This is a genomic window from Nocardia vermiculata NBRC 100427, from assembly GCF_001613265.1.
Classification (GTDB): Bacteria; Actinomycetota; Actinomycetes; order Mycobacteriales; family Mycobacteriaceae; genus Nocardia; species Nocardia vermiculata.
The window spans coordinates 57,672-114,135 of the sequence record NZ_BDCA01000014.1 but is presented as its reverse complement, the minus strand read 5'-3'; the positions used below and the strand labels follow the sequence as shown (position 1 = coordinate 114,135).

Genomic DNA, 56,464 nt, shown 5'->3' with positions numbered 1-56,464 from the left:
GCAGCACCGACTCGGATCTCGGATTGTCGGCGCGCGCGGGCGCGCTGTGTCCGGCGAGCCGGTAGAGGTGGCTCAGTTCGTCGTCGTCGAGTGCGAGCGCCGCGCCGAGCGCGTCCACCACGGCGGGGCTGGGATGCAGGGCCTCGCCCTGTTCGATCTTGGCGATATAGCCGATGCTGGTATGCACCGCCGTAGCCAGCTGCTGCCTGGTCGAACCGGTCGGGGCCGCTGCGGTGGGCCGCTTTCGGGCGGTGCGCACGAAAGCGGCCAGATCGGGCAGTCGCACGCCGTTGCCGTTCACTCGTCGCCCCTCCGATGCCGACGCGCAGGTACGCATCGGTCCCAGTAGTACCACTGATCAGTGGTACTACTCGCCAGGGGGTGGGCAGAAGCCGGGGACGGCCGAGTTTTGCCTCCGTGTCACCCCGGTTGGTGGCATGCCGGTAGTGGTCGGACCGAGCGTGTATCGGAGGGGAAGGCTCGGTCCGACCGCCACGATGCCGGCGCATGACGATAACGGTCGCTCGGTCACGAATGCGCCGGATCACCGCTGACCGGGATGTGCCCGGCTCGGCGGTGGCAACGTTGCTGTTCACAGCCTCGGCTGTGCGTTATCGTCGCCTCACGATGGGCATACGGCCACCCGCGGTCGGTGGCTCGGGTCCGGTGCTTGCCTGAAATCCGTGTCAGGGAGGAATTGTGGACATCACCCAGCTGATCCTCGACGACCACCACGAGCAGCGTCGGCTGTTCGCGATTCTGGAGCAGGTCGATCGCGCCGATACCGGTGTGCTCGCCGCGATCTGGGACCGACTCGCGGCCTTCCTGGAACTGCATGCGCAGGCGGAGGAGGAACTGTTCTATCCCGCCCTGCTGCAGGTGAGTATCGCCGCTCATCGTGCGGCCGGTGCCGAGGACGAGACGCTCGATGCCATCGGTGATCACAACGACATCCGTGATGCCGTCGCCGACGTAGGGCGTCATCCCGTCGGCACCGACGAGTGGTTCGCGGCCGTCGCGGCGGCCAATACCGCGAACGGTGATCACATGGCCGAGGAAGAACGTGAAGGGCTCACCGACTTCCGGCGCCTGGCCGGGCTGCAACGCCGCCACCAGCTGGCTGTTGCCTTCGCCGCATTCGAGGCACGCAATTACGCCGGCGTCCGGCCGGTCGACAAGGATCCGGCGGGTTATGTCCGCGCGGCCGAGGGCAAGCTCCCCGCGAACGGGTCGTTGAGCGTAGGCAGTCTGAAACCGATCTGACGCGTGCGGGGGGAGCCGCAAGCGATCTTGGCGCATCTCCCGGCGATTCCGTGTCTGCTCTGTGGGTAACGCCACCCCGATTTCATATACCCCATGGGGTATGTTGGTCGTGATGTCGATATACCCCCACGGGTATAGAACGGAGTGATGATGACCGACTCTCGGGTTATCGCGCCACCGGAGGTCGCGACGCGGCCGCCCGGGGGAGCGCTGGGCAAGTTGGGGTCGGTGATGGCCGGCCGGGCCCGCTATGTTTTCGGTGCGTGGCTGGTGGTGCTGGTCGCCCTCGGTGCCGCGGCGCCCAGTGTGTTCAGTTCCCTCGCCGGTGCGGGATGGCAGGCCGACGGTTCGGACTCGGTGCAGGTCCGAGAGCTGGCCCAGCAGCATTTCGGCGGTAATTCCTCCGCGGCGGTGCAGGTCGTGGTTCACTCCGACGACCGAACCATCGACAGTCCGCAGGTCCAGACGGTGCTCTCGCAGGCCACCGCCGTCTTCGCGGGCGACTCCCGTTTCGGTGAGGTGATCGCGCCGCAACCGGGGATGTCGATCAGTCCGGACGGGCACACCGGGATCCTGATCGCCGGTGCCGCCGCCTCGCCGGACGACATGGTCAAAGCGGTAGACACGCACAAGGGCGCGTTGACCGCGTTGTCCGGCAACGGGATCGAGGTATATCCCACCGGGGCGTCGGCGTTGTGGAGTGATTTCAACAAGGCCAACCACGACGCGATGATGCAAGCGGAGATGTTCTCCTGGCCGGTGACCCTGGCGATCATGGTCCTCGCATTCGGGTCGCTGGTCGCGGCCGGACTGCCACTGTTGCTGACGCTGGCCGGGCTGATCGCCTCCGCGGGTGGCTTGGTGCTGCTCAATCAGCTGACGCCGATTTCGGTGTGGGCCATGAACTTCGCGATGATGTTCGCGCTGGCTCTCGGGATCGACTACGCCCTGTTCATGGTTGCGCGTTTTCGTGGCGCGCTCGCGAACCGCTCGGACGCCAGGGCCGCGGTGGCCGAGACCATGGGGACCGCGGGTAAGGCCGTTGTCCTGTCCGGGCTCACCGTGCTGGTCAGCTTGTCGGCAGTTCTGATCGTGCCGGCGCCCGCCGTACGCACGATGGCGGTCGGGATCATGTTCGCGGTGGCATTCGTGCTGGTGGCGACGCTGACTCTGCTGCCCGCTGCGCTCGGTGCCCTCGGTGGTCGGATCAACGCCGGCTCGCTGCCCCGCATCGGCCGGCCACAGCACCGTTCCCCGCGATTCGAGTCCTGGGGGCGGCTGCTGCACGATCGGCCCTGGCCCTTCGCGATCGTCGCGGTGCTGATACTTCTCGTCCTCGCCGCCCCGGTGGCCGGGCTGAAGGTCGCCATGCCGTCGATCCAGGTCGTGCCGGAGGACGCGCCCGTGCGGCAGGGCTACGAGCTGGTGCAGGCGCAGCTGGGCGAAGGCGCGCCGGGAATGCTGCAGATCGTCGCGCCGGAAGCCGAATCCGCGGCGACCGCAACAGCGGCGTCCGGGACGGAGGGCATCGAGATGGTCACCCCGGCGCAGTCGTCCGGTGACGGCAGCGGACTGGTCATGATGCAGGCGGTGCCGAGTGTCGATCCGTCCGATGAACGGATGGGCGCCGTGCTCGACGACCTGCGAGACCGGTTACCGGATGGTGCTCTGGTGGGCGGCGCGCCCGCGGAGAACCTGGATCTGCAGCAGACGCTGGACCACTATTTCCCGATCATCGTGGGAATCATTCTGGTACTCGGCTTCGCATTGCTGCTGATCGCGCTGCAGGCGCCGTTGATTGCGGCCCTGGGTGCGTTGGTCAGCCTGCTATCGACCGCGGCAGCCTTCGGGGTGGCGAAGTTGATCTTCCAGGACGGGCACGGGGCCGGCCTGCTCGGTTTCGCCCCGCAGGGATTCCTCGACGGCTGGGGGCCGGTGTTCTTCTTCGCGATGATCTTCGCGATCGCGATGGATTACACCGTATTTTTGCTGGCTACCGCGAAAGAACATTACGAACGGACCGGCGATCCCAGCCGAGCCCTCGTCGAGGGACTCGCGCACTCCGGTCGCGTGATCTTCGCCGCCGCGGCGGTCATGGTTGCGGTGTTCTTCACCTTCGCCTTCGCCGATCCGCTGCCGCCCAAGGAAATGGGCATCATCCTCGGCGTGGCGGTGCTGCTCGACGCGGCTGTGGTGCGGCTGGTGCTGCTGCCGGTGCTGTTGCGGCTCGCGGGTCATCGAGCCTGGTGGTCGCCGCAGTGGCTGCGCCGGGTACTGCCGAAGGTCAGCTTCGCCCATGATTGAGACCACAGCGGCATCGATACCCCTAGGGGTATGCTGGTAGTGACGAGAGGAAAAGACCATGGTGGGTAACGAAGAGACGATCGCGCTGGTGCTCAACCGGTTGCGGCGGGCACAGGGCCAGTTGGGCGGCGTGATCACGATGATCGAAGAGGGGCGTGACTGCAAAGATGTCGTCACTCAGCTCGCCGCGGTCTCGCGAGCCCTGGACCGCGCCGGATTCAAGATCGTTGCGACCGGCTTGCGCGAATGCCTCACCGGCGAGGGTGGGGAGCCGATGAACGAGGCCGAGCTGGAGAAGTTGTTCCTCACTCTGGCCTGACCAGACGCGTCCACATCGAATTCGGAGAATGAACATGACGAATCTGCCTAGACATCAGGGCTGGTCGATTGCCCGCGTGGTACCACTGCTGGCCGGCACCCTGGTGCTGCTCAGCGTGGTGGCGGCCGCGACATGGTCCAGTTGGTGGCTCGTATTCACCGGATTCGTGGGCGCGAACCTGCTCCTGTACGGCGTCGCCGGCTGGTGCCCGGCGACGCTGCTGCTCCGGCGGCTGGGACTGCCGCTGACCGCCGGCTGCGCGACAGCGCGCGGCTGATCCGTCCATTCGAGAGGAAGGCGACCATGACTCTGGCCATCTCCACTGCCCTGCGGACCGACCGGTTCGACGATGCTGTCGACCGGACCCGGGAAGCATTGGCAGAGCAAGGATTCGGAATTCTGACCGAGATCGACATGGCGGCGACGCTGCAGGCGAAACTGGGTGCGGACCTGGAGGACTATCGCATCCTCGGCGCCTGCAACCCGCCGCTGGCACACCGTGCGGTCGAGGTCGACCGGCAGATCGGATTGCTGTTGCCCTGCAACGTGATCGTGCGGCGAGACCCGGACGACGCGGCGGCAGTCATCGTGGAGGCGATGGCTCCGCAGGTGATGGTCGAAGTGACCGGGGACGCGGATCTGCGACCGATCGCCGCCGAGGCGGGGACCCGGCTACGGGCAGCGCTGGCCGCACTGGGCTAGCGGTTCGCCGACGGGTCCCCGAGCCGGCGCGACGGATGCACCGTGGCCGCCGGTTGCCCGGTGGTGACGCTGTCGGCGAGCGTGGCGCCCAGAGCCGGGGCCTGCTTGAACAGATTGTGTCCGGCGAGGAATGTGGCGGCGCCGTGCTGCCAGGCGGCCACGCCGTCCTCGTTCCACGGCAGCCGGGTGACCCAGCAGTGCACGTACCCGGTCGGCGCGGGATCGAGCCCGGGCAGCGCGCGCCGGACATAGCGGGCGGCGCGGTCGGCCAGGTCGGTGAGGGCGGTGGGATCTACCGCACCGCCGTCGTTGCTCGGCACCGAATCACTCAGGCCCAGACCGTAATGGGTATTGCCGGGGAAGGCGGCCGCATAGATGCCGGTTTCGCCGAAGTCGCCGCTGCTGTCCTGCAACGTGGCCAGGGTGGTGGGGGGCTCCGATCGCGGCCGGAAGGTCACTCGGACATGGGCGGACAGCTGGACCGGTAGTGCGAGACCGACGGTGCGGGCCAGTGCAGCGGTTCCTCGGCCCGCGCAGACGACGACCGCACCGTACTCGGAACATCCGGTGCCGGAACGTAGTTCGACGGTTCCCGCGGTGGTGTTGCGAAGGGTGAGCACGTGGTCGTGCACGAGCGCGTCACGCATGTGCTCGGTGAGGGCATCGATCGCGGCGACAGTGCGGATGGAACCGCCCGTCGGGTCGAATACGGCCGGACCGTCGTAGCCGGCCAGCGGGGGCAGTCGCCCCGCCAGTTCCCGAGCGTCGATCCACCGTGCCTCGATACCGGGAACCTGCTGCATGATCGCCAATTTGTCCCGCACACCGGCGCCGAGGGCGACCGCCCCGTCGTCCGAGATCAGCTCGATGCCGAAATCGTCTTCCCATTCGCGCCAGATCCGGCGCGCGGTGACCGCCATCTCGACCAGTCGGGGATCGTCGTGGGCGTGGCGGAAGATACGCGACTGTCCGGCCGACTGCCCACCGCCCGGCTGCCCGGATTCGTACACGGTGACCGAGATCCCGGCCCGGCGCAGTGCGTAGGCGGTGGCCAGGCCGACGATTCCGGCGCCCACCACGGCGACATCGGTAGCGGTATCCATTTCTCCCGGCTACCCGTCACCACGACACGCAATCCTTGGGGGCGCGCCGACAGGGACGGATTCGTCTCCGCGGTGGATTCGGCTACTGCGGCAACGATGCGGAACTCGTGGCCCGGTCGGGCTCGGTTCCGGCTCCGTCGTCACTCCTGCCGGGATCAGCTACCGCCGCGGCCTGCGGCGTGGTGCCGACAGCGGCCAGTAGCAGCATGGTGACCACGCCGATGATCGCGATCGTGGGTCCGAACAGCAGCACCGGGGTGGCGCCGTGCGGGGTGCCACGGGTGCCGCTGTCGTGTGCGTGCATCGCTGCCATGCCCGTGTAGTGCATGCCGGAGACGGCGATGGCCATGACCGCGGCCGCTCCGAGCGTGGCGAGCCGGCCCCGGGTACGGACGGTGAACCACAACGCGGCCGCGGCCGCGACAACGGCAATGAGTACCGAGGCGGTGACCAGGGCGGTGTCGTAGTCGATGTCGGCGGTGGAATTCATCGCCGCCATCCCGAGGTAATGCATCCCGGCCACGCCCAAGCCGGTGATCGCCCCACTGCCCAGCATCGCCGGTACCGACGGCTCGGGGCGGGCCATCAGGCTCAGACCGATTCCCACCGTCACGATCGCGACCACCGCGCTCGCCACGGTGAGCGGGATGTCGTATCGGATCGAGGTGCCCTGGATCGAGAAACCGAGCATGGCAACGAAATGCATCACCCACACCCCGGTGCCGCCGATGGCGACCGCGGCCGCACCCAGCCACGACCAGCGGTGCGTGCGGCTGTGTCGTCCGCGTGCCGCACACTGCAATCCCAGCAGGCACCCGGTGAACGACGTGGCATAGGAAAGAAGAGGAGTCGACCACCCATAACTGAAGTGGTGAACATCGAGCATCATGAAGGCTCCACCGCGACCGCGGTATCGAGAGAAGTACGAAAGCATCTGGCAGCGGGAACAATACGGCACCGGCCGCTCCGCCGGGCCGGACTTCTCCATCCCACCCCCACGTCCCGCCCGGGAATCCCGGTCCGGCATCCGGCTGCGCTTCCGGATCCGAAACGAACGGCGGCACAAGGGGCTCGGGGCTGACGAGCCGATGATCACCGCTCGGATCCGGTGATCGGGTGACCGGGACTCTGGCGCATCTGCGAGGGTGGCTCTATGCAGATCGGTGTGGCACTTCCGCAGATGGCTCCGGGCTACGGACCGGGTACGACGCTCGACTGGGCCCGGCGAATCGACTCGGGCCCGTTCTCGAGCGTTTCCGTGGGTGAGCGGGTGACGTTCTCGAATCCGGAAATGGTGGCGACCCTGGGCGCATGCGCCGCGGTCACCGAGCGGGTGCAGGTGCTGGCGAACCTGTGGGTGTTGCCGCAGCATCCGACAGCGATGGTCGCCCAGCAGATCGGCACTCTGGACCAGCTCTCCGACGGTCGCCTCGAGGTAGCCGTCGGTGTCGGTGGACGCGAGCACGACTACCGCGCGCTGGGCGCCGAGTTCACCAGGCGGCACCAACAACTCGACGACAAGGTCGCCGAGTTGAAGTCGCTACTCGGCGGTGAGCCGCCGTTCGAGGGTGCGGATCCGGTCGGGCCGGCATGTGTGCAGCCGGGCGGGCCGATCATTCTCGCCGGTGCGATGGGGCCCAAGGCGATGCGCCGGGCGGCGCGGTGGGCCGACGGGATCTCCGGTTTCAGCATCGCGGGCGACGCCGAGGAGATCGCCGCGGCGGGTGCGCTCGCCGACCGGTGCTGGGCCGAAGCCGGTCGCACCACGACTCCCCGCAAGGTCAGCGGCTGTTTCACCGCCTTGGGTGTCACCGATGCCTCCGAGGCGCTGCGTTCTTTCACTGCTCGCTACCTCGGCTTCCTCGGACCCGAGTTGGCCGAGCTGGTCGCCGGGACGGTACGGGCGTCGAGTCCCGAGGTACTCGCCGCCATTCTGGACGATGCGGAGCAGGCCGGGTGCGACGAGTTCATCCTGGTCCCGGCCGTGACCGACCCGAACTTCCTGGAGGTAGCAGCCGAGGTGGTGGGCGCCCGCAGCGCCACAGACTTCGCCTGATCACGGCTCGGAGGCCGTTCGCATGCCCTGCTCGGTGCGGCCGGCGGAAGTGGGCGGATGCACGTGGACGGCCCGGGAATCGACGACATGTCCGCCGCCGGCACATAGACTTCGACCACGGCGGCCGTTGCCGGTTGGCCTGCTATCGCGCCGCAGGTGGCCGCGCCCCACAGTGACATCGACAGTGCCGAGACTGACGAGGAGTTCACATGACCGACCGAATCCGCCGGGCGCCGGTGCTGGCCGCTGTCGACGGCTCGATCGTCGGATTTCGGGCCGTGGCCTGGGCCGCGACCGAGGCAGCGCTGTTCGGCTGCCCACTGCATCTGCTCACCTCCACCGCCGGCGCCGGTGGGCCGCAGCCGGCGGCCACCGACGCCGTCGTCCGGTGGCTGCGCGAGGAAGGCGAGCGGGTCCTCGCGGAGGCGAGCCGCGTCGCCCGCACGGCCGTGACGGATCCGGCGCTGGAGATCAGCACCGAGGTCACCGACCAACCCGTCGCCGAACATCTGATCCGACGATCGCCAGAGGTGCGGATGCTCGTCGTGGGCAGCCGGGGCCTGGGCGCCGTCCGGCGGGGGCTGCTGGGCTCGGTGTCCTCGGCGGTGACCCGACACGCCCACTGTCCGGTCACCGTGGTGCACACCGTCTCGGCGACCGATGCGGTGACGGCCGCGCTGCCGATCCTGGTGGGCATCGATGGCACCGAGAACAGTGTGCCCGCGCTGGAGGCGGCGTTCGAGGAGGCGTCGCGCAGAAGGGTGGGGCTCGTCGCCTTGCATGCGTGGAGTGATATCAGCAGCCGGCTGGAAGTCACGGTCGAGGGGTGGACCGAGATCCGGACGTCGGAAGAGGCCCTGCTGGCCGAGAGCCTGGCGGGTTTCGCCGAACGGTATCCGCAGGTGGAGGTGCGGCGGGTGCTGGTGTACCACCGTCCGGTCCGCTCGCTACTGGACGAGGCGGAGAACGCTCAGCTCGTCGTGGTCGGCAGCCGCGGCCGCGGGGGATTCGCGGGCATGCTGCTGGGCTCGACCGCCGCCGCCCTGGTCCAGTCGGCGGACTGTCCGGTCATGGTCGTCCGCGGCACCGAGTAGACCGTGTTCTGGAAGTTGAATTTTCCCGGTGCCGGAGGCGATCGCGCGCAGTCCGTTCCGGGCCGCTGAACGAGTCGAAATATCGGTTACGCCCGGGCCGGGTGGTATGTGTTTCGCGTCACCGGAACCGGCGCCCGTGAAAATCACTTGCCGCAGGTGGGAGTGGGGTGGTGGGGTAGTCCGAGGGCGACTTCGGTAGCTGTCGCAGATTCTTGCGTTTCTGCGATAGTTGCAGACTCGATAGTATCTGGAGCGTGGCAGAAGCAACTCCGGATGAGGTGTTCAACGCACTCGGGGAGTTCCTCATGCGCTTGTTGAGCATGGAGGAGTCCGAGTCGATGGACACCCTTGTGGCGATGGATCTGTCGTTCTCACAGGTACGCGCGCTGTTCGTGCTCGCGCAGCACGGGGAGCCGATCGCGATCCACGAGGTCGCCGAGCGTCTCCGGATATCGGTGGCCACCGCAGGTCGCAATATCGATCAGCTGGTGTGCCAGCAGTTGGTGCTACGCCGTGAAGACCCCGCGGATCGCCGGATCAAGCGGGTCTCGCTGGCGGAGGCCGGGCGCAGCCTGGTCGCCGGTCACATCGCGGACAAGAGCGATGAACTCCGCGCGTTCGCGGCCCGATTGGACCAGTCGGACCGCACGCGATTGCTTGCGGCCCTTCAACCCATCCTCGCGGGCGACGCCCTGCGAGCCCGAAGTCAGGAAATCTGCTCATGACGACACCCAGCTCGACCGCCGGGCCGCCGGCCGCGGCACCCGAGTCGGACAAGATCGACGGCGCGGTCCTCAAGATCGCCACGGTGGTGGTGCTCGGCGCCATCATGTCCATCCTGGACGTCACGGTGGTCAGTGTCGCGCTGCCGACATTCGTGCGCGAATTCGACGCCACCGTCGCCACCGTCGCCTGGACGATGACCGCTTACACGCTGGCACTGGCCACGATCATCCCGGTCACGGGATGGGCGGCGGATCGCTTCGGTACCAAGCGGCTCTACCTCACCGCGCTGGTGCTGTTCGTGTTCGGCTCCGTGCTGTGTGCATTCGCGGGAAATATCGCGATGCTCATCGTGTTCCGGGTGATCCAGGGCCTCGGTGGCGGCATGCTGATGCCGCTCGGCATGACGATCATGACCCGGGCCGCCGGGCCCGAACGCATCGGCCGCGTCATGGCCGTGCTCGGTATCCCGATGCTACTCGGTCCCATCTGCGGCCCGATCCTCGGCGGTTGGCTGATCGACGCCGCGAGCTGGCACTGGATCTTCCTGATCAACCTGCCCGTCGGCATCGTCGCACTGGCGGCCGCGGTAAAGTTGCTGCCCAAGGACGCGCCCAGTCCGTCGCAGACCTTCGACTTCGTCGGTATGCTGCTGCTCTCGCCGGGTCTGGCGCTGTTCCTGTTCGGCGTCTCCTCGATTCCGGAGGCGGGCACGATCGCCTCGGCCCGGGTGCTGGTCTCGGCCGGCATCGGACTGGTGCTGATCGTCGGCTTTGTCTTCCACGCGCTGCGCAAGGACCACCCGCTGATCGACCTGCGCCTGTTCCGGAACCGGCAGCTCACCTTCGCGGTGCTCACCACGACGTTGTTCATCATCGCGTTCATGGGCGCGGGCCTGATCTTCCCGAGCTACTTCATCCAGGTGCGTGGTGAATCGACGCTGGCCGCGGGGCTGTTGCTGGCACCGCAAGGGATCGGTGCCATGCTGACGATGCCCGTGGCTGGGCGACTGGTCGACAAGCTGGGGCCGGGCAAGGTCGTTCTGACCGGCCTGCCGCTGATCGCCATCGGCATGTTCACCTTCACCCAGCTGTCGGCGGACTCGTCGTATGTCCTACTGCTCGGGTCGCTGTTCGTGATGGGCCTCGGCATGGGTGCCACCATGATGCCGCTGATGACCGCCGCGATGGCGACGCTGAAGCACGAGATGGTCGCTCGCGGTTCGACTTTGATGAACATCGTTCAGCAGACCGCGGGATCGATCGGTACCGCGATCATGTCGGTGGTGCTCACCAACCAGATGCTCGACCGTCCTGACGGCGGCGCAGCGGTCGCGTCCCGGGACAACCCGGCGATCGCGCAGCAGATTCCGCCGTCGGTCCTCGAACGCGGCTTCGACGCTGCGGCTGATGCCTTCGGGAACACGTTCCTCGTTGCCTTCGTACTGGTCCTGGTCACCCTGATCCCGGCGTTCTTCCTGCCGCGCCGGGCCATCGTGCCGGAGGGGGAGGACGCTCAGCAGCCGGTGCTGATGCACTGACCGGCGCGCCGTCCGGCCGTAGTGGGGCGCCGCACTCCTGACAGGGGGTGCGGCGCCCACCTCTATGTTTTGCGGCGTCGACAATGAGCGCCGAACTACAAACTTCGGCCGATGATCAGTTTCATGATCTCGTTCGTCCCGCCGTAGATCTTCTGGATCCGCGCATCGGTGAATACCCGGGAGATCGGGTATTCGGCCATGTACCCGTATCCGCCGAACAGTTGCAGGCATTCGTCGGCGACCTTGCACTGCTGTTCGGTCAGCCACCATTTCGCCTTGGCGGCGGTCGGGATGTCGAGTGCGCCGCGCAGATGTTTGGCGACGCAGTCGTCGAGGAATGCCCAGGCGACCGAGGCGATGGTGTCGCATTCGGCGAGGGTGAACTGGGTGTTCTGGAAGTGGAAGACCGGTTTGCCGAAGGCCTGGCGTTCCTTGGTGTATTCGACGGTCATCTGCACCGTCTTCTCCACGGCCGCGGCGGCGGCGACGGCGAGGATCAGCCGTTCCTGGGGGAGTTGCTGCATGAGCTGGATGAAGCCGGTGCCCTCGGCGGCACCGATCAGGTTCGATTTCGGCACCCGGACGCCGTCGAAGAACAGTTCGCAGGTGTCCTGGCCGTGCTGGCCGACCTTCTCCAGGTTGCGCCCGCGCCGGAATCCTTCCTGGTCGGTTTCCACCGCGATCAGTGAGACCGATTCCGCGCCTTTACCTTCGGAGGTTTTCGCGGCGACAATCACCAGATCGGCGAGCAGGCCGTTGGAGATGAAGGTCTTGGCGCCGTCGATGACGTAGTGGTCACCGTCGGTGGTGGCGCGGGTGCGGATACCCTGCAGATCCGAACCGGTGCCGGGTTCGGTCATCGCGATGGCACCGACGATCTCGCCCGACGCCATCTTCGGCAGCCACGCCTGCTTCTGTTCCTCGGTGCCGTAGGCGTTGATGTAGTGCGCGACGATCGTCGAATGCACGGGGTTGCCGAGGCTGGGAGCCATGGCGCGGGTCTGCTCGATCGCGATGACCGCTTCGTGCGCGAAAGTGCCGCCACCGCCGCCGTACTCCTCCGGGATCGAGATGCACAGCAGCCCCAATTCGCCTGCACGGTTCCAGATCTCACGGTCGACGTGATGCTGGCGGCCCCACCGGTTCTCGTTCGGGGCGCATTCCTTCTCGAAGAAGCGGCGCGCCAGATCGGTGAGGGCGTCGAGATCTTCGTCCATCCACGGGGACCGATGCACCGGCACGGGGAACTCCTCTGTTCGAAATACGGCGATACCCTCGGAGACGGTAGAAGCGGGCGGTGCGCGGGCCAATGACCGCAGCGCTCGATCTTGTGACCGGATCGCTCAGTCCTGGGTCGCTCGTCCCTGATACGAGCCGGGGGAGCTGCCGGTCCAGCGCCGGAAGGCGCGGGAGAACGCGCTGGGTTCGGAGAAGCCGAGCCGGCGCGACAGTGCTGTAATGGTCTCGTCGCCGCGCACCAGGGCGGCGATGGCGGTGTCCCGCAGGATCTGCTCCCGGATGCGGCTGGGCGAGGTGTGTTCCTCGTGGAGTCGGCGCCGCAGTGTCGCGGGACTGACGGCGAGTTCGGCGGCGATCTGCTCGACCGCCGGCCACTGTCCGGGACCGCCGCGTTCGAGGATGCGGCGTACCCGCGCCATGGTGGAGACCGCCTCGTCGTGGCGCACGATGACCGCCTCGGGGGCGTTGCGGAGAAAGCGGAGCAGGTCGGCTTCGTCGCGGACCAGCGGTGTGGTGAGTGCGGTGGCGTCGAGCACCAGCGCCGGGGTCGGGGCCGAGAAGCGCACGGGCGCACCGAAGATCAGGTCGTAGTCGTCGAGTTCGTTCGGTGGATAGGGGATTCGATCCGCAGCAGGGGCACCGATCCGCCGGCCGCCCAGTCCAGGAATCGGTAGGTGACCATCAGCAGGGTGTCGATGATCAGTCCTTCCGGGTGTCGAATGCCGTTCAAGTCGAACGATATTCGCGCCTCATCCGCAGCGGCCGCCACGGACAGCGGCGGGAAGCCCGGTAGCGCTTTCTGGAAGAGCCGGAATCGGTGCAGTGCCGCGCCGAGATCTCGTGCACCGAGCAGCGCGAAGCAGACCAGCCGAAAGGTGCCGCGTGGCATGGGGCGGCGACCCAGACCGAGTAGTTCGTCGTCGGTGCTGCGCCACAGTCGCTGCACCAGCTGCACCGCCTGACCCACCGTGACTCGGGCGCGGCCCTGGTCCAGCAGTTGCGGTGCGATCCCGGCTTCGGCCAGTGACTCGGTGCTGTCCCAGCCCCGTCGCCGCGCCAGGTCGACAATGGCATGCACCCGCCCGATGGGGAGGGTGAAATCGGTCGGCGTCGCGGGCACGTCTTGACGCTATCAACGCCGCGACCGGGCACTTCACCACCCGCCGTGCCCGACTACAGCATCCGCGCGAAGTCTTGTGTTCGCGTGCTGTTCGGTGGTGGCTTCGATCACCTTCCGGCACGGCCGGAAGGACGGATCAGGCGGCCGCCAGCTGTGAAACAGTGACGAATTCATAGCCGCGCGAACGAAGTTCGGTGATGATCGGCGCGATCGCGTCGAGCGCCGCCTGCTGATGCATCGCATGCAGCAGAATGATCGACCCGGGGCGGACGTGGTCGACGGTGGTGGCGACGATCTCATCGGTTCCCAGCGCACCGGTCGAATCGGATTCGACGTCCCACATCACGGTGGTGCGGTCGTGGCGGGCCAGGTACCACGGCAGGGTGAGAAGTTTCTTGCCGTTGGGTGGCCGGAAGGTCACCGGGCCGCGGTAGCCGGTGCGGGCGATCTCGGCGTCGGTGCGTTCGATCTCGGCCCGGACCGTGCCCGGAGTGACGAATACCAGCCGCCGGTGGGTGTAGCTGTGATTGCCGATTTCGTGGCCCGCGGCCGCGAGGGCGACCCCGTAGTCACGATGGGCGGCCAGATCTTCGCCCACGAGGTAGAACGTCGCCGGAACACCCTGTGCGGCAAAGGGTATCGAGAATCGCCGGGGTGCGTTCGGTGGGGCCGTCGTCGATGGTCAGCGCGACGACCTTGCGGTCGGTGTCCACCCGGTGCAGCAGGCGTCCCGCGATCTGGTGGCTGCGCGAGTTCATCAGGATGTAGGTGCCGACCGCCAGTACCGCGAGGACCGTGAGGAGGACCGCCGCGCTGCGCACGGCTCTGCGTACCATCGGCGCAAACTATCACCGCAGGGCGAGATCGGGCGCAGCGATACCGTCGGCCGGCCGATGCGGGCGGGTTCGGGCGGCGGGTGCGCGGTCGATCAGCCCTGACGACGGACGGGGAATTCCTCGGCCAGCTCGGCGAACAGGTCGGTGTTGAGATCGAAGGCGCGGCGGCATTCACCCAGGACGCGCTGCTTCTCCAGCTCGTCGACCGGCAGCTCGTCGAGCAGGGTGCGGTAGTGCCGCTTGAACGCCGCCGGATTGCCGATCTGATCGAAGACGTAGAAGCGCACGCCGTCGCCCCGCTTGGGGAGTTGCCAGAGTTTCGCCGCGGTACCGCGAATGACCTGACCGCCGGAGAGGTCCCCGAGGTACCGGGTGTAGTGATGGGCGACGTATCCGGCGGGCCAGTCCCGTGCGCACTCGTGGATCCGCGCGGCGTAGGTGGCCGTGGCCGGTAGTGCGGTGAGTTCCTCGCGCCAGCCGGGCCCGCCGAGGTGGGCGAGGTCGTCCTCGAGATGGGCCAGCCGGGCCAGTTCCGGCCGGACGAACGGGCCTGCGACCGGATCGGCGGCCAGGGTCGCGGCTTCCTGTTCCAGGGCCTGGTAGATGTACCAGAGTTGTCCGGTGTAGCGGTAGAAGGCACGGACGTCCAAGGCGCCGCCGAGCATATCGCTCATGAAGGTGGAGGATTCGGCGCGTTCGTGTTGCTCGGCGGTCGCGGAACGGATCTGTGCGGAGAACGGCACGGTGTGCTCGGTGGTGGGGGCATCCGCCATGATCCTGATTTCCTCACGTCGTCGGACGGTAACTATGGGTAACCTAACTTGCCTTCGACGATACCGGTGCACGGGTCCCGGGAAATCAAACTTTCGGACGAGAGTTCGGCGGATGTGTGCGCGGCGTCCCCGTCGGGACGATCGATCGAACGTCGGGGTGTCGAGTGGTCCGGGGCGGTGGTAGGCGTGAGGGGTGCAGTGGTGAGAAAAGTCGCGCTAAGCACTGTTTGCGCAGGGTAGAGCCACTAACCGGGATGGTTTAGGGGCTGGGTCTACTGGTTCTCGACCAGTGCGGCGATCAGCGTTCGGGCGGCAGCCCTGGTAAGCCTTCTGATAGACCGGCCAGGCGTCTCGTCCGCATCACGCGCCGCGATGTCGGTTCCCTTGGTGGCCTTGGCAAATTCGATGTCGAATCGTTCGACATCGACCTTCGCGGCGAGGGCCTTGAGGTAGTCGATCTGCTTGATGGTCGCGGGCTCGATCCGAGCCTGGGCGGCGCGTTCCTTCCGCGCCGCATTCTGCGCGTCGTTCGCGGCCTTGCGCGCGGCCTTCGCTTCGGGCCCACGGTCGACAACCTGGATGTCGTCGAACCAGTCTTGGATTCCGGGCTTGCCGGTGACGGCTTCCCACAAGACGTTGGTTGTGAGTTCAGCTTCGTTGACGTTCTCGGTGAGGCCCGGCCCGATGAGCGCGGTGAATCCGCCGCCTTCGCGGACGATGGTGAACCCGGCGGGAACGGCGTGGGCGGTGAGCCAGCCTTGGCCGCAGCCGCAGTAGGTGGCGTGGTAGCGGTCCCACTTCGAGTGAAGCGCTTCGTAGACCAGTTGGTCGCCGTAGTGGTAGGTATCGCGCGTGAATCCCGACATCGACTCCAGTTTCCCACACCGGGCTGTTCGGCGGATTCGTTGTGTGGTGCGACTTTTCGTGGTCTCAGTCCAAACCTGCGAAAAGTCGCGCTAAGGATTTACCGCAGATAATGGCCTATTATCTGCGGTAAACTTGAAGTCGACCAGGCGCTACACCCCTTCCTAGATGGGGCGACTCGGTAAATTATCTGCGATAGCTGCCGATCACGGTTCGGCGGCCGACGAGAAGGGCTGATCGTGGGACAGGTGCGGGCACTGCCGATCCGGGGTGTACGGCTCAAGGACGCCGTCGATCAGTTCCTATCGACGATCCCGAGCATCAACACGCGACGCGGGTACGCTGTGGCGCTCAACCAACTCGTGCGCGACTTCGGCGCCGACTCCGATGTCGGGTTGCTCAACGCCGAGAGGGTCGGTGGCTGGGTCACCTTCAAATGGGGTGCTCGTTCGGCGCAGACGTTCAACGTCCGCCTCTCGTCGCTGCGGGCGGCGTGCGAGTGGTGGCGTGTGCAGGAGTGGTTGGTCGGTGACCCGCTCGTTCGGTTGGTGCCGCGCAGGGTCGCGCCCGATCACTCGCGGGCGATGCACCGCGACGAGGTCACCGCGCTGCTCGACAAGGATGTGGCGCTGCGGGAAAAGGTGCTGTGGACGATGCTCTACGAAACCGCGGCGCGTGCCGAGGAACTGCTCGAACTCGACATTCCCGATCTGGATCCGGCGAACCGGTCCGCCACAGTCACCCGCAAGGGCGGGGCCAAGGATGTGGTCGCCTGGCAGACCGGGGCCGCCCGGCTACTGCCACGGCTGCTGGCAGGCCGTCGACAGGGACCGGTTTTTCTCACCGACCGGAAAGCGAAACCTGGTGTGGCGGTGGGCGATATCGACCCGTCGACGCTGCGGGGGCGGTTGTCGTATCGGCGGGCTCTGGAGTTGTTCGAGCAGCACACGGCCGAGTTCGCACGTGGGCCGTTCACACTGCATCAGCTACGGCACAGCCGGTTGACCCACGTCGCCGAGGACGGAGCATCGACGCCGATGCTGATGCGAATGAGTGGACACAGCTCGGTCCGGTCGCTCGGCAAGTACGCGCGCCCGTCAGCGGAGGCGTTGATCCGGTGGCATGCCCAGACCGACCCCGCCGCTCGGCGCCGTAGATAGGGATGCGCCGGGAACGATGGCGACCGAAGTAGCAATCGTGCGGAACCTCTGGCGGCCCCGGTAGTTGGGGTCGCCGTAGTACTCGAGAAATTTTCGGGCGGATATGGCCAAGTAGCCTGCTGGACTGGGAATCTTCGGGACTCAGGCGGGAGGCGCTGGTGGTTGCCGAGGTGAATCCCCCCGGAGATTCCGCAGACTTCATCTCTTGAGGAAGGACGAAGTCTGTGAGTTCGAGGAAGTATCTGCAGGAGTTGCGTGAGCGGGCGGTGCGGATGGTTGCGGAGGTCCGCGACCAGCACGAGTCGGAGTGGGCGGCGATCGGGGCGGTCGCCGAGTTGCTGGGTGTAGGGACCGCGGAAACGGTCCGTAAGTAGGTGCGTCAAGGTCAGGTCGATGTCGGTGTGCGGGCCGGGGTCACCACCGAGGAGTCCGCGGAGCTGAAGCGGCTGCGCCGGGAGAACGCGGAACTCAAGCGCGCCAACGCAATTCTGAAGTCTGCATCGATACTCTTCGCGGCCGAGCTGGACCGGCCCCAGCGCTGATCGTCGAATACATCAGCGAACGGCAGGGCCACCGCGTCGGCGGTGGCCTGCGATGGGGTGTCGAGTCGATCTGCGCCGCGCTCACCGAGCTCGGCGTCAAGATCGCCCCATCGACCTATTACGAACACCGCCGAGGAATTCCAAGCAAGCAGGACCGCCGCGACGAGGAACTGATGCGCGAAATCGTGCGGGTCCACCGCGAGAACTACGGCGTCTACGGCGCCCGGAAAGTTTGGCTGCAACTCAACCGTGAGGGCATCGAGGTGGCTCGATGCACCGTCGAGCGGCTGATGCGGCGGCACGGGCTACGAGGCGCGGTCCGCGGCCGGGTCAAACGCACCACGATCGCCGATCCGGCCGCTGAGCGGCCGCAGGATCTGGTGCAACGCAAGTTCGCGCCGGCGGCACCGAACCGGCTGTGGGTGGCCGACATGACGTATGTGTCGACCTGGTCGTCGGGCTGGGTCTACGTGGCGTTCGTGATCGACGCTTACGCGCGCAGGATCATCGGCTGGCGCACCGGCACCACGATGACGACCGCGCTCGTGCTCGACGCGATCGAGCACGCGATCTGGACCCGTGAGCGAGCGGGCTGGGACGTGAAAGATGTTGTCCACCAAACGGATAGGGGCGCTCAATACACCTCGATCGCCTTCACTGAGTGGCTCGCGGAGGCCGGGATCCAGCCCAGCGTAGGCGCGGTGGGATCGAGCTACGACAACGCCCTCGCCGAGACGATCAACGGCCTCTACAAGACCGAGTTGATCAAACCCCGGGGTCCGTGGCGCAACGCAGACCAGGTCGAGTTCGCCACCGCCGAATGGGTTGACTGGTTCAACCACTGGCAGCTCTACCAGTACTGCGGCGACCTGCCACCGGCGGAGATGGAGGCCGCCTACTACGCTCAACACCCAGCCCAGCACCTGGCCGGGCTGTCATATCAGTAAGTCTCCGGACATGCCGGGGGGATTCATTTCTTTGACCCAGGTGAGCATGGTGGTCGCGGAGGATGTCCCGAATTCCGTGAAGTTTGGCGACTCGGTGACGGATCAGGCTGCGCTCGCCCTGTCGTTGTACACCAAGATTCGACAGGTCCGGTGGACTCGCGTGTCAAGGTTCGCGGGCGCGAGGGTGATGTCGGTTCTGTCGAGCTTGCGGGCGGGCTGTTTCCAGTCGGCGGCTCAGAGCTTGTCGGCGAGCACGTCGAGGTTGCTGATTTCGGGCGGCGCAGCGAAGAGTTCGTCGGCGCGTTCGCTGAGAGCCTTGCCGACCGGCCCATTGAGATGTGTTTCGCGGGCGGCCTCCTCGGGGAATGCGTCGATGATGCCGAACGTCGAGGGACCGAACCGTACCGCCAACCAAGGCTTCGTGCCGGGCTCCTGTTCGACCAGCGGCAGCGCCGATCGGAGGAATTCCTCGACCGCGCTTTCCTTGCCGGGTTTGGCTTCGAGTCGGACCAGCAGCGCCTTGGTAACCATGTCGGGTCTCCTGTTCGACGGTAGGTGGACATGGACCAGCATCACACCATCGACCGGTAAAGGGAAGGAGCCCGAGCCCGCAAATCAAGGAAACCGATTCTCACCCCTAGCAATCGTGGAGCCGATAGAGGAGACTCGATGGTGCACGGCATGCGACGCCTGAATGCGCCCGCTGTTGTCGGCTGTGACGCGAAACATGGTGGTGCGCCAACGTTTTGGTGTTGTTTTCAGTTTCGTGCGCTATCGCTTCTGCCCGCGGCACGATTCATTTGGTGTTCATATTCAATCGCCTGTGGCCGCCGGGCCGGGATCAACCGGAAACGCAGCATCAGGGAGGCGAGATGAAAGCGCTTGTGTACGACGGGCCACGCGAGGTTCATGTGAAGGATGTGCCCGATGCGAGGATTGAGCAGCCGACCGATGTGCTGGTAAAGATCACCAGCACCAACATCTGTGGGTCGGATCTGCACATGTACGAGGGCCGCACCGATCTGGAGCCCGGGATGGTCCTCGGTCACGAAAACTTGGGGATCGTCGCCGAGGTGGGCAAAGCGGTGGTCAAGGTCTCACCCGGGGATCGGGTGTGCCTGCCGTTCAACATCGGCTGCGGTTTCTGCCGAAACTGCGAGGAAGGGTTGACCGCGTTCTGCCTGACGGTGCACCCGGATCCGAAGATGGCCGGCGCCGCATACGGGTTCGCCGGGATGGGCCCGTTCTGGGGCGGGCAGGCCGAATATCTGCGGGTGCCGTTCGGCGACTTCAACTGTCTGCGGTTGCCCGAGGATGCCCAGGACAAGGAAGCCGACTACGTGATGCTCTCCGACATCTTTCCCACCGGCTGGCACTGCACCCGCCTCGCGGACATGCAGCCCGGCGATTCGATGGTGGTGTACGGGGCCGGGCCGGTCGGGTTGATGGCGGCGTACTCGGCGATGATCCAGGGTGCGAGCAAGGTGATGATCGTCGACCGGCATCCGGACCGGCTCGAGCTCGCCGAGCAGATCGGCGTCATTCCGATCGACGATTCGAAAGGCGACCCGGTCGAGCAGGTCCTGGAACAGACCGGCGGGCAGGGCGCCGACAAGGGTTGTGAGTGCGTCGGCTATCAGGCGCACGACCCGCAGGGTCACGAGGACGCCGCGATGACGATGAACCGGCTCGTCGACTCGGTGCGCTTCACCGGCCACATCGGCGTGGTCGGCATCTTCCTGCCCCAGGACCAAAACGGCCCCGACGAACTCGAACGCAACGGCAAGATCGCCTTCGACATGGGCAAATTCTGGTTCAAGGGGCAGAAGGTCGGGACCGGGCAGGCCAACGTCAAGCACTACAACCGGCAACTGCGCGACCTGATCCATCAGGGCCGCGCCAAGCCGTCCTGGATCATCTCCCACGAACTGCCCCTCGCCGAGGCCGAGTCCGGTTACCAGCATTTCGATGCCCGCGACGACGGATGGACCAAGGTCGTACTTCATCCGTGAGGGGCCCGGACCGAGAGGAGTACAACGATGGCAACGACACTGCAGGGCAAGCGGATCGCGATTCTCGCTGCCGACGGGGTCGAAAGAGTCGAACTCGAGCGACCCCGCGACGCGGTGCACCGAGCCGGTGGGCGCACAGAGCTGCTGTCGCCGAAGACCGCGCAGTTCGCGAAGCCCCGGAGGGGTGCGTCATGATAGTGAACCAGCCCTCGGTGTCCCTCGACGATGCGCAGCGGGTGATCGCCGCCGGGCTGGCCAAAGCTGGCGAGATCGAGTCGCCGTCGAACATCGCGGTGGTCGATGCCGGCGGCAACCTCGTGGCCCACGCCCGGATGGACGGTGCCTGGATCGCCAGCATCGACATCTCGATCAGCAAGGCGTTCACCGCGCGGGCGCTGGACATCTCGACCGAGGACCTCGCCGCCGACGCGGGTCCGGGCGGGCAGTTCTACGGGATACACGTGTCGAACGGTGGGCGCATCATGATCTTCACCGGTGGTGTGCCGCTGCGGCACAACGGCCAGGTCGTCGGGGCGGTCGGCGTCAGCGGCGGCACCGGGGAGCAGGACAAGACCGTCGCCGAGGCGGCCGCGGCGGCGCTGTGAGCAGTGACCTGCGTCGCCAGGGCGACGTCGCGGATGTGAGTGTCGAAGCGGTCGGAAGGCGGTCGGTGGGCAACCTGGAGTTGTTCTTCGACCTCACCTTCGTGTACGCGATGTCGCAGGTCACACACCTGATGCTCAGTGACATCTCCTGGCCGGCTTTCGGCCGGGGTGTGCTCGCGCTGCTCGTCCTGTGGTGGGCGTGGGTGTGCTACGCCTGGCTGACCAACACATTCGACACGGCGCGGGTGATGTACACGACTTTGATCATCGTCGCGATGGCGGCGATGCTCATCGCGGCCATCGCACTGCCCACCGCATTCACCACCGGGGCACTCGTATTCGGGCTCGCATTGCTCGCCGTCCGCCTCATCAACGTCGGTATGTTCCTCGTCTCGTCATCCCGAGACGAGGATGGATTGGCGTCGGCGATCCGCCGACTGGCGCCGGGCCTGCTCGTCGGGCCGACCTTGATCGTTGCCGCCGCTTTTGTGGCCTCCCCTGCCGTGAGTTGCTGTGGGTCGCGGCCGCGGTGGTCGACTTCGGCAGCCCCCTGATAGCGGGAATCAGCGGACTTCGGGTCGTACCTTCGTATTTCATCGAGCGCCACGGTTTGGTCATCATCATCGCGCTGGGCGAGACGATCATCTCGCTGGGGGCGAACGACGATAGCACCGTCGATACTTTTATGGATACTCTGGCGAATAGATTGGGCGATGTCGGTCGACGACGGCACCACGCCCAAACGCGCCGACCGAGGTGTTCCCACAGAACCCGATGCTGCCCACTGACCAGCGGCTGGTCCACATGGACTACCTGCGTACCCGGATCGGCAAACCACTGCCCACCGCTACGATTGAGAAATGAGCAGCACCGCCGCACACCCTCCCACCAGCAACGATTCCGTGTCGTTGTAGATGGCACGACGCTATCTGCGCCGGTCGGTGGAACTGACCATCGACCGGCAATACGGCAGCCTCCACCCAGTCCACGTCTTCCGCTACGAAGCCAACTACGGCTACGTACCCGGCACCACAGCCCTCGACGGCGACGGGCTCGACGGCTACTACCTGGGCCAACCCGAACCGCTGGCCACCGCGTCAGGGGTCTGCGTGGCCGTCATCCACCGCACCGGCGATGACGACGACAAACTTATTGTCATCCCCACCGGAACCGATGTCCCAGGCGACGACGACATCGCCACCGCCGTCGAGTTCCAAGAAATCCCCGGCCGATACACCATCATCCGAGGCTGAGCCCGGTGTAGGTTCACTCGTCCTCGTCGGCGGCGTCTGGATCGCGCAGCGGTCGGTGGATGCCACCGAGGTCGGGCAGCGCGAAGCTGTAGTGGCCTTCGAGCCGAATGTGTTTGCGTCCGAACGCCGACAACCGGGCGGCATCCTCCTCGCGCACCGGGTAGTCCTGCTCTCTCAGTGCGTCCAGCGCTCGATCCGAGTACACCGAATTCCACAGCACGACGATGTTCAAGATCAGGCCCAGCGCGTCGAGCTGGTTCTCCATGCCGTCGAGGTAGCCGCGGGTGATCTCGCCCTTGCGTCCGTGAAAGATGGCCCGGCCCAGGTCATGGCGGCCTTCTTGCAGGTTCGATTGCGCCTTGGCTTCGCGCCGGTAGGGTTCGTCGTCGGCCAAACGCAGGATGTGCAGGGTTTTGAAGATTCGGCCGTAGTGGGCGATCGCTTGGCCGAGGCTGGTCGGGTTGCCGTCACGGGAGATCATCCGGGTCACTTCGTGACCGGAGACCTCGCCGCGGTGCATCGACACCGCGACTCGGCACATGTCCTCCCAATGCGAGGCGATCTTGTCCACGTCGATCTTCCCGCGCGCGGCCCGGTCCAACGGCCCGTAGTCGGCGCGGGTGTCGATGCGCCACAACCGCTGATCAGGCATGTTCGCCAGCTGCGGCCGGTACTTGTATCCCAGCAGGTGCGAGAGCCCGAACACGATGTCGCTGTAGGAGCCCGTGTCGGTGATGATGTCCTCGGGCACCTTGCTGCCCTCGGGTTGGCGTAGCAGCACGTCCAGGAAGTTCAGTGAGTCCTTCGGCGTTCCCGACACCACGACCGCGTTGAGCCCGGCGGACTGGTCGTTGAGCATGTTCAACCAGGTAGCACCCCTTTTCCGGCCGAAATACTTCAGGTTCGGGCGGGCGTAGATGGTGCGGACCGGGACCACGAACCGCATCCCGTCCACGCTGGCGACGACCCCGCCGCCCCACAATTGCGCCAACGGCACCGCCGCCTGGGCGTTGACCAGCACCGTGTTCGCCGCGGAAAGGGTCTCGGCACGTAGATAGTGCTGGTCCACGTGACGGAGACGGTCACGGGTCAACGCCTCCACTCCCGGCGAAACCACCGGTGTCAGGCCGACATTCATCGCCTGCGAGCACAGCACCGCCGCGACCGACATCCCGAGGTTCGCCGCGCGGGCACCGGTGCCGGCGACATGTGTGAACGACTCGCCGAAGTTCGGGCACCAGCTCATCACCTCGAGCACCATCTCGGGCAGGTCAACCCGCGGGATCATCGCCGAAACCCGGCGCCGCAGGTCGATCAGGCTGGGCGGATCCGACAATGCCGTCAGCGCGGCGACGTGCAGTTTCCCGTCGGCGTCCACCGAAGCGGGAGTGTCGTCGCCGAGGCGGCCGGCTAGCTCCCGGTACGCGGCGTCGAGGTCCTGGCCGAGATCGGCCAGCAGCTCACGCGGACCATCGGGCAGCCCGAGCGCGTTCATGCCGCGCTCGCGGGCGGCTTCCCACACCATTCCCGACAGTAGATGCGTGCGCGGGTCACGCCATTTCGAGGAATGCTCGGCGAAGATGTTGCGGTGCTTGAGATGCCGGTGGAACTGCTCGAGCACACACAGCGTGTACGCGGCCCGGTCCACCGTCTCCTCCGGCCGACCGTCCGGATACACCAACCGCGACCAGCCACCGCCGACCAGGTCGTGATCAACCTCGCGCGCGTCGAGCCATCGAGCGGGCAGCCCGCGCCCGCGCGGCGTGGCAAGCAGATCTGCCAGGTTCCGCATCGCCGTCAGCACCGCCACGCCGTCACCGACCGCACCGAACTCGACGTGGCGCATCATCGCCGACAGGAACGTCCGTACCGTGGCGAATCTGCCAGCCATTTCCTCGAGCCGCTGGGAGTCGAGCTCGGGATCAGCTTGGGGCACAAGCTCGTCGATCGCTGCGAGCGCCGATGTCAGCTCGGCCTTGGAGACCGTGTTCTCGATCAGATCCCACACCAGTTGCAGCGGCAGGTCCGGTTCGGTTTCGGCCATCTCGAGCAGTACGCGCACCGCCCGCGCGAGTTTGCTGGCGTTCTTGCTCATCCGCGGGTACCGGCGCAGCTTCTCTTCCTTGGACTGTCGTTCCGCACGTGCCATCAGGTTGTTCACCATCAGCAGGTCGAACAACTCGAGCACATCATCGACAGCCTTGGCACGCAACGTGAACACCGTCGCGACCAGCAGCGCCAGCAGCCGCTCGCGCTGGGACCGCATCCGACGCAGATGCACGGTCTTGCCGGTCAACCCGTGAGATGCCAGCGCGATCATCCGGCGCGGGCTCACCTGCGTGATGTCGACCGATTCCGGGATCACCGCGTTCACATCCCGCAACCGGGCCAGCGCGTTGCGCATCCCGGTCGAGGTCGGCGTGAACACGCCCTTGCGCAGCCGTTCCAGCTCCACGTACTTGCGGCGCTTGTCCTCGCGGGTATCGAGCAGCCCGAGCAACACCCCGGGTTGGCCGCCCGAGAGCTGACCGGCCAGGTGTGCCCACAGCCGCTGATCGGCGGCCTGCTTGCACTCGCCGACCAGTCGCTCCAACGTGGTGACACCGGGCAGCAGCGCGCCCTTGTCCTCCCGAAGCCACCGCACCGCCCCGGCGATCAGCACCTTCGGTCCGTCGCCGGTCGTCCACGCCTGATCAGCGATCCACGCCGCCAACTCGGCCTCGATATCGGCGAACTCGATTAGCCCGTGCTTGCCGATGATCTCGGCCTGATGGTCGTACCGAGTCTGCTTGCGGTCCAGGTATGCCTTCACACATGAGGGGTCATCGATACCCAGTTGCTCGGCGAGGTAGTCGACCAGATTGGCCGGAACGTTCAACGGGTCCGGCAAGAACATGCCCAGATAGCGGACCGTGACCAGCTGGATGGCGAAGCCCAATCGGTTGCTGTCGCGTCGGCGCTCGGCGATCAACTCGCGGTCCTGGTCGTCGAGATGGAAGAACCGCTCCAGCTCGACCCGTGTCAGCACTCCGAACTGGCCGTACCCCGGCGCTACACCCTCATCCCGCACAGCCGCCCATGAAACCATCAGCGCCGCAACAGCGCTCGTCAATCGCCCGAATCGGTCGCGCTGAACTCACCGAACGGGCTTAGCGCGACTTTTCACACCACTGGACCCCATATGCCTGGTATGGACGGGTCAAGTGGGGCGAATAGGGCGAGTCCGGACAAGTCGGGCGTGTAGTGGCATTGATGATTCCTCTTGTGTTACAACGGATTTGCATATAGTTCGCCATGCTAACGATTTGTGAGAGGTGGAGTAATGTGCGGAATCGCGGGCTGGGTGGCCTTCTCGGAGGACCTCACCCGGCGCCAGGGGGACATCGATGCGATGACCGAGACCATGGCTTGTCGCGGCCCGGACGGTCGGGGCACTTTCGTTCGTGAGCATGGTGCTCTCGGGCATCGTCGGCTGGCCATCATCGACCTGCCCGGTGGTGCGCAGCCGATGAGCGTGCACACCCCCGCGGGTGACATCGGCCTGGTGTACTCCGGTGAGACCTACAATTTCCGGGAGCTGCGCGCCGAACTGGGGGCGCTGGGGCATCGATTCGAGACCGACAGTGACACCGAGGTGGTACTGCTGGCCTATCTCCAGTGGGGCGAAGCGCTGGTCGACCGGCTCAACGGCATGTACGCCTTCGCGATCTGGGACGATCGCGAGCAGAAGCTGGTCATGGTGCGCGACCGGATGGGGATCAAGCCGTTCTACTACTACCCGACGCCCGACGGCGTGCTGTTCGGGTCCGAGCCCAAGGCGATCCTGGCCAACCCGCTCGCCGGGCGGACCGTCGATCTCGACGGGCTGCGGGAGATGTTCGCGGCGACCAAGCAGCCGGGCTGGTCGCTGTGGAAGGGCATGCACGAGGTGCTGCCCGGCACGCTGGTCACGGTGGATCGCCAGGGGGTTCGCGAACGCACCTACTGGCGGCTGAGCGCCGCCGAACACACCGACGGCCGCGAGGAAACCGTGAGCCGGGTGCGCGAACTGCTCACCGATATCGTCGATCGCCAGCTGATCTCCGATGTGCCGCGCTGTGTGCTGCTCTCCGGCGGTCTGGATTCCAGTGCCATCACCGGCCTGGCGGCCGCCCGTCTGCAGGACAGCGGTGAGCAACTTCGGACCTTCTCGGTCGACTTCGCCGACCAGGAGCAGAACTTCGTCCCCGACGAGATGCGTGCCACGCCCGATTCCCCGTTCGTGCGCGAGGTGGCCGAACTGGTGCGCTCGTATCACAGCGATGTCGTCCTCGACCCCGCCGAGTTGTCGGATCCGGCGATTCGCCGTGCGGTGATCACCGCACGCGATATCCCGGCCGGCCTGGGTGATATGGACAACTCGCTGTATCTGCTGTTCAAGGCGATTCGCGAACAGTCGACGGTCGCCTTGTCCGGTGAGTCCGCCGACGAGGTCTTCGGCGGTTACCGCTGGTTCCACGACGAGGTCGCCCGCAAGGCCGACACGTTTCCCTGGATGGCGTTCAGTACCGCCCTGACCGGGGAGGGACGCTGGTCGATCATCCGCCCGGAACTGCGTGAACAACTGGACCTGGAGCGGTTCGTCGCCGATCAGTACGCCACCGCGGTTGCCGAGGTCGAACACCTGGACGGTGAATCGGAGCTCGAGCACCGCATGCGCACGATCTGTCACCTGCATCTGACGCGATTCGTGCGCACCCTGCTCGACCGCAAGGACCGGGCGTCGATGGCGGTGGGGCTCGAGGTGCGGGTGCCGTTCTGTGATCACCGGCTCGTGGAGTACGTCTACAACACGCCGTGGGCGCTGAAGACGTTCGACGGCCGGGAGAAGAGCCTGCTGCGGCACGCCTCGAAACATGTCCTGCCGGAGTCGGTGGTGCAGCGGGTCAAGAGCCCGTACCCCTCCACGCAGGACCCGGGTTACGCGGCGCAGTTGCAGCAGCAGTCCAAGGAGATTCTCGGCGGGGATTCGGCGGTCTTCGAACTGATCGATCGGCGCTGGCTCGAGCGTGCGGTAGCGCTGGATCCGGTGCGGATGGACAGCGGTGACCGCATGGGGCTGGATCGGATCATCGATCTGCATACCTGGCTGGAGTTGTACTCACCGCAGTTGCAGCTGGACTGAGCGACGGGGTCCGCGGAACGGGACGCCCGCGGACCCGTTCACGGCGGCTTGCCGGGCAGGTCGTGATGGGTGACGACACTGTTGTGAACATTATTTACTAATAGGTGTTCACAAATCGGGTGTGGTGTGGTTCACTCCTTGGGAACGTGTTCCAAAGGAGGTACCGTGTCCGCGCCGTCTCTGCCGTCCATCGGTCATGATTTCGACTTCACCGACCCCGACCTGCTGGGCAGCCGTCTGCCCGTCGCCGAGTGGGCCGAACTCCGCCGCGCCGCCCCGGTGTGGTGGGTCGACCAGCCCAAGGGGGTGAGCGGCTTCGACGACGGAGGCTACTGGGTCGTCAGCCGCCTCGACGACATCAAGGAGATCTCGAAGAACTCCGAGGTCTTCTCCACGCACGAGAACACCGCGGTGATCCGCTTCAACGGTGAGATCACCCGCGAGGAGATCGAGATCCAGCGCGCGATGCTGGTCAACACCGATCCGCCGGAACACGACAAGCTGCGTCGCATCATCTCCCGCGGCTTCACCCCGCGCGCGGTCGAGAGCCTGCGCGTCGCGCTGCGCGAGCGTGCCGAGCGCATCGTGCACGAGGCCAAGAAGACCGGCGGCGGTGACTTCGTGCAGCAGGTGGCGTGCGAGCTGCCGCTGCAGGCGATCGCCGAACTGCTGGGTGTGCCGCAGTCCGACCGTGGGCAGCTGTTCGAGTGGTCCAACCAGATGATGGGCTACGACGATCCCGAATTCGCCGACAGCTACAAGATGGCCAACGCCCAGGTGATGGGCTACGCGTGGAACCTCGCCGAGGAGAAGCGCAAGTGCCCGGCCGACGACATCGTCTCGCAGCTGCTCGACGCCGACATCGACGGTGAGGCACTGGGTTCGGAGGAATTCGCCTGGTTCGTCATCCTGCTCGCGGTGGCCGGCAACGAGACCACCCGCAACGCCACCACGCACGGCATGAAGGCCTTCGTCGACAACCCGGAGCAGTGGGAGCTCTACAAGGCCGAGCGTCCGCGCACCGCGCCCGACGAGATCGTGCGCTGGGCCACCCCGGTCATCGCCTTCCAGCGGACCGCCCTGGCCGACACCGAAATCGGTGGCCAGGCCATCGCGAAGGGACAGCGGGTCGGGCTGTTCTACTCGTCGGCCAATTTCGACGAGGAACGCTTCGACAAGCCCTTCGAATTCGACATCATGCGCAACCCGAACCCGCACGTCGGATTCGGTGGCACCGGCACGCACTACTGCGTCGGCGCCAATCTGGCCCGGCTGCAGCTGGATCTGATCTTCAACGCCATCGCCGACGTAATGCCGAACCTGCGTGAGGTTTCCGAGCCGGTCCGGCTACGCTCGGGCTGGTTGAACGGAATCAAGAGCTGGCAGGTCGCCTACGAGTGAGCAGGACGCCGGGGCCGCCGATGGCAGTGGCAGTCCCGGTACCTCGCATACTGCGGCCCGGAACACAGCGTGCGCACCGGCCTCGACGTACCCGTGACGTCGAGGCCGTCGGCGCATGCGACGAAGGACAACGCATGACAGCCGCACGACGGGGCCGGATGCCCGCGGTGACCGACGGCGATATCCGGTCCGCGGCTCGCGGACTACTGGTCGCGCAGGGACCCGAAGCGGTCACCCTGCGCGCCATCGCCCGCGAACTGGGGATCACCGCGCCCGCGCTGTATCGCTATTACGGATCGCACGAGGATCTGGTGGAGGCGCTACGCAGCGACATCTGCGCCGACCTCGCGCAGGAACTCGCCGAAGAGGTCGCGACACTACCCGAGGACGGCATCGTTCAGCTTTTCGCGATCTGCAAGGGGTTCCGGCGCTGGGCGCTGTCGCACGCGCACGAGTTCACGCTCGTGTTCGCCTCGGCAGCCGGTGATTCCACCAGCACCATGCGCAAATTCGACGAGCCGTTCGGGCGGATATTCCTGGAGGCGGCCGGCCGGTTGCTCACCACCTACGACATCGTCACGCCGCCGACCGATGTGATCCCGCACGGCGTGCGCGAGGACCTCGTCGGATTCCAGACCGAGCTGCTGGCGGCGCTGGCCGAGTCGGGGCAGAAGTTCCCCGCCGAGAAGCTCGATCTCGGCGTCACCTATCTGATGACGCAGTTCTGGGCACGCCTGTACGGGCACGTGACCCTCGAGGTGTTCGGCAACTATCCGATGCCGATGCGCAATCCCGACGCCCTGTTCGACGCAACCCTGGCGGATCTGGCACGGTCGATCGGCTTCGCGGACTAGGCGGCGACCTGGTCCGGCCGACCTGTGCTCGGCCGGACCAGCTCCGGCAGTGCGACGCACGCTCGCGTCAGGCCGGTTGTTCCGGCCGGGGCAGGGGCACCCGAACCCGCTGCAGGATGCGCGGCCGGCGCAGCCAGCGGGCGAACCATTCACCGAGGGTGATGCCGCCGCCCAGCGCGCAACCCACCACCAGGGCGGCGAACATCTGATTCAGGCCCTCCGGTAGTTGCTCTCCTCCCTCGAGCAACGCGGACAGCCCGCGGTAGACCTTGAGACCCGGGAGCAGCGGTGTGATGCCCGCGACCGCGACGACCAGTGGCGGAATCAGCGCCCGCCGGGCGAACAGGCCACCGACCAGGCCGATCACGGTCGCCGAGGCCGCGGCCGCGATCACCGGTCCGAATTCGAAGTGCTGCACCAGCAGATAGCACACCGTGATCCCGGCGCCGCTGATCCCGGCGACGGTCAGTGCGCGCCGCTCCGCATAACAGGCGAGCGCGAAAGCCACCGCGCCCAGCGCGCCGGCGAACACCTTGAGCGGCAGATTGTCCAAATCGTAGGAGGCGATCTCGATCGGTGGCGGCTGCGTCCCGAAGGCCTGCGCGACTCGGAGCGCCAGGGCGACGCCGCCGATGATGGCGCCGGTCATCACGAGAACGTCGAGCATGCGAGCCGCCGCGGTGATGGGCGCACCGGTGATCGCGTCCTGGACGGCACCGACCAGTTGCAGACCACTGAGCAGCACGGTGATCCCCGCCGCGACGATCAGGCTGGGATTGTCGGCGAGCTCCCCGGCGAAGGTGCCCCGCAGATTGTCTGCGAATGCGGTCAGCAGGATCGCCGGAACAGTGGCGATGATCCCGCCCATCATGTTCTGGAAGAAGAACGGCAGGCCGCGTTTGTTCAGCTCGCGGTTGCACCGGTCGATCAGGAAGGTGGTGGCGAAGCTCACGATGGCAACCAACGGGCCGCCGTTGAGCAGTAACGCAATCGCTGCCGCCAACGTCGCCCAGCCGACGGTCGCGATCCAGCGGTTGTAGGGATGGGGCGCGGTGGTGATGGCGTCGAGGGTCGCGTGCGCCTCGGCCGGTGGCACCATTTCGCGGCGGATGCGGCGAGTGAGCCGGTCGACCGCCGAGAGCCGGGTGAAGTCGAGTGAGCGGTGGTTCACCACGCGCATCGTGGTGGCCGGCGGGAGTCGCGGCCCGCGGTCGGCGGAGATACGAATCGAGTTGTAGGTGACGTCGATATCGCATTTCGCCAAACCGTAAGTAGCGGCGATGATTTCGATATGTGTCGTGGCATCGGTGACTGCGGCGCCGGAGGCCAGAACAACCTCGCCGACCCGTTCGGCGAGCTCCAGAACCTCGGTGACCGCGGCGTCATCGGTGAAATCGATCGGCTGCAACGGTGCCGGAGCTTCGACCACCGCGTCGACCGTTGCCTGTCGCTGAGCGACCAGTCGATCGGTTATCGCTCCCATCGCCCGATGCCACAACGAACTGGGCCGTGGTTCCGGCCCCGTGCGGACGAGTTCGGGCTCCAACTCATCTGTCACACACGACACGGTAGTCGGCGTGCGCGTCGGCAGGGGAGTTAGCTGCCTCACGCCACCGGGGTTTCTTCGGACGCGGCAATCTCGCGGCTACCGTCCTCGGGTCGCATTCCGAGGCTACAGTCGGATCCATGGGCACCGAGACTTCGACAGCTGACCATCTGCGCGCGGCCCTGGACGGGCCGTGGCGAGACGTGCGCGAGCAGGCCAGGCGTCAACTGGTCGACGAGCGCTTGTTCGGCGATCCCTACCTCGACTACCGCGCCGCGCGGGCACGGGTCCTCGACCAGATGCAGCTGGTCACCGAGTTCGGCTATGCGGAAAAGGGTTTCAGCATCGAGCACGGCGGGACGGGCGATCCCGGTGGCGCCGTGACCGGTCTGGAGATGCTGGCCTATGCCGACCTGTCGCTCTGGGTCAAGTCCGGGGTGCAGTGGGGATTGTTCGGCGGTGCGGTGGAGAACCTGGGCACCGATCGCCACGCCGATATCGTCAAGCGCCTGCTGTCGCTGGATCTGCTCGGCTGTTTCGCGATGACCGAATCCGGGCACGGCAGCGATGTGGCGAATCTGGAGACCACCGCCACCTATGATCCGGACGCCGGTGAGTTCGTCGTGCACAGCCCGACCGTTTCCGCGCGCAAGGACTACATCGGCGGTGCGGCCGAGCACGCTCGGATGGCGGCGGTGTTCGCACAGCTGGTCACCGGCGGGGAAAGCAAGGGCGTGCATTGCTTCCTGGTGCCGATCCGGGACGAGGAAGGCAACGATTTGCCCGGGGTGCAGACCTCCGACTGCGGCCTCAAGGGTGGTCTGGACGGTGTGGACAACGGGCGAATCGTCTTCGACCGGGTGCGGATCCCGCGCGAGAATCTGCTCAACCGCTACGCCGACGTGGCCCCGGACGGCACCTACAGCTCCGAGATCGAGAATCCGAGCCGCCGTTTCTTCACCACCCTGGGCACCCTGGTCCGTGGACGCGTCAGCGTCGGCGGTGCGGCGGCGGCCGGCGCGAAGGTGGCGCTCAGTATCGCCCTGCGTTACGGCGACAAACGCCGGCAGTTCTCCGATCCGGACGACGGTGGTGAGACCCTGCTGCTGGACTACCGCAGCCACCAGCGCCGGCTGCTGCCCCATGTGGCCCGGGCATTCGCGTTGTCGTTCGCGCAGAACGATCTGGTGCGGCGCATGCATCTGGTGCAGACCGGACAGGATCTCGACCCCGGCGCCCAGCGTGCCCTGGAGAAGCGCGCCGCCGGATTCAAGGTCGCGCAGACCCGGCATGCCACCCGCGCGATCCAGGAATGTCGCGAAAGCTGCGGCGGTGCAGGGTATCTCACCGAGAACCGGCTGGTGACCCTGAAGGCCGACACCGACGTGTTCACCACCTTCGAAGGTGACAACGTGGTGCTTACCCAGCTCGTCGCCAAGGAGCTGCTGACCGCCTACTCCGACGAGGTCCGCGACCTCGACGCCCTGGGATGGGTCCGGTTCGCAGCCACCATGGCACGCGATGTGGTGCGCCAGACCTCGGGTGTGCGCCAGCTGATCCAGCGCCTGCGGGACCGGTCCGACGAAGGAGTCGACGACGGCGACCTGTCCCGGCGCTCGGTCCAGCTGCAGTTGTTCGCCGATCGCGAGGATTATCTGACCCGCACCGCCGCCCATCGGCTGCGCGCGCGAGCCGAGGAGACCGGCCCGTTCGAGGCGTTCAACAACGCGCAGGACCATATTCTCGCCGCCGGCGAAGCACATATCGATCGGTTGGTGCTGGAGGCGTTCATCGAGGGGATTGCCGATATCGAGGACCCCGACGCGCGAGCGCTGGCGGACACGGTCTGCGACCTGTTCGTCTATTGGACGATCGAACAGAACCAGGCCTGGTACATCATGCACCGATTCATGTCGGTGGAGCGTGCCAAGGCGGTGCGGCGCGGGGTGAACGAGCTCGTCGATCGGCTGCGGCCGGAATCGAAGACGCTGGTGGCGGCACTCGGTGTGCCGGAAGCGATGCTGAACGCCGCGATGCTCGACGACGCGAGCGTGCATCAGGGGGCCTGATCCGGACGGATCCGTGCCGGGGAGGCGCCACCGTGCGGGTGTTCGCGGCGGGTGCCGGGTGACCGGAGCGCGGCACCCGCGACGGCTATCGTCGAGACGTGCCCGCTCCACCACCCACCTGGTACTGCCCCCGACCCGTGGTCACCGCTGCGATCGTGGTGATCGGCCTGCTGATCACGGTGACGATTCCACTGAGCTTCCCGCCGGACGGCGGGCCGACCGCGGTCGATCGCGCGATCGGCGATCGGGTGCACGAGGGGCTCGACACCCATCCGGGGCTCTACCACGCGTTGGTCGTGCCCAGTAATGCCTATGTGGTGCTGCCGATCCTGCTGCTCGGCGTGCTGTACTGCCTGTACCGTCGCGACTGGTGGGGGGCCGGCTTCCTGGTGGTGATTCCCGAGCTGGTGGTGGCACTCAACACCTGGGTCCTGAAACCGCTGTGGGACAGGCAGCTCGACGACTATCTCGCCTATCCGAGCGGGCACACCGTGCAGTTCACGGCCATCGTCACCGGTGTGCTGCTGGTCGTGGCCGACGCGCGGACGCGAATCGTGATCGGTGCGGTCGCGGCAGCTGCACTGGTGGCTTTCGCGGTGGGGATGGTCGGGCTGGGGTACCACTATCCGAGCGATATCGCCGGCGGAGCTACCGTAGCCCTCGCCGCGGTGCTCGGTTGCTGGGCGGCGCTGATCCGGGTACGCCGCAGAACAGAGCGCGGGGCACCCGGCGAGCCGTTCGATCCGGCTGCGCACCCGCCGGCGGCAGCGACGCCTACGTCGGGCGGGGTCGCGCTACCGGGGACCGAGTCGGTCCCCTCGGTGGCGCCCGCCGGAAATTCGGTACGGGCGGATGCCGCGCAACCGGCGTCCGACGCGGTGGCGCGCGATCAGCCCGGTCCGTAGGCGATCACGAGCGAGATCACCATCCACAGCACCCACGCAGCGCCGATGAGCATGCCGGCCGCCAGCAGCGTCCGCAGCACCACTCGCCCGAGATCTATCCGGTCGGCTTCCTTCGGATACAGATTCCAGGGGCTGTACCACGGCATCGTGATCGCCGACTGCCGGTCGTAGCCCTGCTCGGCGTTGCTGCGCTCCTCGAAGAAGGCCTCGGCCTGCGCCTGCTGCGGACCGCCGTACCAGAGCGTGGTATCCACCTCGCCGCCGAAACCCTCGCCGACCAGCTCCTGTGGCGACGGCAGATACGGCAGGCTGCCCAGCCCGCGGAAGGTGAGGGCGATCTCGTTCACCGTCCACTGCGCGCGGCCCTGCGCGGTGAGCGCGTTCAAGGACTCGGCGAGCCGGTCCGGCCCGTCGCCCGCGATCACCTGCAGGCCGGGGTCGTTCCACAGCTGACGGATTCGTGGCGTCGACCCGTGCTGAGGCACCACCACGACCATGCCGTGCACCACCCGCTGGCCCAATCCTCGTTCCGAGAGCCAGCTCTGCAGCGCATAGGTGTGCTCGTGTGAGCGGTCCAACGGGGTGCCGCGGTCACCGCCCTCGAATCCGACCACCTGTCCGTGCACCCGCCACGGCCCGTTCAGTGGCACCTCGAGATCACCCTCGACCTGCTGGGCGAGGGTTTCGACCTCGATCACCACGCAGGTGGTGGGTGTCCAGACCACCGCGTCGAACTGATGCAGCCGGTCGGCATAGAACAGGCTGCAGTTGATCGTCGCCACGCCGTGCGGGTCGTGTGGACCCTTCCACGTGCGCAGCCAATCGATGAGAGCCCGTTCGGCCGGAGTTCCGGCCGCATTCTGCACCCGCACCAGCATTGGCGACCGCCCTTTCGTCGACACCCGGTACGGAAAGCATAAGGGGCGCTGCAGGACCGGGTGAGAATTCGACGCGCCGGAGCAGCCGGGCGTCCGGGCCTGCGGCTCAGCGGGTGCTGGGAGCAGGGTCGATCGGCAGGCGCAGTGCGCCCGGTGCGAAATCCGGAACGGTCGCGAAATGTGGTGCGACGGGAGCGATGCGACGATACGTGGAGCCGAGCGCGGGGCGCGGATCCGGCTGCCCCTTGTTCGGCCAGAAGGCCATGGCCCGTTCGGCCTGGGCGGTGATGGTCAGTGACGGATTGACACCCAGATTGGCCGTGACCGTGGACCCGTCGGCGATATGCAGTCCGGGGTGGCCGAAGACGCGCTGATACGGGTCCACCACACCGCTTTCTGGACCTTCGCCGATCACGCAGCCCCCGATGTAGTGCGCCGTGGCCGGAATGTTGAACACGTCCATGACCAGGCTCTGCACGTCACCGTCGACCTTGTCGCCGAACCGGCGGCCGATATCGTGTGCTACCGGAATCCAGGTCGGATTGGGCTGACCGGTGCCCTGGCGTGTCTTCAACCGTCCCCAGCGCCGGAACGACGTCAGCGAATTGTCCAGTGACTGCATCACCAGCAGAATCACCGACTTCTCCGACGCATGCCGGGCATTGAGGCTGCGGGCGAACACCATCGGATGCGCCACGATCGCCAGCAGGAACCGGAGGAAACGGAACGCGCCGCCGTCGATGAGCGGTACCGACATCGGGAACAGGGCATTCTGCCCCTTGCCGTAGTGGCAGACCTCGATATGGGTATCGGGTTCGGGATGGATCGAGGAGGTGATGGCGATACCTTCCGCGAAATCGCTGCGCTGCTTGCTCACCACGTTGAGGATCGCTTCGGAATTGCTGCGGGTGAGCTCACCCAGCCGCGGTGACAGCTGCGGCAGCACCTGTTCGTCGCGCATCTGGTGCAACAGTTTCTGAGTGCCCAGCGCGGCGGCGGCGAAGACCACCTGTTCGGCGGTGAAGGTCTTGCGGCCCTTACGGATCCGGCGATCCGAGCGTTGGGTCTCGATGGCGTACCCGCCGCCGACCATCGGACGCACCTTGGTGGCGGTGGTGAGTTCGAACACCGTGGCGCCGGCCTGTTCGGCCAGGTACAGGTAGTTGGTGGGGGTGGTGTTCTTGGCGTTGTGCGGGCAGCCGGTCAGGCAGCGCGCGCAGTGGATGCAGCCGCTGCGCTTGGGGCCGGCGCCGCCGAAGTACGGGTCGTCGACCTCGACGCCGGGGCGGTCCTCGTTGAAGAAGACGCCGACGTCGGTCGCGTGAAAGGTCTCGCCGACGCCGAGATCGTCGGCGATCGAGCGGATCACCTCGTCGGCCGGGGTCACCCGCGGATTGGGTGCCACGCCGAGCATGCGCTTGGCCTGGTCGTAGTACGGGGCCAGTTCGGTGCGCCAGTCCGCGATATGGGCCCACTGCGGATCCGAGTAGAAATTCGGCAGTGGTTCGTAGAGGGTATTGCCGTAGATGAGGGAGCCGCCGCCGACACCGGCGGCCGAGAAAACCGCGCACTTGCCCAGCAGACTGATGCGCTGCGGGCCGGTCAGGCCGAGACGAGGTGCCCAGATGGATTTGCGCACATTCCAGTTCGACTTCGGAATCGAGTCGGCGGGCCAGCGCCGGCCGGATTCCAGGACGGCCACCCGGTAGCCCTTCTCCGTCAGCCGTAGTGCACTGACACTGCCGCCGAATCCGGAGCCGATCACTACCACGTCGTAGTCGAAGTCGGGCATGTCTTCCTCTCGTTCACCGGTCGTACGAACGGTCACAATGACACGGTCTGCGATGACACGGTCATCGACTCATCATGTCACTCCGTAGTGTGCCACCGGAGTGCGCGACCGATAAACCTATCCTGCCGCCGCACCCCCGGCGGCGTGCCCGAATGGCATTGCCGCGGGCATTGGGGTATGCACACAGGCTGTGACCAACCGAGCGGCCGGTGATACCGGCCCGGACCATCAGGTCCCCGAATCAGGCGACGCGGTACCGCCGGGCGCGCACGAGGACCGCATCCTCACCGTGCCGAACGTGTTGAGCTTTCTGCGGCTGCTCGGCGTTCCGGTGCTGCTGTGGCTCCTCCTGGTCGAACATGCCGACGGCTGGGCCTTCGCCCTGCTGATCGTCAGCGGTGTGACCGATTTCCTCGACGGGAAGCTCGCCCGGCTGCTCGATCAGTCCTCGCGGCTGGGGGCACTGCTGGACCCGTTGGTGGACCGGCTGTATCTGATCGCCACGATCGTGGGCCTGCTGGTCCGTGACATCCTGCCGTGGCCGCTGGTGGTGGTCCTGGTGGGCCGCGAACTGGTGCTGGCCGCGGCCCTGCCGATCTACCGTCGCCGCCGGCTGGACCCGCCGGAGGTGATCTATCTGGGCAAGGCCGCCACCTTCGCACTGATGTCGGCGCTGCCGTGGTTGCTTGCCGGACAGATGGATTGGCCGGTCGAGGGCTTCGCGCATGCGTTCGGCTGGGCGCTGTTGTGGTGGGGCGTGGGCGCCTATGTCTGGACCGGCCTGCTGTATCTCGGCAAGGCGGTCGCGGTCGCCCGGACGATACCTGTTGCGGGGCGAGCAACTTCGTAGCGGGTGTGGCGGATCGCGGTGTCGGTGCGGGTGGTTACAGTTGTCCCGACGCCGGTGACCCGTCGCCAGTGAGAGGACACCCCGTGAAAGGAATCAACCTGTGACCGACCTTCCCGAGGACCTTCGCTACACCGCCGAACACGAGTGGGTGCGCCGGGTCGCGCCGACCCGGGTGCGGGTGGGGATCACCGACTATGCGCAGTCGCAGCTCGGTGACGTGGTGTTCGTGCAGCTGCCGGCGGTCGATACCGAGGTCGCTTCCGGTGAGTCGATCGCCGAGGTGGAGTCGACCAAGAGCGTGTCGGAGATCTACGCGCCGCTGGCGGCGAAAGTTGTTGCCGTGAACGAGGAATTGGACGCGGGCCCCGAGGCGTTGAACACCGATGCCTACGGTGCCGGCTGGCTGTTCGAACTGGAGCTGGGCGATGCCGCAGCACTCGACAGTGCGGTCGGTGGATTGCTCGATGCCGCAGGTTACCAAGGAGTTATCGAGGGCTGAATCAGCCTTCCCAGTTCTACCTGCACGGGTGCGCCCGGGCAGGGTACGGTCAATGCCAACAGATGTGCCGGCGGCCGGTGCCGGGAACTCTGCCGGAACCTGCCGGTGACACCTGAAGACGCGACAGCCGGTCGCGGTGGGTGGCAGTGGTGACGGTGAGGGCAGTGCGCTCGGCATTGACCCCGGATACCGGTACTGAAAATCGGTTCGAGGAGGAGAGCAAGGGTGAGCGAGAACAAAGACCCGGGTTACGGGGAGAGCGCGGCCGAAACGACTTCGGTATTCCGCGCTGATTTCCTCAACGAGGTCGACGCGTCGCGCTCCGGTGAGCAGACCGGTGAAACGCCGGTGCAAGGGGTCGAGGGCCTGCCCGCGGGCGCCGCCCTGCTGGTGGTGAAGCGCGGGCCGAACGCGGGTTCGCGATTCCTGTTGGATCAGCCCACCACGTCGGCGGGACGTCACCCCGACAGCGACATCTTTCTCGACGATGTCACGGTGTCTCGTCGGCATGCGGAGTTCCGCCAGGACGAGGACGCCTTCCAGGTCGTGGATGTGGGCAGCCTGAACGGCACCTATGTCAACCGCGAGCCGGTGGACTCCTCGGAGCTGCAGAACGGCGACGAGGTGCAGATCGGTAAGTTCCGGCTGGTGTTCCTGACCGGACCGCGATCGCAAGCCGGCGAGCCGGGCGCGTAGCGAGCCGGGACGGAACCCACCGATGACTGGCGCAGCGCACCAATGGACACGCGGAGGAATGTCGATCGGCTCCGTGCTGGACCTGCTGCGCCCGGACTTTCCGGATGTCACCATTTCGAAGATCCGGTTCCTCGAATCCGAGGGACTGATCCGCCCGGAGCGCACGCCTTCGGGGTATCGCAGATTCTCCGTTGCCGATGTCGAACGGCTGAAGTTCGTCCTGACCGCGCAACGGGATCAGTATCTGCCCTTGAAGGTGATCAAGGAACAACTCGAAGCGATCGACCGCGGTGCGGCCACGCTGGGCGTGCGTGAGGCGCGGGCCCGTGCCGACGGTATCGAGGTGGACGGCTCGGGGCGTGCGCCCGAGCCCGCGCCGCCGTTGAATGCTGCCCAGGCGCCCCGGCGGTTGGGCGTGGTTCCCGGTGAGGTGTCGCCGGAGGATCTGCGTCTGGACCACGACCGGCGCCTCACCCGGCACGATCTGCTCGATCAGGCCGGGATAGATGAGAAATTTCTCACCGAACTGATTCGTGCCGGGCTCATCACGCCCGGCGCCGCCGGATTCTTCGACGCCGAGGCCGTCGTGCTTGCCCGTACCGCGCGAGCGATGAGTGAATTCGGTTTGGAGGCACGGCATCTGCGTGCATTCAAGCTGGCAGCCGATCGGGAGGCGGCGATGGTCGCCCAGATCACGGCGCCGATCGCCAAGAGCCGAGACGCGGACGCACGCGCCCGTGCCGAGGAGACGGTCCGCGAGTTGGCGGCGTTGTCGCTGACTCTGCATGCCAGCTTGGTCAAGACGTCGGTGCGCGCGTCCCTCGGTCGCTGAATTCTTCGCCTAGACTCGGTGATACGGCCTGCCCGGCTGGGCTCGTGCCGGGCGGTCGGTGAGTATGGGAGGCCAGTGCGATGAGTGAAATGCGTGTGATCGGCATTCGGGTCGAGCAGCCCCAGAACCAGCCCGTATTGCTGCTGCGCGAAGAGTCGGGTGAGCGTTACCTGCCCATTTGGATCGGTCAGGCGGAGGCGACCGCCATCGTGCTCGAGCAGGAGGGGGTCACCCCGATCAGGCCGTTGACCCACGATCTGATCAAGACCCTCATTCACGACCTGGGCCACACGCTGACCGAGGTCCGGATCGTGGATCTGCAGGAGGGCACCTTCTACGCCGATCTCGTCTTCGACAACGATGTGCGGATCTCGGCGCGCCCGTCGGATTCGATCGCCATCGCCTTGCGGGTGGGTTGCCCGATCTACGCGGAGGAGCCGGTGCTCGAGGAAGCCGGGCTGGTGATGCCCGACGAACGCGAGGACGAGGTCGAGAAGTTCAAGGAATTTCTGGAGTCGGTGTCCCCGGACGATTTCAAAGCTACCGACAGCTGACTCCGCTCGGGGTCACCGGCGGTCGGGGGCCGGGGAAAACGACCCGGACTGTGCTCTATACCTCACGTAGAGGGTGAGAAACACGCCGTGCGTGAAGTTTGGCTTCACGCCCGTGCTGCCGAGACAATCGACAGAGTAGCCTCGATTATCAGGCCGTTGTTCTTCTTCGGCATTGCAGTGAGGGAGTAGCAGTGGGAGACCGACCGCAGCAACCAGCACCCGACCCGCGGCGAGCCGCGGTCGTGCAGCCAGGGCTGTTCCCTGACGACACCGTGCCCGACGAACTCGTGGGATATCGCGTTCCCAGCGCATGCCAGGTCGCCGGTATCACCTACCGGCAGCTCGATTACTGGGCCCGCACCGGCCTCGTACTGCCCTCGATTCGCAGTGCCACCGGGTCCGGCAGCCAGCGGCTGTACTCGTTCAAGGACATTCTGGTCCTCAAGATCGTCAAACGCCTGCTCGACGCCGGAATCTCGTTACAGAACATTCGTATCGCCGTCGACCATCTGCGCAGCCGCGGAGTCGAGGACCTGGCCGGGATCACCCTGTTCTCCGACGGCACCACCGTCTACGAGTGTGCTTCGCCGGAAGAGGTCGTCGACCTGCTGCAGGGCGGTCAGGGCGTCTTCGGTATCGCGGTCAGCGGCGCGATGCGGGAACTGACCGGTGCCATCGCGAACTTCCCGGCCGAACGTGCCGAGGAGAATATCGCCAGTGAACGCCCTGAGGACGAGCTCGCGTTCCGGCGCAAGGCGCGGGAGAACCGCAAGACCGGGTAGTCGCCGGGCGGCCACTGCCGTCGGATGTGACAGAGACGACCGCGTACCGGCGGGTCCGGAAACACGGTGTTCATGCGCCTCCGCTTAAACTGAGGGTGCGTCGCCGCCGTGCGGGAGAGTTCCGGTTCGATCCGGACGCCGAAGGAGCAGCACCTCCCCGTCAATCTCTCAGGCATCAGGGACCGTACGGAGTTCGACGCCTCTGGAAAGCGGCGGCCGCACACAATGCGGACCGCCCGCCCATGGGGAAAGGGTGCCGCGTGCGGTCCCGAATCTCTCAGGCGCCACGACAGAGGGGGAGGGCCGACACTCGACCCGAGCCTGGGAGCTGCCGTGACCCGTAGTTTCGCCGACCGCCACATCGGACCCGATACCGCCGAACTCGATCGGATCCTCGACGCAGTCGGCGTCGGGTCGATGGAGGAACTGGCTCGCCGGGCCGTCCCGGCGAGCATCCTGGATTCGTCCGGCGACACCGGTCTGGACGCCCTGCCCGCGGCGGTCTCCGAACACGCCGCGCTCACCGAACTCGCGGCGCTGGCGCATTCGAACACCGTCGCGACCTCCATGATCGGGCTCGGATACTACGACACGCTGACCCCGCCCGTGCTGGTTCGCAACCTGCTGGAGAACCCCGCGTGGTACACGGCCTACACGCCGTATCAGCCCGAGATCAGCCAGGGCCGGCTCGAAGCCCTGCTGAATTTTCAGACCATGGTGAGTGACCTGACCGGTATGGAGGTCGCCAATGCCTCGATGCTGGACGAAGCGACCGCGGCAGCGGAGGCGATGACACTGCTGCGCCGCGCCAACCGCACCAACTCCTCGCCACGCCTGCTCATCGATACCGATCTGTTTCCGCAGACCCGTACCGTGCTGGCAACCCGCGCCGAACCGCTCGGCATCACCCTGGTCGAGGCCGATCTGAGTACCGGCGTACTGCCCGAGGGGGACTTCTTCGGCGTCGTGGTCCAGACACCGGGCGCCTCGGGACGGATCGTGGAGCCGGCCGCGCTGATCGCGGCCGCGCACGAGCGCGGCGCACTGGTTGCGGTCGGTGCCGACCTGCTGGCACTGACGCTGATCACTCCGCCCGGCGAACAGGGCGCCGATGCCTGCTTCGGAACCACCCAGCGTTTCGGTGTGCCGCTCGGGTTCGGTGGGCCGCATGCGGGCTACCTCGCGGTGCGCACCGCCCATGCCCGGCAACTGCCGGGCCGATTGGTCGGCGTCTCGGTGGATGCCGACGGTGAGCGTGCCTACCGGCTGGCCCTGCAAACCCGCGAACAGCACATCCGCCGGGAGAAGGCCACCTCCAACATCTGTACCGCCCAGGTCCTGCTCGCGATCGTCGCGGCGATGTACGCCTCGTACCACGGCGGTGACGGCCTGCGGGCGATCGCCCGACGAGTGCACCGCCACGCAGAACAGCTCGCCGTCGGCCTCGGTACGGCCGTCGTACACCGGCGCTTCTTCGATACCGTGCTGGTCGCGGTGCCCGGTGGCGCGGAGGCCGTGGTGGCCAAGGCGAAGGGGCGCGGGATCAATCTGCGCCTGGTCGACGCCGATCATGTCGCGGTGGCCTGTGACGAAGCGACCACCGACGCGCAGATCGCGATCGTGCTGGAATGCTTCGGCAGCGACAGTGGCGACGGTGGTGTGGTGGGGGGATCGGCGCAGCCGGACGATACCTCGATCGAAACCCGGACATCGCCGTATCTGACGCACCCCGCGTTCACCCGCTATCACACCGAAACCGCGATGTTGCGATATCTGCGTCAGCTGTCGGACAAGGATATCGCCTTGGACCGCAGCATGATTCCACTCGGCTCGTGCACCATGAAACTCAACGCGACCGCCGAGATGGAACCCATCACCTGGCCGGGATTCGCCCGGCTGCACCCCTATGCTCCGGTGGACGATGCGGCAGGCATGCTGCGGGTCGTCGAGGATCTGGAGAGCTGGCTGGCCACCGTGACCGGGTACGACCGGGTCAGTCTGCAGCCCAATGCCGGTAGCCAGGGCGAATACGCCGGGCTGCTCGCCATTCGCCGCTACCACCTCGACCGCGGTGACACCCATCGCGACACATGCCTGATCCCGTCGAGTGCGCACGGCACCAATGCCGCCTCCGCGGCCATGGCCGGATTGCGCGTGGAAATGGTGAAGTGCCGCGACAACGGTGACGTCGATCTGGACGATCTGCGAGCCAAGATCGCCGATCACGCCGACCGCCTGGCGTGCATCATGATCACCTACCCGTCCACCCACGGCGTGTACGAGCACGAGGTCGCCGACTTGTGCGCGCTGGTGCACGAGGCCGGCGGCCAGGTCTACGTCGACGGTGCCAACCTGAACGCACTGGTGGGACTGGCCCGCCCGGGCCGCTTCGGTGGCGACGTGTCACATCTGAATCTGCACAAGACGTTCTGCATTCCGCATGGCGGCGGCGGACCCGGTGTGGGACCGGTGGCGGTGCGCGAGCATCTCGCGGCCTATCTGCCGGGCGATCCGCTGCAGGCGGATTCGCACGCGGTGTCGGCAGCGCGCTACGGCTCGGCGTCGATCCTGCCGATCACCTGGGCCTATATTCGGATGATGGGTGCCGACGGCCTGCGCCGGGCCACGCTCACCGCCATCGCGTCGGCGAATTACCTTGCGCGGCGGCTCGATCCGCACTTCCCGGTGCTCTACACCGGTGAGAACGGGATGGTCGCCCACGAATGCATCCTGGACCTGCGCCCACTCACCAAGCAGACCGGAGTCACCGTCGACGACGTCGCCAAACGCCTGGCCGACTACGGTTTCCACGCGCCCACGATGAGTTTCCCGGTGGCCGGGACCCTGATGGTCGAGCCCACCGAGAGTGAAAACCTCGACGAGCTCGACGCGTTCGTCGACGCGATGATCGCGATCAAGGCCGAGATCGATGCCGTCGCCGACGGCACCTGGCCGGTGGAGCAGAGCCCGCTGCGCGGTGCCCCGCACACCGCGGCCTGCCTGGTAGGGGAGTGGACCTACCCCTACAGTCGTGAAACCGCGGTCTACCCGATGGGTGTGCACGGCGCACGAGCCAAGGTGTGGCCCGGGGTGCGGCGGATCGACGGCGCGTTCGGCGATCGGAACCTGGTGTGCTCGTGCCCGCCGCTCGAGGCGTATCTGGACTGAGCGACCCCCGGATGTCCGGGCACGGTCATCGGACCGGCCCGGACATGGGAGCAGGCTACGGCGTGGTCAGAGCGTGGTTGACGGCAGTGCCGAAACTCATGTCGTCCGACGTGGTGACCTTGGTATAGCTGCCACCGGTCTGCTCCGCCACCTTCTGTAACGCATCCGACCCCGGTCCGCCGACCACGATGACGTCCACGCGCACCGGGTGCGCGGCGTCGCCCGCGGCGGAGATTTCGGCCGGCAGCTGGTCGCCACTGATCGAGGAGTTGTCGTTCGGGCCGCCGGTGATGAGCAGCACCGAATTGGTCTTACCCGAGGCGTAATCCTGTACCGCACTGCGGTAGGCCGCCTCGAGCGCCGGATAGGTCTGGTCGGTCTGCGAACCTGCGAGTGTGACATCGCCGAGCGCCGTGGACAATTCGGAACGATGCTGCTGGGTCAGCGGGGCGGTGGGCGCGATGGCCCGGTACGGGTTGCCGTTGGCGAGTGTGCCGGCGTAGATCCAGGCGCCGGCCCCGAAGTCCGGCGGCATGGTGTCGAGCGTGGAGCGCACCGCGGCGAGTGAATTGTTCAACCGCGACATCGGTCCGTCGGCGACCGCCATCGAGGCGGAGGTGTCGATCAGCACGGTGGACTGGACACCGAGTACCGGATTATCGATCGCCGACTGGATCCGGTCCAGCACGGACTTGGCGGGTACCGGGACCGGTGTCGCCGCGGGGGCCTGGAAACCGTTGTCGGTGAACAACTTCTGCTGCTCGGGCGCGCGCAGATAATCCGCGAAGACACCGGCGACCAGATTCTGAGTTTTGTCCACCCAGTTGCCGGTGATCATCGTGGCCGGATAGTCGGCGACCGGCTGTGCACCGGTCGGCCGGAACTGCCCGACGCCCGCTGCCGAGGTGGCTTGCTGCTCGGTAACCGCCACCGCGTGAATGGGGGATTCGGCGGACTGACCGGACCCGGAGACCGCGTCCAGGGCGGTGCCGTCGGTCGATTTCGGTGCCTCGGCCGCCAATCCGGAGACCGCGGCGATCACCTGGCCGGAATTCGCGGCGGAATCGGTCAGCGGGTCGGAGCCCGAGACGGCGGAGCCGACCGCTACGGCAGCGGCGAGCGAGCTGTCGCCGGCGGGCAGCGCCATCTGCAGTGGCCCCCAGCTGCCGAGCCCGATATCGCCCAGCGTGCCCTGTTGCAGACGTGCCAGATCCGACCAGCTCAGCTCGGCCCGTTCCATTGCCTGACGGAGCTGATCGGGGACGGCGACCACGATAGGGCTGGCCGCGATCGAGGCCGGAGTTCCCTGGACGAGTCCGGGAACCCGCATCTGTTCGACCGCTCGGGTGGAGCTCGGAATCCACAACGCCGGCTGCGGGCCCAGCTGCTGATCCCATTCGGGTGCGGTGAGCCCGGCCACCATCGCGGCGGTGGGAGTCGCGGTGACCGACACCTTCGCGCAATGGTCGCGCACCTGCGGCGCGGAGGAATTGTAACGGTCGGCGGCGGCGCGCACCGGTGCCGCGATGTCGGGATCCACCGTCACCCGCAGGTCCACGGCCCCCTCGATGCACTGGCCGGCCGCGCTGCGGCTCTCCGATGCCGAGCGATTGCTCAGCCAGAACCAGCTGCCCACGGCCGCGATCAGGACGACGACTGCCACCACTGTGATAACCAAACTTTTGCTGACGCCCCGTGATCCGCCCGCGTTGCGATGTGTGCCCACGATCTTCGAGTGTATGGCCAGCAGATCGACCGTGCTGCACCAGTACCGCCCGGACGACCGGCGGCGGGTGGGTGCGTGCGACTGGTGCCCACGCACACCACCCGCGGCTCAGTCGCGGATCAGCTTTCCTCGGTCGAATTCGTGGCCGCCCCACACCCCGGACTGGCCGGTGGTCGCGGCGAACTCCGCGCACTGCCTGCGGATCGGGCACCCCGTGCAGATTTCGCGCGCGTAGTCGAAGTCCTGCGACGGATAGGGGAACCACGCGTCGTGGTTGGGATCGCCCTGACAGGCGGCCTGCTCCCAGTCCTGGGTATCGGAGAGTGGGAGCAGATCCACCAGGTTGGGCGCGGGAATGGTGTTCGTCATATCGGATCCCTCCTTCCTCGGGACTCGGTTCAGCTCGGGGCGGCCAGGCTGCGCCAGATGTGGCGCTGCCTGCGGTGCAGATCGGTGGGGGCCTTCGGCTCCCACAGCAGCCGCATTCCGGCTTCGGCGGGGGTACGGTCCGCCTTGCGGGTGTTACACGACCCGCAGGCCGCGATCAGGTTGCTCCAGGTGTTCGGCCCGCCGCGGCTGCGGGGCCGGACGTGATCGACGGTGGCGGCCCAGCCGGCGCAGTAGCCGCAGCGGTGGCGGTCGCGGCGCAGCACACCTGCCAGAGTGGCACGGCTCTCGTCGTGCACCAGTACGCGATGTTCGAGGTGAATGTAGCGCAGCAGCCGAATCGTTTCCGGCAGTGCGAGTTCCAGATGCTTGGACCGGATCGGGACGTGCGGTTCCCGGACGGCGACGGTTTCGGCGGCGCCGCTGATCAACAACACCACCGCGCGGTCGGCACCGACGTCGGTCAGCGCCTCGTAGGAGGCGTTGAGGACCAGCACCTGTGTCTGTATCCAGTTGTCGGCGGACGGGCGTGCCGGGGCGCGGCTGGGCAGCATGGGGTCACCATGGTTTCCGGTAGGAGAGATGCAAGGAGGGGAAGGGCGGTTGTCAGGCCTGGTGCCGGAGAAGGCGGGCGGTCTGCCGGAAGGAACGCTGCGACAGCTCTAGCACGGGCTCCGCGATAGGCGAGAGCAGTTGTTCGGCAGACGGTTTCGTCTCGCCGCACATATTCTTCGGATGCATCGGCCACCTCCTCCTTTCCGTCTCTTCGCAGTGGTCGTCCCGCGAACGCGGTGACGATTGTGATGGTGAGTGACATGGTGGCACAGCACCACCACCGTTGTCGGCTGATTTTTCGCTGCCGCAGGGGATCTGCGCCGATACCCCCGCTCCGGACAGCTACAGCGCGGCGGTGGTCGGATCTATTCCGGAATATCCCCGCCTGTGGGGTGCGCCACGGCGGGAACCGCACCGTCCGGGCGCGAATACAGCTTCGCCCCGGTCGTCGAGGACGACCGGGGCGGAACAGGAACCGTTCTCGCTTGCGAACCGACGTGCGGCCGCAGCCGCCGGATCAGCTCTTGGCGGCCAGCGCCTTCGCGTCGCGCCGGCGCCGATGCAGAATCGGCTCGGTGTACCCGTTGGGCTGCTGGGCGCCCTCGAGGATCAGCTCCTTGGCCGCCTGGAAAGCGATGCTGTTCGCGAAATCGGGAGCCATCGGCTGGTAGGCGGCGTCACCGGCGTTCTGCCGGTCCACGACGGGCGCCATCCGCTCGAGCGAGGCGACGATCTGGTCGGCGGAGACGATGCCGTGGCGCAGCCAGTTGGCCAGCAGCTGACTCGAAATCCGCAGCGTCGCACGGTCTTCCATGAGCGCGACGTCGTTGATGTCGGGCACCTTGGAGCAACCCACACCCTGATCGATCCAGCGGACCACGTAGCCGAGGATGGACTGGCAGTTGTTGTCCAGCTCGTTGGCGATCTCGTCGGCCGACCAGTTGGTGTCGGCGGCGAGCGGGATCTCCAGGATCTGGTCGACGACGGCACGCGGCCCGCCCTTGGCGATCTCGGCCTGCCGCTTGAACACGTCCACCAGGTGGTAATGGGTGGAGTGCAGGGTGGCGGCGGTCGGGGAGGGGACCCAGGCCGTGGTCGCCCCGGCCCGCGGGTGGGCGCCCTTCTGCTCGAGCATGCCCGCCATGAGATCGGGCATCGCCCACATGCCCTTACCGATCTGCGCCTTGTGCGGCAGGCCGGTAGCCAGGCCCTTGTCGACGTTCCAGTCCTCGTAGGACAGCATCCAGGTCTGGGTCTTCATCTCGGCCTTGCGAATCATCGGGCCGGCCTCCATGGAGGTGTGGATCTCGTCGCCGGTGCGGTCCAGGAAGCCGGTGTTGATGAAGACCACACGGTCCTTGGCGGCCTGGATGCATGCTTTCAGGTTGACCGTGGTGCGGCGCTCCTCGTCCATGATGCCGACCTTGAGGGTATTGCGGGCCAGGCCCAGCACATCCTCGACGCGGTCGAACAGGTCGTTGGCGAAGGCCACTTCGTCGGGACCGTGCATCTTCGGCTTGACGATGTAGACCGACCCGGTGCGCGAGTTGCTCACCGCGGCTTTGCCGTTGAGTGAGTGCACGGCGGCCAGCGAGGTGATCAGCCCGTCGAGGATGCCCTCGGGCACCTCGTTGCCCTCGGCGTCGAGGATCGCATCGGAGGTCATCAGATGGCCGACGTTGCGGACGAACATCAGCGAACGCCCGTGCAGCACCACGTCGTTGCCGTCGAGGCCGGTGTAGACGCGGTCCGGATTCATGGTCCGGGTGAAGGTCTTGCCGCCCTTGCTGACCTCTTCGGCGAGATCGCCCTTCATCAGGCCGAGCCAGTTGTGGTAGCCGGCGACCTTGTCCTCGGCGTCGACTGCGGCGACGGAGTCCTCGAAGTCCATGATCGTGGTGACCGCGGACTCGAGCACCACATCCTTGACTCCGGCGTCGTCGGTCTTGCCGATCGGCGACTCCGGGTCGATCTGGATGTCGATGTGCAGGCCGTTGTGGCGCAGCAGCACCGAGGTGGGGGAGGCGGGGTCGCCGAGGTAGCCGAGCAGCGCCGAGGAATCGGCCAGGCCGATGTCGGTGCCGTCCTCGAGAGTGACCTCGAGCTCGCCGTCGACGATCTTGTATGCCTTGGAGCCCACGTGCGAGCCGGTGATCAGCGGGACCGCGTCGTCGAGGAAGTTGCGGGCCCACTCGATGACCTTGTCACCGCGAACCTTGTTGTAGGACGTGCCCTTCTCGGCGCCGTTCGCCTCGGAAATGGCGTCGGTGCCGTACAGGGCGTCGTAGAGCGAGCCCCAGCGCGCGTTGGCCGCATTGATCGCGAACCGGGCATTGCTCACCGGAACCACCAGCTGCGGGCCGGCGGTGGTGGCGATCTCGTCGTCGACGTTCTGGGTGCCGATGGAGAAGTCCGCCGGCTCCTCGCGCAGATAACCGATCTCGGCGAGGAACTTCTTGTACGCCGCCTTGTCGTACCCGACGCCGGGGTTCTCGCCATGCCAGGCGTCCAATTTGCCCTGGATTTCGTCGCGTTCGGTCAGCAGGGCGCGGTTGCGGGGAGCCAGGTCGTTGATCAGGCTCTCCGCACCGGTCCAGAACGCGGCGGAATCTACGCCGGAGCCGGGGAGCGCCTCGTTCTCCACGAAGTCGTGGAGAACCTTGGCAACCTGGAGCCCGCCGACCTGAATCCGCTCTGTCATCTACTGCCTCATTTCGAGAAAGCCGGATGGAAAAAGTACGCCTGTCATGTTACCCGTGGGTAGTTGTGTGCACGCGGCGGCATCGGTCGAGACGGTCCGATTGTAGCGTGAGCCACATTCCGGCAAACCGGGAACGGGCGCCCGCTCCGGTCGGGATCGAGCGGAGCAGGCGGGTCCCGGTAATGGGTGCGATAGGGGCGAGTCCCGGGTGTGCCGTGCGGATCAGGCGGCCTGCGCCACGGCCTGTGTCTCGGACGCGGTCTTCCGCCGGGCGCTGGTCATCCGCCGGGGGGCTGCGGCCAGCAGCAGCCCCCCGGCGGCCCAGCAGCCCAGGGTTATCAGTGCCGCGGCCGACCCCGCGCCGGCGAAATATGCCGTCGAACGCAATGCGGTGACCGCGGCGCCGGGCGGGAGCAAGGCGCCGAGTGTGCCCCACCCGGCCGGGAGCAGTTCGGGCGCCGACATGGCACCGGACAATGGAATGCCGAGTGGGATGAGAATCGCGGCCCCGATGCCGAGCCCTGGGACTCCGAGCACGGTGAACAGACCGATCAGTGACAGCGCGATCGCGGCGACCGCCGCGGCGACGACCGCGACCGCGGCCAGGTAGTTGCCGGTGAGGACGCCCAGCCAGGGCTGCAGGACTGCAGTGACCGTGAATCCGGTGATGCAGGCAACGGCGAGGGCGGCGCCGATCCGCGTGGCTCGACCGAGCGGGAGCAGTGACAACGCGGCACCTGTCAGCAGGCCGCCGATCGCCATGGGGATCAGGCTCAGGCCGAATACCGCGCCGTGTGGGTCGGCGTCGGGGGTGGCGACGACATCGGTGAGTACCGGCTCCGCGCCGGGCGACGGCGCCGGGGCGCCCGGCGACGCGGAAGGGAGCTCCCGGGCCATCGCGCCGAGAGCCTGGGCGACGGCAGGGCTCGCCGCGGACGCGGTGAGGATCTCGGGTCCGGTGGCGGAGACGACGATCGCACCGTAGATATCGCGGTCCTCGATGGCTTGCACCGCTGCGGCCCGGTCGCGATAGGTGGAGGCGTCGATGGACGAGTCGCCGAGCGTATCGAGGCTGTGGCGAATGTGTTCGACCGCGGGCGCCGGGCCGGTGATGCCGACCGGCAGATCGTGGGGGCCCGTCTGTGCCGTGGGCCAGGCGAAGGCCGCGACCAGTACGGTGATCAGCGCGGAGAGGGCCAGAACCGGACCGGTTGCGGCGGCGAGTGAGTGGCGCATCACAACTCCAAAGAGAAGGAATGTTCGTTTTATAGCTTCGAGGATGCGCTGCCCCGGGCCTCGTTGTCAAGAATGAACGTTCGTTTTATGATGCGAGAATGCCTCGACTGACCGAACAACGTCGCGCCGCCCGCCGGGAGCAGCTCATCGCGGCCGCGGTGCGTTGTGTTGCACACGAGGGATTTCACAAGACGACCATGGCGGCGGTGATCGCCGAATCGGGCATGTCCGCGGGTGCGGTGTACGGCTACTTCTCGTCGAAGAACGACATCATCCGGGCGATCGCCGATTCGGTGCTCGGGCGCATGATCGAGCAACTGGCCCGCCTGGCCGACAATGCGACGCCGGTGCCGCCCGTCGACGCCCTCGCGGCCATGCTGGAACAGATCCGGGAACTGGACCAGAACGGCGACGTTCCGCGAGTGGCGGTGCAGGTCTGGGCGGAGGCGGGCCGCGACGAGGCGATCGCCGCCATCGTCCGCGAACGGATGGTGCGAGTGCGCGGTGTGTGGTGTGACCTGCTGACGCGGGCCCGGGCGGAGGGGCTGTTGTCCTCCGACGCGGATCCCGAAGCGGTGGCACAGGTGATGCTCGGCGCCATGGTGGGCTTCCTGCAGCAGCATCTGCTGTTCGGCGACGTGGAACCGTGGAACTATGCCCGAGCCTTCCGAGCGCTGGCGGCCCCCTGAGCCGTGCGCGGCAGCGCACTGGCAGAGCCCGGAGCGCCGGTCGGTAGAGCCCTGAGTGTGCTGTTTTCGCACGTGAATTGGGCGCCACGGTGTGCACGCCGCGCCCGCGCGCGGGGCGACCGGTGGTCAGTGCACCGTGCGGCGCGTGGGCCCGTCCGGCAGCCAGGATCGCCCGGGTTCGGTCCAGCCGTGGTCGCGGATCATGCGGCGAGCGGCGCGATGATTGCGGCCGATGAGCCGCTGTAGATACAACCGGCCCGCCAGATGATCGGTTTCGTGTTGCAGGCAGCGTGCCAGATATCCGGTGCCCTCGACCGTGACCGGTTCGCCGTGTACATCGACCCCGGTCACCCGCGCCCAGTCCGCGCGCCCGGTGGGGAACCACTCGCCCGGCACCGACAGACAACCCTCCAGGTCGTCGTCCGGGTCCGGCATCGTCTCCGGAATCTCGGAGGTCTCGATCATCGGGTTGACCACGTGGCCGCGGTGACGCACGCCGTGATCGGTCAGGTCGTAGGCGAACACCGCGCGGGGGTCGCCGACCTGGTTGGCCGCCACGGCCGCCCCGTTGGCGGCGGCGTTGGTGTCGAACAGATCGTCGACGAAGGCGGCGAGTTCGGCGTCGAACACGGTGACCGGCACCGCGGGGGCACTCAGGCGTGGGTCGCCTGCGATCAGGATCGGTCGGATAGCCATAGCGGTAGGGTACTCAAAAGCGAGTACTCGTGCGAGACTGGATTGGTGAACGAAACCCGGCTCTTCGTCCTCGCCGCGCTGGCCAAACGAGGCCCCATGCACGGGCATCGGCTGCGCCGCGATGCCCGTCTGGACCGAGCGGACCTGTGGTCGCGGGTCAAACCCGGATCGCTGTACGGCGCTCTGCATCGCATGCAGGACGAGGGATTGATCCGGCCGTTGCGTACCGAACAGCCCGGGGCTCTGCCCGCGCGCACCGTCTACGAGATCACCGAGGAGGGCCACCGCGAACTGCGCGCCCTGCGGGACGAGGCGTTCACCGAGGTCGATATCCGGCCCGATCCGGTAGATCTCGCGCTGGCCGTCGGCGCGGATCTGGACCGCGAGGTACTGCGCGGCTACCTGCAGGATCGCGTCGCCGCGCTCCGGGCCCGCGAATCGGCGCTGGACCACCGGCTCGATCGCCGCTGGCCCGACCAGACTCGCGCCGACGATCTGATCGTCGACCATGCGCGGATGCGGCTCGGCGCCGAGATCGACTGGCACCACAAGGTACTGGCCGATCTCGACAGCCTCGACGACAGTTGCTGAGACACCGGCCGGGCCGGGCACGTACGCCGACTCGACGGCATCGCGACCACGGCCGGGGATTACGGCAGTGGTCGCGATTACGGCAGCGGTCGGGCGCCGCGCTGGTTCAACATGAGGGCGATCAACCCGGTCTCCTCGCTCTGCGATACGACCATGGCCCGGGCCTGCTCCTTGACCGGTCCCGACGCGATCTCCTGATCGGCAGCACGAGCCATCGATATCCCGCCCTGATGGTGGCGGTACATCAGTTGCAGGAACAGGACTTCCGCCTCCCGGCCGTGGGCCGCGGCCAGCCGGTTCAGCTCCGTCATCGTCGCCATACCCGGCATGGCCGCCGGCTGTTCGGTCCCGGTGTCGCCGGAACGGTGATGTGTGCCGGCTGTTTTCGCGGTCGTCCAGCCCATCGGGTGACTGGACATGGGGGCAGCGCCGGCCAGGCGTAGCCAGCCCAGCATGGTGCCGATTTCGATGCGCTGGGACTGATCGATCTGCTGCGCCAGCCGCAGCACCTGCGGATCCACAGCGGGGTCCAGGCGGGCCACCAGCAGGATCGCCTGCTGGTGGTGGGCGGTCATATCCTGGGCGAACCCGATCTCGGTGGCGTCGAGAATCGGTGGGGTGGTGTGTTTCTCGGGCAGCACCACCGGCCGTAGTGCCGCGCCGATCACCAGCAGGATCAGAGCGGCCGACGCGTAGGAGGCCCAGCGAAACCAGTGCGACATCTACGAGCCCACGACCGAGCGCTGGTCCGACGGTGGTGAATACACGTCGTTGTCGAGTTGTAGCACCATGAATCCGTTGTCGTTACAGGTGGTCCACAGCTGACTCCCGTGCCATTCCGGCGGTGCGAAACACCAGTCGGTGGACACGTCGCCGCCGAGAACCATCCCGCTGCGCGGTGACAATGCCTGTGCCGGATCGAATTTTCCGTCCAGAATCGCCCGTGCCACCGAGAAGCCCTCGAGCACCGGCGCTCCCATCAACGATCCCAGCGCGTGCGGAGAATTCCACAGCTGCAGATTCTCACCGGTGCGGGCGGGCGGATTGAAGTAGGCGATCTCGTGGACACGGAAGGGATCGCGCACATCGAAGACCCGGATACCCGACGATTCCCAGCCACAGGCCAGCGCCGTCGGATTCTCGGCACGATCGGCCGCGCAGTAGTGCGGATCGTAGGCGAACACCGAACCGCCCATCGACGAGGCAACCATACTGTCCTGGTTCTCGGGCAGGTTGATCTGCAGTTTTATCTTGCCGACCACCTTCGGGGCATTCTCGTCGGAGATGTCGACCAGCTTCACCCCGCCGGCACCGGCTTCGTCCACGGTGAACAGGTAGGGCTTGCCGTCGTAGCTGACCGGCACACTGTGCTGCGTGGCCCACCCGTCGGTCCAGAACACCCGCCCGATGTGGTCGACCTGTGGATTCGGATCACGTCGCTGGACGGCGCTGATATCGAGCACGGTGAATCCGCCCAGCGCCGACAGATACATACGGTTGCCGTCGGGGCTGATTCCGAAGCCATGGGACTCGATGCCCGTCAGCCCCTGCCAGATCACGTGTGGATGCGCCGGATCGGTGAGGTCGACCGCGCTGACGAAACCGGGCGCGATACCGGAGGCCCAATAGGTGCGACCGTCGGGGGAGAAGCCGCCCTCATGTGTCGTGATCGGCAGCGGCATGCCCAGATTCGAGCCGGGACCGGGGTTGAGCAGCCGGGGATGCGCGCAATCGGAGATGTCGTAGACCGACAGATATCCGGCCCCCTCGAGGAGCGGAACGCCCGTGCCCACCAATAGTTTGCGTGCGGTGTTGACCTTCAGGCTCTCCCAGGTGCCGGCCAGCATCGCCGGCTCGGTCAGCGTGGCGGTCAGGGCCGGATGTGCCGGATCGGAGACATCGAGCACCTGAACCCCCTGCGCGGGGCCGAGCAGATTTCCAGGGAAGAAGGAGCCGGTGTAGGAGCAGTGGTCGAATGTGGTGGAGGTGATGCCGCCACCGTGGCCGGCGTAACCGCCGACGAACGACATGTTGCAGGTATAGCCCCCGGTACTGCGGCCGCTGTTGCGATCCGCGGCCGGAACGTCGCCCTGCATCCCGGTTTCGGGCCTGGATCCGGGCCCGCAATCGGCCTCGGGTACCGCCGTTGTGCCGATATCGAGGAATTCCTGCACCTGAGTGGCGATATCGGACTGCAGATCCGCCGAGGCACCACCCAGGGGCAGAACCGCGGCGACCAGCAGCGCGGCGGCCAGTACGATCAGTGGTCTGGACGTGCGCCTGCGCGACAACCGCACCATCGCGGGACCCCCACTTTCCACATCGAAACGGGACGCGTGTCGCCGATCGCCGGATGTGACAGACGCCACCGGCGAGGCAACCGTTTTCGAACGGTAACCCAGCTCACATCACGGTGGGCCGGTTTCCGCGAAAGCCGCGGCCCGGCAGGACCTGTTGCGCCACAGCCGCACTCGAGACAGACTCGGCGCGGATAGTGAAACGCGTTGCAGACATGACGGATGGCGGCCGTCGGCCGCCCCCGGAAAGCGAGGAAACGGATGTCCGACAACGACGATCCGCGGGCGGTCGTGCTGCGACTGTGGCGGGAGCTGGGCCGGCGTGACTGGGATGCGGTGGCCGCTCTGCTCAGTGCGGACTGTATCTACCTGGATATGCCCACCGGTCCGACGCTCGCCGCGAAGGGGCCTGTGGATACCGTCAAGCGCTTGCGAATCGGGCTGGCCGGACTCGCCGAATACGCCAATCACGACGGACTGCTGATCGCCGACGGTCCCGACGTCGTCTACGAACACTCCGAGACCTGGGTCTGGCCCACCGGTGAACGAGCCGAACTGCCCTTCGTGACGGTGCATCGGGTTGAGCGCGGCCGGATCTCGCTGTGGAAGGACTACTGGAACCTCGACACCCTCACCGCCGCCGCGCCGCCGAACTGGATGTCGGACTTCGCGGCGGCGGACATGTCCTGGATCTACGATGCCAGCGCCGAATTGGGCATTCGTTCCGTGCGCTGACGCGCACCGCTACTGCGGGCACAGTGCCAGCAACGCCTGGCATTCGGTCACCAGCCGGGTGCGCAGGCCGTGGGCGCGCTCGGCGATCCGGTTCTGGTGCCGGACGTATTCCGCCCGCCCGGCAGGCGTTTCGATCGGGATCGGCCGGTAGCCGTACTCCGACAGGTCGTACGGGCTGGCCCGCATATCGATCTCACGCGCATCGCACGCGGCCTCGAAACACTCCAGCAGCAGGTCCGAACCGATCAACGGCATCAGTTTGAACGCCCACTTGTACAGGTCCATCCCCGCATGCAGACATCCGGGCTGTTCGCGGCGGATCTGATCGTCGCGGGTCAACCGCTCGACGTTGCGCGGCGCGGCCTCCGGAGTGAAGAAGCGGAAGGCGTCGAAATGTGTGCAGCGC

55 protein-coding genes, 2 pseudogenes and 1 riboswitch (2 of these 58 only partly in view) are annotated in these 56,464 nt (G+C 66.8%); of the genes and pseudogenes, 33 read left to right on the top strand and 24 right to left on the bottom strand.

Translation table 11 applies throughout. From position 1 onward, the window contains the following. A protein-coding gene (locus NV2_RS16110; protein WP_067874307.1) for a helix-turn-helix transcriptional regulator crosses the window boundary here: on the bottom strand, positions 1 to 301 show its beginning. The gene continues 464 nt to the left of window position 1, outside the view; the window shows 301 of its 765 coding nt (coding positions 1-301); its start codon is at positions 299 to 301; the stop codon falls past the left edge of the window. Between the two features lie 395 nt (positions 302 to 696). Here NV2_RS16110 and NV2_RS16105 point away from each other — a divergent pair, with 395 nt between their 5' ends. The 5 genes from NV2_RS16105 (at position 697) to NV2_RS16085 (ending at position 4,588) form a co-directional block, all read left to right on the top strand. Then, positions 697 to 1,263 (top strand): hemerythrin domain-containing protein, encoded by a 567-nt coding sequence (locus tag NV2_RS16105; protein ID WP_373863573.1) that lies wholly within the window; start codon positions 697 to 699, stop codon positions 1,261 to 1,263. 150 nt (positions 1,264 to 1,413) lie between these two features. Continuing rightward, entirely contained in the window at positions 1,414 to 3,567 is a 2,154-nt protein-coding gene (locus NV2_RS16100; RefSeq protein WP_084474852.1) for an MMPL family transporter, read from the top strand. A 58-nt stretch (positions 3,568 to 3,625) separates the two neighbouring features. After that, on the top strand, positions 3,626 to 3,886 hold the full coding sequence (locus NV2_RS16095; protein ID WP_067874300.1) for a metal-sensitive transcriptional regulator: 261 nt from the start codon (positions 3,626 to 3,628) through the stop codon (positions 3,884 to 3,886). A gap of 28 nt (positions 3,887 to 3,914) precedes the next feature. Further along, entirely contained in the window at positions 3,915 to 4,163 is a 249-nt protein-coding gene (locus NV2_RS16090) for a YgaP family membrane protein (RefSeq protein WP_373863572.1), read from the top strand. Between the two features lie 26 nt (positions 4,164 to 4,189). Further along, positions 4,190 to 4,588: a DUF302 domain-containing protein gene (locus NV2_RS16085; RefSeq protein WP_067874298.1), complete on the top strand. Its 399-nt coding sequence runs from the start codon at positions 4,190 to 4,192 to the stop codon at positions 4,586 to 4,588. Here the strand turns inward: NV2_RS16085 and NV2_RS16080 are convergent. Both NV2_RS16080 and NV2_RS16075 read right to left on the bottom strand, forming a co-directional pair. Continuing rightward, a complete protein-coding gene (locus NV2_RS16080) occupies positions 4,585 to 5,691 on the bottom strand; it encodes an NAD(P)/FAD-dependent oxidoreductase (RefSeq protein ID WP_067874296.1) in 1,107 nt (368 codons plus the stop codon). The genes NV2_RS16085 and NV2_RS16080 overlap by 4 nt on opposite strands. Before the next feature lie 82 nt (positions 5,692 to 5,773). Further along, on the bottom strand, positions 5,774 to 6,580 hold the full coding sequence (locus tag NV2_RS16075) for an MHYT domain-containing protein (protein ID WP_067874294.1): 807 nt from the start codon (positions 6,578 to 6,580) through the stop codon (positions 5,774 to 5,776). On the opposite strand from NV2_RS16075, the gene NV2_RS16070 reads away from it, so the two are divergent. The 5 genes from NV2_RS16070 (at position 6,579) to NV2_RS16050 (ending at position 11,104) form a co-directional block, all read left to right on the top strand. Beyond that, positions 6,579 to 6,803, top strand: coding sequence for a hypothetical protein (locus NV2_RS16070; RefSeq protein WP_067874293.1), 225 nt, complete (start codon positions 6,579 to 6,581; stop codon positions 6,801 to 6,803). The genes NV2_RS16075 and NV2_RS16070 overlap by 2 nt on opposite strands. Before the next feature lie 41 nt (positions 6,804 to 6,844). After that, positions 6,845 to 7,747: an LLM class flavin-dependent oxidoreductase gene (locus tag NV2_RS16065; protein WP_067874291.1), complete on the top strand. Its 903-nt coding sequence runs from the start codon at positions 6,845 to 6,847 to the stop codon at positions 7,745 to 7,747. Between the two features lie 209 nt (positions 7,748 to 7,956). Next, a complete protein-coding gene (locus tag NV2_RS16060) occupies positions 7,957 to 8,841 on the top strand; it encodes a universal stress protein (RefSeq protein WP_067874283.1) in 885 nt (294 codons plus the stop codon). Between the two features lie 305 nt (positions 8,842 to 9,146). After that, complete coding sequence (locus tag NV2_RS16055; protein ID WP_174550600.1) at positions 9,147 to 9,566, top strand: MarR family winged helix-turn-helix transcriptional regulator; 420 nt, start codon at positions 9,147 to 9,149, stop codon at positions 9,564 to 9,566. Continuing rightward, positions 9,563 to 11,104: a DHA2 family efflux MFS transporter permease subunit gene (locus tag NV2_RS16050; RefSeq protein ID WP_067874271.1), complete on the top strand. Its 1,542-nt coding sequence runs from the start codon at positions 9,563 to 9,565 to the stop codon at positions 11,102 to 11,104. The genes NV2_RS16055 and NV2_RS16050 overlap by 4 nt, the downstream gene beginning before the upstream one ends. Before the next feature lie 95 nt (positions 11,105 to 11,199). On the opposite strand, the gene NV2_RS16045 is transcribed toward NV2_RS16050, so the two are convergent. From NV2_RS16045 to NV2_RS31940, 7 genes are all read right to left on the bottom strand, one after another. Further along, positions 11,200 to 12,321 carry an acyl-CoA dehydrogenase family protein gene (locus tag NV2_RS16045; protein ID WP_067874575.1) on the bottom strand — a complete coding sequence of 374 codons (1,122 nt, stop codon included), beginning with the start codon at positions 12,319 to 12,321 and terminating at the stop codon, positions 11,200 to 11,202. Positions 12,322 to 12,447: 126 nt separating this feature from the next. After that, the gene (locus tag NV2_RS16040) at positions 12,448 to 12,909 is read right to left on the bottom strand and encodes a helix-turn-helix transcriptional regulator (RefSeq protein WP_067874268.1); all 462 of its coding nucleotides are present in this window, start codon (positions 12,907 to 12,909) and stop codon (positions 12,448 to 12,450) included. A 14-nt stretch (positions 12,910 to 12,923) separates the two neighbouring features. Continuing rightward, entirely contained in the window at positions 12,924 to 13,463 is a 540-nt protein-coding gene (locus NV2_RS16035) for an AraC family transcriptional regulator ligand-binding domain-containing protein (RefSeq protein WP_067874265.1), read from the bottom strand. 136 nt (positions 13,464 to 13,599) lie between these two features. Continuing rightward, positions 13,600 to 14,061: a polysaccharide deacetylase family protein gene (locus NV2_RS16030; RefSeq protein WP_307613568.1), complete on the bottom strand. Its 462-nt coding sequence runs from the start codon at positions 14,059 to 14,061 to the stop codon at positions 13,600 to 13,602. Next, positions 14,033 to 14,299, bottom strand: coding sequence for a polysaccharide deacetylase family protein (locus tag NV2_RS32820; protein WP_307613567.1), 267 nt, complete (start codon positions 14,297 to 14,299; stop codon positions 14,033 to 14,035). The genes NV2_RS16030 and NV2_RS32820 overlap by 29 nt, the downstream gene beginning before the upstream one ends. A 92-nt stretch (positions 14,300 to 14,391) precedes the next feature. Beyond that, positions 14,392 to 15,072 (bottom strand): biliverdin-producing heme oxygenase, encoded by a 681-nt coding sequence (locus tag NV2_RS16025; protein ID WP_067874262.1) that lies wholly within the window; start codon positions 15,070 to 15,072, stop codon positions 14,392 to 14,394. Between the two features lie 272 nt (positions 15,073 to 15,344). Continuing rightward, on the bottom strand, positions 15,345 to 15,938 hold the full coding sequence (locus tag NV2_RS31940) for a hypothetical protein (protein ID WP_210749544.1): 594 nt from the start codon (positions 15,936 to 15,938) through the stop codon (positions 15,345 to 15,347). A gap of 237 nt (positions 15,939 to 16,175) precedes the next feature. On the opposite strand from NV2_RS31940, the gene NV2_RS32260 reads away from it, so the two are divergent. From NV2_RS32260 to NV2_RS16005, 3 genes are all read left to right on the top strand, one after another. Continuing rightward, complete coding sequence (locus NV2_RS32260; protein WP_067874259.1) at positions 16,176 to 17,096, top strand: tyrosine-type recombinase/integrase; 921 nt, start codon at positions 16,176 to 16,178, stop codon at positions 17,094 to 17,096. A gap of 224 nt (positions 17,097 to 17,320) precedes the next feature. Continuing rightward, positions 17,321 to 17,470: a hypothetical protein gene (locus NV2_RS32255; protein WP_245662620.1), complete on the top strand. Its 150-nt coding sequence runs from the start codon at positions 17,321 to 17,323 to the stop codon at positions 17,468 to 17,470. Further along, a protein-coding gene (locus tag NV2_RS16005) for an IS3 family transposase (protein ID WP_373863571.1) occupies positions 17,471 to 18,585 on the top strand; the annotation gives its coding sequence in 2 pieces (ribosomal slippage) (positions 17,471 to 17,615 and positions 17,615 to 18,585; 1,116 coding nt in all). A gap of 234 nt (positions 18,586 to 18,819) precedes the next feature. Here NV2_RS16005 and NV2_RS16000 read toward each other — a convergent pair. Further along, positions 18,820 to 19,116 carry a putative quinol monooxygenase gene (locus tag NV2_RS16000; RefSeq protein WP_067874255.1) on the bottom strand — a complete coding sequence of 99 codons (297 nt, stop codon included), beginning with the start codon at positions 19,114 to 19,116 and terminating at the stop codon, positions 18,820 to 18,822. Between the two features lie 341 nt (positions 19,117 to 19,457). Here NV2_RS16000 and NV2_RS15995 point away from each other — a divergent pair, with 341 nt between their 5' ends. The 5 genes and pseudogenes from NV2_RS15995 (at position 19,458) to NV2_RS30865 (ending at position 22,455) form a co-directional block, all read left to right on the top strand. Then, on the top strand, positions 19,458 to 20,597 hold the full coding sequence (locus tag NV2_RS15995; RefSeq protein ID WP_067874569.1) for a glutathione-independent formaldehyde dehydrogenase: 1,140 nt from the start codon (positions 19,458 to 19,460) through the stop codon (positions 20,595 to 20,597). Between the two features lie 27 nt (positions 20,598 to 20,624). Next, positions 20,625 to 20,762 (top strand): annotated as a pseudogene (locus tag NV2_RS30870) (peptidase C56); the annotation flags it as partial. Between the two features lie 26 nt (positions 20,763 to 20,788). Then, the gene (locus tag NV2_RS15990; protein ID WP_067874253.1) at positions 20,789 to 21,202 is read left to right on the top strand and encodes a GlcG/HbpS family heme-binding protein; all 414 of its coding nucleotides are present in this window, start codon (positions 20,789 to 20,791) and stop codon (positions 21,200 to 21,202) included. Positions 21,203 to 21,312: 110 nt separating this feature from the next. Then, positions 21,313 to 21,800 (top strand): annotated as a pseudogene (locus NV2_RS15985) (low temperature requirement protein A); the annotation flags it as partial. A gap of 316 nt (positions 21,801 to 22,116) precedes the next feature. Beyond that, positions 22,117 to 22,455, top strand: a complete 339-nt coding sequence (locus tag NV2_RS30865; RefSeq protein WP_084474807.1) for an inorganic diphosphatase — start codon at positions 22,117 to 22,119, stop codon at positions 22,453 to 22,455. Positions 22,456 to 22,468: 13 nt separating this feature from the next. On the opposite strand, the gene NV2_RS15980 is transcribed toward NV2_RS30865, so the two are convergent. Next, the gene (locus NV2_RS15980) at positions 22,469 to 25,525 is read right to left on the bottom strand and encodes a Tn3 family transposase (protein ID WP_067874567.1); all 3,057 of its coding nucleotides are present in this window, start codon (positions 25,523 to 25,525) and stop codon (positions 22,469 to 22,471) included. 252 nt (positions 25,526 to 25,777) lie between these two features. Between NV2_RS15980 and asnB the strand changes: the two genes are divergently transcribed. The 3 genes from asnB (at position 25,778) to NV2_RS15965 (ending at position 29,874) form a co-directional block, all read left to right on the top strand. Further along, positions 25,778 to 27,619 (top strand): asparagine synthase (glutamine-hydrolyzing), encoded by a 1,842-nt coding sequence (asnB, locus tag NV2_RS15975; protein ID WP_067874252.1) that lies wholly within the window; start codon positions 25,778 to 25,780, stop codon positions 27,617 to 27,619. Between the two features lie 165 nt (positions 27,620 to 27,784). Then, positions 27,785 to 29,020, top strand: coding sequence for a cytochrome P450 (locus NV2_RS15970; protein ID WP_067874250.1), 1,236 nt, complete (start codon positions 27,785 to 27,787; stop codon positions 29,018 to 29,020). Between the two features lie 134 nt (positions 29,021 to 29,154). Further along, entirely contained in the window at positions 29,155 to 29,874 is a 720-nt protein-coding gene (locus tag NV2_RS15965) for a TetR/AcrR family transcriptional regulator (protein ID WP_067874248.1), read from the top strand. Between the two features lie 67 nt (positions 29,875 to 29,941). On the opposite strand, the gene NV2_RS15960 is transcribed toward NV2_RS15965, so the two are convergent. Next, a complete protein-coding gene (locus NV2_RS15960) occupies positions 29,942 to 31,357 on the bottom strand; it encodes a threonine/serine exporter family protein (RefSeq protein ID WP_067874242.1) in 1,416 nt (471 codons plus the stop codon). A 203-nt stretch (positions 31,358 to 31,560) separates the two neighbouring features. Here NV2_RS15960 and NV2_RS15955 point away from each other — a divergent pair, with 203 nt between their 5' ends. Further along, the gene (locus NV2_RS15955) at positions 31,561 to 33,489 is read left to right on the top strand and encodes an acyl-CoA dehydrogenase family protein (protein ID WP_067874239.1); all 1,929 of its coding nucleotides are present in this window, start codon (positions 31,561 to 31,563) and stop codon (positions 33,487 to 33,489) included. 98 nt (positions 33,490 to 33,587) lie between these two features. Continuing rightward, a complete protein-coding gene (locus tag NV2_RS15950; protein ID WP_245662619.1) occupies positions 33,588 to 34,394 on the top strand; it encodes a phosphatase PAP2 family protein in 807 nt (268 codons plus the stop codon). Here NV2_RS15950 and NV2_RS15945 read toward each other — a convergent pair. Continuing rightward, positions 34,379 to 35,272 (bottom strand): nuclease-related domain-containing protein, encoded by an 894-nt coding sequence (locus NV2_RS15945; protein WP_067874236.1) that lies wholly within the window; start codon positions 35,270 to 35,272, stop codon positions 34,379 to 34,381. The genes NV2_RS15950 and NV2_RS15945 overlap by 16 nt on opposite strands. Before the next feature lie 106 nt (positions 35,273 to 35,378). Next, positions 35,379 to 37,064, bottom strand: coding sequence for a GMC oxidoreductase (locus tag NV2_RS15940; RefSeq protein ID WP_067874233.1), 1,686 nt, complete (start codon positions 37,062 to 37,064; stop codon positions 35,379 to 35,381). Between the two features lie 190 nt (positions 37,065 to 37,254). Here NV2_RS15940 and NV2_RS15935 point away from each other — a divergent pair, with 190 nt between their 5' ends. The 7 genes from NV2_RS15935 to gcvP all read left to right on the top strand — a co-directional run bounded on the left by NV2_RS15935 (position 37,255) and on the right by gcvP (position 44,445). Next, positions 37,255 to 37,914, top strand: a complete 660-nt coding sequence (locus NV2_RS15935; RefSeq protein WP_084474805.1) for a CDP-alcohol phosphatidyltransferase family protein — start codon at positions 37,255 to 37,257, stop codon at positions 37,912 to 37,914. Positions 37,915 to 38,014: 100 nt separating this feature from the next. Further along, on the top strand, positions 38,015 to 38,413 hold the full coding sequence (gene gcvH / locus NV2_RS15930) for a glycine cleavage system protein GcvH (protein ID WP_067874231.1): 399 nt from the start codon (positions 38,015 to 38,017) through the stop codon (positions 38,411 to 38,413). Between the two features lie 225 nt (positions 38,414 to 38,638). Beyond that, a complete protein-coding gene (odhI, locus tag NV2_RS15925) occupies positions 38,639 to 39,109 on the top strand; it encodes an oxoglutarate dehydrogenase inhibitor Odhl (protein ID WP_067874227.1) in 471 nt (156 codons plus the stop codon). A 58-nt stretch (positions 39,110 to 39,167) separates the two neighbouring features. After that, positions 39,168 to 39,941: a transcriptional regulator FtsR gene (ftsR, locus tag NV2_RS15920; protein ID WP_157102925.1), complete on the top strand. Its 774-nt coding sequence runs from the start codon at positions 39,168 to 39,170 to the stop codon at positions 39,939 to 39,941. Positions 39,942 to 40,021: 80 nt separating this feature from the next. Further along, complete coding sequence (locus tag NV2_RS15915; protein WP_067874221.1) at positions 40,022 to 40,495, top strand: bifunctional nuclease family protein; 474 nt, start codon at positions 40,022 to 40,024, stop codon at positions 40,493 to 40,495. A 191-nt stretch (positions 40,496 to 40,686) separates the two neighbouring features. Beyond that, positions 40,687 to 41,277, top strand: a complete 591-nt coding sequence (locus tag NV2_RS15910) for a MerR family transcriptional regulator (RefSeq protein ID WP_067874219.1) — start codon at positions 40,687 to 40,689, stop codon at positions 41,275 to 41,277. Positions 41,278 to 41,378: 101 nt separating this feature from the next. Beyond that, a riboswitch (glycine riboswitch) is annotated at positions 41,379 to 41,472 on the top strand. A 138-nt stretch (positions 41,473 to 41,610) separates the two neighbouring features. Further along, positions 41,611 to 44,445, top strand: coding sequence for an aminomethyl-transferring glycine dehydrogenase (gene gcvP, locus NV2_RS15905; RefSeq protein WP_373863569.1), 2,835 nt, complete (start codon positions 41,611 to 41,613; stop codon positions 44,443 to 44,445). 55 nt (positions 44,446 to 44,500) lie between these two features. Here the strand turns inward: gcvP and NV2_RS15900 are convergent, their stop codons facing one another. The 5 genes from NV2_RS15900 to NV2_RS15880 form a co-directional block, all read right to left on the bottom strand. Then, a complete protein-coding gene (locus NV2_RS15900; RefSeq protein ID WP_218018992.1) occupies positions 44,501 to 46,171 on the bottom strand; it encodes a substrate-binding domain-containing protein in 1,671 nt (556 codons plus the stop codon). A gap of 108 nt (positions 46,172 to 46,279) precedes the next feature. Further along, a complete protein-coding gene (locus NV2_RS15895; protein ID WP_067874201.1) occupies positions 46,280 to 46,540 on the bottom strand; it encodes a WhiB family transcriptional regulator in 261 nt (86 codons plus the stop codon). A 29-nt stretch (positions 46,541 to 46,569) separates the two neighbouring features. Next, positions 46,570 to 47,112 carry an HNH endonuclease gene (locus NV2_RS15890; protein ID WP_067874198.1) on the bottom strand — a complete coding sequence of 181 codons (543 nt, stop codon included), beginning with the start codon at positions 47,110 to 47,112 and terminating at the stop codon, positions 46,570 to 46,572. 518 nt (positions 47,113 to 47,630) lie between these two features. Next, complete coding sequence (locus tag NV2_RS15885; protein WP_067874195.1) at positions 47,631 to 49,814, bottom strand: malate synthase G; 2,184 nt, start codon at positions 49,812 to 49,814, stop codon at positions 47,631 to 47,633. Positions 49,815 to 50,036: 222 nt separating this feature from the next. Beyond that, positions 50,037 to 51,050 (bottom strand): hypothetical protein, encoded by a 1,014-nt coding sequence (locus tag NV2_RS15880; protein ID WP_067874192.1) that lies wholly within the window; start codon positions 51,048 to 51,050, stop codon positions 50,037 to 50,039. Between the two features lie 98 nt (positions 51,051 to 51,148). On the opposite strand from NV2_RS15880, the gene NV2_RS15875 reads away from it, so the two are divergent. Next, entirely contained in the window at positions 51,149 to 51,739 is a 591-nt protein-coding gene (locus tag NV2_RS15875) for a TetR/AcrR family transcriptional regulator (RefSeq protein WP_067874189.1), read from the top strand. A gap of 126 nt (positions 51,740 to 51,865) precedes the next feature. On the opposite strand, the gene NV2_RS15870 is transcribed toward NV2_RS15875, so the two are convergent. Next, positions 51,866 to 52,435 carry a peptide deformylase gene (locus NV2_RS15870; RefSeq protein ID WP_067874186.1) on the bottom strand — a complete coding sequence of 190 codons (570 nt, stop codon included), beginning with the start codon at positions 52,433 to 52,435 and terminating at the stop codon, positions 51,866 to 51,868. Between the two features lie 45 nt (positions 52,436 to 52,480). Here NV2_RS15870 and NV2_RS15865 point away from each other — a divergent pair, with 45 nt between their 5' ends. After that, the gene (locus NV2_RS15865) at positions 52,481 to 53,026 is read left to right on the top strand and encodes a PadR family transcriptional regulator (RefSeq protein WP_067874184.1); all 546 of its coding nucleotides are present in this window, start codon (positions 52,481 to 52,483) and stop codon (positions 53,024 to 53,026) included. A gap of 77 nt (positions 53,027 to 53,103) precedes the next feature. Here the strand turns inward: NV2_RS15865 and NV2_RS15860 are convergent, their stop codons facing one another. Continuing rightward, a complete protein-coding gene (locus tag NV2_RS15860) occupies positions 53,104 to 53,748 on the bottom strand; it encodes a DUF305 domain-containing protein (protein WP_067874181.1) in 645 nt (214 codons plus the stop codon). Continuing rightward, entirely contained in the window at positions 53,749 to 55,326 is a 1,578-nt protein-coding gene (locus tag NV2_RS15855) for an LVIVD repeat-containing protein (protein WP_067874178.1), read from the bottom strand. A gap of 258 nt (positions 55,327 to 55,584) precedes the next feature. On the opposite strand from NV2_RS15855, the gene NV2_RS15850 reads away from it, so the two are divergent. After that, positions 55,585 to 56,058, top strand: coding sequence for a nuclear transport factor 2 family protein (locus NV2_RS15850; RefSeq protein WP_067874176.1), 474 nt, complete (start codon positions 55,585 to 55,587; stop codon positions 56,056 to 56,058). A 9-nt stretch (positions 56,059 to 56,067) separates the two neighbouring features. Here NV2_RS15850 and NV2_RS15845 read toward each other — a convergent pair whose 3' ends face one another. Next, positions 56,068 to 56,464, bottom strand: partial view of a 3-methyladenine DNA glycosylase gene (locus NV2_RS15845; RefSeq protein ID WP_067874173.1) — the 3' end only. 503 nt of this gene lie beyond the right edge of the window; 397 of the gene's 900 nt are visible here — the last part of the coding sequence; its start codon lies off the right edge, out of view; it ends in the stop codon at positions 56,068 to 56,070.

Coding starts and splice junctions, on each gene's coding strand:
- NV2_RS16060 (WP_067874283.1), top strand. CDS start 7,957: ATGACCGACCGAATCCGCCGGGCGCCGGTGCTGGCCGCTGTCGACGGC.
- NV2_RS15955 (WP_067874239.1), top strand. CDS start 31,561: ATGGGCACCGAGACTTCGACAGCTGACCATCTGCGCGCGGCCCTGGAC.
- NV2_RS15870 (WP_067874186.1), bottom strand. CDS start 52,435: ATGGCTATCCGACCGATCCTGATCGCAGGCGACCCACGCCTGAGTGCC.
- NV2_RS15855 (WP_067874178.1), bottom strand. CDS start 55,326: ATGGTGCGGTTGTCGCGCAGGCGCACGTCCAGACCACTGATCGTACTG.
- NV2_RS16085 (WP_067874298.1), top strand. CDS start 4,190: ATGACTCTGGCCATCTCCACTGCCCTGCGGACCGACCGGTTCGACGAT.
- NV2_RS16095 (WP_067874300.1), top strand. CDS start 3,626: ATGGTGGGTAACGAAGAGACGATCGCGCTGGTGCTCAACCGGTTGCGG.
- NV2_RS15895 (WP_067874201.1), bottom strand. CDS start 46,540: ATGACGAACACCATTCCCGCGCCCAACCTGGTGGATCTGCTCCCACTC.
- NV2_RS15960 (WP_067874242.1), bottom strand. CDS start 31,357: ATGGGAGCGATAACCGATCGACTGGTCGCTCAGCGACAGGCAACGGTC.
- NV2_RS16070 (WP_067874293.1), top strand. CDS start 6,579: ATGAAGGCTCCACCGCGACCGCGGTATCGAGAGAAGTACGAAAGCATC.
- NV2_RS15965 (WP_067874248.1), top strand. CDS start 29,155: ATGACAGCCGCACGACGGGGCCGGATGCCCGCGGTGACCGACGGCGAT.
- NV2_RS16050 (WP_067874271.1), top strand. CDS start 9,563: ATGACGACACCCAGCTCGACCGCCGGGCCGCCGGCCGCGGCACCCGAG.
- NV2_RS16075 (WP_067874294.1), bottom strand. CDS start 6,580: ATGATGCTCGATGTTCACCACTTCAGTTATGGGTGGTCGACTCCTCTT.
- NV2_RS31940 (WP_210749544.1), bottom strand. CDS start 15,938: ATGTCGGGATTCACGCGCGATACCTACCACTACGGCGACCAACTGGTC.
- NV2_RS30865 (WP_084474807.1), top strand. CDS start 22,117: ATGGCACGACGCTATCTGCGCCGGTCGGTGGAACTGACCATCGACCGG.
- NV2_RS15885 (WP_067874195.1), bottom strand. CDS start 49,814: ATGACAGAGCGGATTCAGGTCGGCGGGCTCCAGGTTGCCAAGGTTCTC.
- NV2_RS16000 (WP_067874255.1), bottom strand. CDS start 19,116: ATGGTTACCAAGGCGCTGCTGGTCCGACTCGAAGCCAAACCCGGCAAG.
- asnB (WP_067874252.1), top strand. CDS start 25,778: ATGTGCGGAATCGCGGGCTGGGTGGCCTTCTCGGAGGACCTCACCCGG.
- ftsR (WP_157102925.1), top strand. CDS start 39,168: ATGTCGATCGGCTCCGTGCTGGACCTGCTGCGCCCGGACTTTCCGGAT.
- NV2_RS16100 (WP_084474852.1), top strand. CDS start 1,414: ATGACCGACTCTCGGGTTATCGCGCCACCGGAGGTCGCGACGCGGCCG.
- NV2_RS16045 (WP_067874575.1), bottom strand. CDS start 12,321: ATGGACGAAGATCTCGACGCCCTCACCGATCTGGCGCGCCGCTTCTTC.
- NV2_RS16065 (WP_067874291.1), top strand. CDS start 6,845: ATGCAGATCGGTGTGGCACTTCCGCAGATGGCTCCGGGCTACGGACCG.
- NV2_RS15860 (WP_067874181.1), bottom strand. CDS start 53,748: ATGTCGCACTGGTTTCGCTGGGCCTCCTACGCGTCGGCCGCTCTGATC.
- NV2_RS15875 (WP_067874189.1), top strand. CDS start 51,149: ATGCCTCGACTGACCGAACAACGTCGCGCCGCCCGCCGGGAGCAGCTC.
- NV2_RS15940 (WP_067874233.1), bottom strand. CDS start 37,064: ATGCCCGACTTCGACTACGACGTGGTAGTGATCGGCTCCGGATTCGGC.
- NV2_RS15880 (WP_067874192.1), bottom strand. CDS start 51,050: ATGCGCCACTCACTCGCCGCCGCAACCGGTCCGGTTCTGGCCCTCTCC.
- NV2_RS16055 (WP_174550600.1), top strand. CDS start 9,147: ATGCGCTTGTTGAGCATGGAGGAGTCCGAGTCGATGGACACCCTTGTG.
- NV2_RS15990 (WP_067874253.1), top strand. CDS start 20,789: ATGATAGTGAACCAGCCCTCGGTGTCCCTCGACGATGCGCAGCGGGTG.
- NV2_RS32820 (WP_307613567.1), bottom strand. CDS start 14,299: ATGGTACGCAGAGCCGTGCGCAGCGCGGCGGTCCTCCTCACGGTCCTC.
- NV2_RS16090 (WP_373863572.1), top strand. CDS start 3,915: ATGAACATGACGAATCTGCCTAGACATCAGGGCTGGTCGATTGCCCGC.
- NV2_RS15915 (WP_067874221.1), top strand. CDS start 40,022: ATGAGTGAAATGCGTGTGATCGGCATTCGGGTCGAGCAGCCCCAGAAC.
- NV2_RS15995 (WP_067874569.1), top strand. CDS start 19,458: ATGAAAGCGCTTGTGTACGACGGGCCACGCGAGGTTCATGTGAAGGAT.
- NV2_RS16025 (WP_067874262.1), bottom strand. CDS start 15,072: ATGGCGGATGCCCCCACCACCGAGCACACCGTGCCGTTCTCCGCACAG.
- NV2_RS16080 (WP_067874296.1), bottom strand. CDS start 5,691: ATGGATACCGCTACCGATGTCGCCGTGGTGGGCGCCGGAATCGTCGGC.
- NV2_RS15945 (WP_067874236.1), bottom strand. CDS start 35,272: ATGCTGGTGCGGGTGCAGAATGCGGCCGGAACTCCGGCCGAACGGGCT.
- NV2_RS15890 (WP_067874198.1), bottom strand. CDS start 47,112: ATGCTGCCCAGCCGCGCCCCGGCACGCCCGTCCGCCGACAACTGGATA.
- NV2_RS15850 (WP_067874176.1), top strand. CDS start 55,585: ATGTCCGACAACGACGATCCGCGGGCGGTCGTGCTGCGACTGTGGCGG.